This is a genomic window from Rossellomorea sp. YZS02 (assembly GCF_033963925.1).
Taxonomy (GTDB): Bacteria; Bacillota; Bacilli; order Bacillales; family Bacillaceae_B; genus Rossellomorea.
This window is the reverse complement of the sequence record NZ_JAXBLY010000030.1, coordinates 1-41,745: the sequence shown is the minus strand read 5'-3', so window position 1 is coordinate 41,745 and position 41,745 is coordinate 1. Positions and strand designations below refer to the sequence as shown.

39 protein-coding genes are annotated in these 41,745 nt (G+C 43.1%); 22 read left to right on the top strand and 17 right to left on the bottom strand.

What is annotated here, in order from left to right; translation table 11 throughout:
• The first annotated feature begins 288 nt into the window (after positions 1 to 288).
• Positions 289 to 3,201, top strand: coding sequence for an EAL domain-containing protein (locus SLH55_RS21820; protein ID WP_320324444.1), 2,913 nt, complete (start codon positions 289 to 291; stop codon positions 3,199 to 3,201).
• Between the two features lie 56 nt (positions 3,202 to 3,257).
• Here the strand turns inward: SLH55_RS21820 and SLH55_RS21815 are convergent, their stop codons facing one another.
• A complete protein-coding gene (locus tag SLH55_RS21815; RefSeq protein ID WP_219166978.1) occupies positions 3,258 to 3,821 on the bottom strand; it encodes a DUF2777 family protein in 564 nt (187 codons plus the stop codon).
• 148 nt (positions 3,822 to 3,969) lie between these two features.
• On the opposite strand from SLH55_RS21815, the gene asnB reads away from it, so the two are divergent.
• From asnB to SLH55_RS21795, 4 genes are all read left to right on the top strand, one after another.
• Entirely contained in the window at positions 3,970 to 5,826 is a 1,857-nt protein-coding gene (gene asnB / locus SLH55_RS21810; RefSeq protein WP_219166977.1) for an asparagine synthase (glutamine-hydrolyzing), read from the top strand.
• A gap of 322 nt (positions 5,827 to 6,148) precedes the next feature.
• A complete protein-coding gene (locus tag SLH55_RS21805) occupies positions 6,149 to 7,672 on the top strand; it encodes a phytoene desaturase family protein (protein WP_320324443.1) in 1,524 nt (507 codons plus the stop codon).
• Entirely contained in the window at positions 7,669 to 9,171 is a 1,503-nt protein-coding gene (locus SLH55_RS21800) for a phytoene desaturase family protein (protein ID WP_320324442.1), read from the top strand. The genes SLH55_RS21805 and SLH55_RS21800 overlap by 4 nt, the downstream gene beginning before the upstream one ends.
• On the top strand, positions 9,137 to 9,973 hold the full coding sequence (locus SLH55_RS21795; RefSeq protein ID WP_219166974.1) for a phytoene/squalene synthase family protein: 837 nt from the start codon (positions 9,137 to 9,139) through the stop codon (positions 9,971 to 9,973). Before SLH55_RS21800 ends, SLH55_RS21795 begins: the two co-directional genes overlap by 35 nt.
• Before the next feature lie 116 nt (positions 9,974 to 10,089).
• Here the strand turns inward: SLH55_RS21795 and SLH55_RS21790 are convergent, their stop codons facing one another.
• The 4 genes from SLH55_RS21790 to SLH55_RS21775 form a co-directional block, all read right to left on the bottom strand.
• Positions 10,090 to 11,475 (bottom strand): ammonium transporter, encoded by a 1,386-nt coding sequence (locus SLH55_RS21790; RefSeq protein ID WP_320324441.1) that lies wholly within the window; start codon positions 11,473 to 11,475, stop codon positions 10,090 to 10,092.
• Positions 11,476 to 11,535: 60 nt separating this feature from the next.
• Positions 11,536 to 11,877 carry a P-II family nitrogen regulator gene (locus SLH55_RS21785; protein WP_219166972.1) on the bottom strand — a complete coding sequence of 114 codons (342 nt, stop codon included), beginning with the start codon at positions 11,875 to 11,877 and terminating at the stop codon, positions 11,536 to 11,538.
• 253 nt (positions 11,878 to 12,130) lie between these two features.
• Entirely contained in the window at positions 12,131 to 13,486 is a 1,356-nt protein-coding gene (locus SLH55_RS21780) for an MATE family efflux transporter (RefSeq protein ID WP_219166971.1), read from the bottom strand.
• Between the two features lie 100 nt (positions 13,487 to 13,586).
• Entirely contained in the window at positions 13,587 to 15,347 is a 1,761-nt protein-coding gene (locus tag SLH55_RS21775) for an alpha-glycosidase (RefSeq protein WP_320324440.1), read from the bottom strand.
• 290 nt (positions 15,348 to 15,637) lie between these two features.
• Between SLH55_RS21775 and SLH55_RS21770 the strand changes: the two genes are divergently transcribed.
• The 5 genes from SLH55_RS21770 to SLH55_RS21750 all read left to right on the top strand — a co-directional run bounded on the left by SLH55_RS21770 (position 15,638) and on the right by SLH55_RS21750 (position 21,928).
• A complete protein-coding gene (locus tag SLH55_RS21770; protein WP_219166969.1) occupies positions 15,638 to 16,912 on the top strand; it encodes an extracellular solute-binding protein in 1,275 nt (424 codons plus the stop codon).
• Between the two features lie 149 nt (positions 16,913 to 17,061).
• The gene (locus SLH55_RS21765; protein WP_219166968.1) at positions 17,062 to 18,348 is read left to right on the top strand and encodes a carbohydrate ABC transporter permease; all 1,287 of its coding nucleotides are present in this window, start codon (positions 17,062 to 17,064) and stop codon (positions 18,346 to 18,348) included.
• A 1-nt stretch (position 18,349) separates the two neighbouring features.
• Entirely contained in the window at positions 18,350 to 19,192 is an 843-nt protein-coding gene (locus SLH55_RS21760) for a sugar ABC transporter permease (RefSeq protein ID WP_219166967.1), read from the top strand.
• Positions 19,193 to 19,230: 38 nt separating this feature from the next.
• The gene (locus tag SLH55_RS21755) at positions 19,231 to 20,769 is read left to right on the top strand and encodes an alpha-amylase family glycosyl hydrolase (protein ID WP_219166966.1); all 1,539 of its coding nucleotides are present in this window, start codon (positions 19,231 to 19,233) and stop codon (positions 20,767 to 20,769) included.
• Between the two features lie 127 nt (positions 20,770 to 20,896).
• Positions 20,897 to 21,928 (top strand): LacI family DNA-binding transcriptional regulator, encoded by a 1,032-nt coding sequence (locus SLH55_RS21750; protein WP_219166965.1) that lies wholly within the window; start codon positions 20,897 to 20,899, stop codon positions 21,926 to 21,928.
• Between the two features lie 62 nt (positions 21,929 to 21,990).
• Here SLH55_RS21750 and SLH55_RS21745 read toward each other — a convergent pair whose 3' ends face one another.
• The 5 genes from SLH55_RS21745 to SLH55_RS21725 all read right to left on the bottom strand — a co-directional run bounded on the left by SLH55_RS21745 (position 21,991) and on the right by SLH55_RS21725 (position 26,603).
• Positions 21,991 to 22,863 carry an SDR family oxidoreductase gene (locus SLH55_RS21745; protein WP_219166964.1) on the bottom strand — a complete coding sequence of 291 codons (873 nt, stop codon included), beginning with the start codon at positions 22,861 to 22,863 and terminating at the stop codon, positions 21,991 to 21,993.
• 340 nt (positions 22,864 to 23,203) lie between these two features.
• Entirely contained in the window at positions 23,204 to 24,556 is a 1,353-nt protein-coding gene (locus tag SLH55_RS21740) for a CoA-disulfide reductase (RefSeq protein WP_320324439.1), read from the bottom strand.
• Positions 24,557 to 24,626: 70 nt separating this feature from the next.
• Positions 24,627 to 25,118, bottom strand: coding sequence for a YajQ family cyclic di-GMP-binding protein (locus SLH55_RS21735; protein WP_206852629.1), 492 nt, complete (start codon positions 25,116 to 25,118; stop codon positions 24,627 to 24,629).
• Between the two features lie 438 nt (positions 25,119 to 25,556).
• Complete coding sequence (locus tag SLH55_RS21730) at positions 25,557 to 25,688, bottom strand: DUF3941 domain-containing protein (protein ID WP_206853045.1); 132 nt, start codon at positions 25,686 to 25,688, stop codon at positions 25,557 to 25,559.
• 57 nt (positions 25,689 to 25,745) lie between these two features.
• Entirely contained in the window at positions 25,746 to 26,603 is an 858-nt protein-coding gene (locus SLH55_RS21725; protein ID WP_320324438.1) for a DegV family protein, read from the bottom strand.
• Between the two features lie 166 nt (positions 26,604 to 26,769).
• Here SLH55_RS21725 and SLH55_RS21720 point away from each other — a divergent pair, with 166 nt between their 5' ends.
• Together SLH55_RS21720 and SLH55_RS21715 are read left to right on the top strand one after the other, a co-directional pair.
• Positions 26,770 to 27,624: a YitT family protein gene (locus SLH55_RS21720; RefSeq protein ID WP_226676673.1), complete on the top strand. Its 855-nt coding sequence runs from the start codon at positions 26,770 to 26,772 to the stop codon at positions 27,622 to 27,624.
• A gap of 55 nt (positions 27,625 to 27,679) precedes the next feature.
• The gene (locus SLH55_RS21715; protein ID WP_320324437.1) at positions 27,680 to 28,417 is read left to right on the top strand and encodes a BsuPI-related putative proteinase inhibitor; all 738 of its coding nucleotides are present in this window, start codon (positions 27,680 to 27,682) and stop codon (positions 28,415 to 28,417) included.
• A gap of 43 nt (positions 28,418 to 28,460) precedes the next feature.
• Here the strand turns inward: SLH55_RS21715 and SLH55_RS21710 are convergent, their stop codons facing one another.
• The 3 genes from SLH55_RS21710 to SLH55_RS21700 all read right to left on the bottom strand — a co-directional run bounded on the left by SLH55_RS21710 (position 28,461) and on the right by SLH55_RS21700 (position 29,719).
• Positions 28,461 to 28,652, bottom strand: a complete 192-nt coding sequence (locus SLH55_RS21710; RefSeq protein ID WP_219166959.1) for a DUF3813 domain-containing protein — start codon at positions 28,650 to 28,652, stop codon at positions 28,461 to 28,463.
• Complete coding sequence (locus SLH55_RS21705) at positions 28,652 to 28,795, bottom strand: hypothetical protein (protein WP_219166958.1); 144 nt, start codon at positions 28,793 to 28,795, stop codon at positions 28,652 to 28,654. Before SLH55_RS21705 ends, SLH55_RS21710 begins: the two co-directional genes overlap by 1 nt.
• Positions 28,796 to 28,903: 108 nt before the next feature.
• The gene (locus tag SLH55_RS21700; protein ID WP_219166957.1) at positions 28,904 to 29,719 is read right to left on the bottom strand and encodes a Cof-type HAD-IIB family hydrolase; all 816 of its coding nucleotides are present in this window, start codon (positions 29,717 to 29,719) and stop codon (positions 28,904 to 28,906) included.
• A 188-nt stretch (positions 29,720 to 29,907) separates the two neighbouring features.
• On the opposite strand from SLH55_RS21700, the gene SLH55_RS21695 reads away from it, so the two are divergent.
• Both SLH55_RS21695 and SLH55_RS21690 read left to right on the top strand, forming a co-directional pair.
• On the top strand, positions 29,908 to 30,681 hold the full coding sequence (locus SLH55_RS21695) for a prolyl oligopeptidase family serine peptidase (protein WP_219166956.1): 774 nt from the start codon (positions 29,908 to 29,910) through the stop codon (positions 30,679 to 30,681).
• 78 nt (positions 30,682 to 30,759) lie between these two features.
• Entirely contained in the window at positions 30,760 to 31,068 is a 309-nt protein-coding gene (locus tag SLH55_RS21690; RefSeq protein ID WP_060670294.1) for a metal-sulfur cluster assembly factor, read from the top strand.
• 59 nt (positions 31,069 to 31,127) lie between these two features.
• Here SLH55_RS21690 and SLH55_RS21685 read toward each other — a convergent pair whose 3' ends face one another.
• Together SLH55_RS21685 and SLH55_RS21680 are read right to left on the bottom strand one after the other, a co-directional pair.
• Entirely contained in the window at positions 31,128 to 31,820 is a 693-nt protein-coding gene (locus SLH55_RS21685) for a Crp/Fnr family transcriptional regulator (RefSeq protein WP_219166955.1), read from the bottom strand.
• Between the two features lie 72 nt (positions 31,821 to 31,892).
• Positions 31,893 to 32,702 carry an undecaprenyl-diphosphate phosphatase gene (locus tag SLH55_RS21680; RefSeq protein WP_320324436.1) on the bottom strand — a complete coding sequence of 270 codons (810 nt, stop codon included), beginning with the start codon at positions 32,700 to 32,702 and terminating at the stop codon, positions 31,893 to 31,895.
• Between the two features lie 193 nt (positions 32,703 to 32,895).
• On the opposite strand from SLH55_RS21680, the gene SLH55_RS21675 reads away from it, so the two are divergent.
• Positions 32,896 to 33,075: a YjzC family protein gene (locus SLH55_RS21675; protein WP_034763424.1), complete on the top strand. Its 180-nt coding sequence runs from the start codon at positions 32,896 to 32,898 to the stop codon at positions 33,073 to 33,075.
• Positions 33,076 to 33,198: 123 nt separating this feature from the next.
• Positions 33,199 to 35,790 carry an ATP-dependent chaperone ClpB gene (clpB, locus tag SLH55_RS21670; RefSeq protein ID WP_320324435.1) on the top strand — a complete coding sequence of 864 codons (2,592 nt, stop codon included), beginning with the start codon at positions 33,199 to 33,201 and terminating at the stop codon, positions 35,788 to 35,790.
• A 28-nt stretch (positions 35,791 to 35,818) separates the two neighbouring features.
• Here clpB and SLH55_RS21665 read toward each other — a convergent pair whose 3' ends face one another.
• Positions 35,819 to 36,001 (bottom strand): DUF2929 family protein, encoded by a 183-nt coding sequence (locus SLH55_RS21665; protein ID WP_219166952.1) that lies wholly within the window; start codon positions 35,999 to 36,001, stop codon positions 35,819 to 35,821.
• A gap of 235 nt (positions 36,002 to 36,236) precedes the next feature.
• Here SLH55_RS21665 and SLH55_RS21660 point away from each other — a divergent pair, with 235 nt between their 5' ends.
• The 4 genes from SLH55_RS21660 (at position 36,237) to SLH55_RS21645 (ending at position 38,983) form a co-directional block, all read left to right on the top strand.
• Complete coding sequence (locus SLH55_RS21660; RefSeq protein WP_219166951.1) at positions 36,237 to 36,980, top strand: hydrolase; 744 nt, start codon at positions 36,237 to 36,239, stop codon at positions 36,978 to 36,980.
• A 22-nt stretch (positions 36,981 to 37,002) separates the two neighbouring features.
• Positions 37,003 to 37,716: a hypothetical protein gene (locus SLH55_RS21655; protein ID WP_219166950.1), complete on the top strand. Its 714-nt coding sequence runs from the start codon at positions 37,003 to 37,005 to the stop codon at positions 37,714 to 37,716.
• A 116-nt stretch (positions 37,717 to 37,832) separates the two neighbouring features.
• Complete coding sequence (locus tag SLH55_RS21650; protein ID WP_219166949.1) at positions 37,833 to 38,798, top strand: BMP family ABC transporter substrate-binding protein; 966 nt, start codon at positions 37,833 to 37,835, stop codon at positions 38,796 to 38,798.
• The gene (locus tag SLH55_RS21645) at positions 38,795 to 38,983 is read left to right on the top strand and encodes a ComZ family protein (protein ID WP_219166948.1); all 189 of its coding nucleotides are present in this window, start codon (positions 38,795 to 38,797) and stop codon (positions 38,981 to 38,983) included. Before SLH55_RS21650 ends, SLH55_RS21645 begins: the two co-directional genes overlap by 4 nt.
• A gap of 60 nt (positions 38,984 to 39,043) precedes the next feature.
• Here SLH55_RS21645 and SLH55_RS21640 read toward each other — a convergent pair whose 3' ends face one another.
• Positions 39,044 to 39,259, bottom strand: a complete 216-nt coding sequence (locus SLH55_RS21640; protein ID WP_320324434.1) for a hypothetical protein — start codon at positions 39,257 to 39,259, stop codon at positions 39,044 to 39,046.
• A 190-nt stretch (positions 39,260 to 39,449) separates the two neighbouring features.
• On the opposite strand from SLH55_RS21640, the gene SLH55_RS21635 reads away from it, so the two are divergent.
• Together SLH55_RS21635 and fabF are read left to right on the top strand one after the other, a co-directional pair.
• A complete protein-coding gene (locus tag SLH55_RS21635) occupies positions 39,450 to 40,382 on the top strand; it encodes a beta-ketoacyl-ACP synthase III (RefSeq protein ID WP_219166946.1) in 933 nt (310 codons plus the stop codon).
• A 48-nt stretch (positions 40,383 to 40,430) separates the two neighbouring features.
• Positions 40,431 to 41,675 carry a beta-ketoacyl-ACP synthase II gene (fabF, locus tag SLH55_RS21630; protein ID WP_219166945.1) on the top strand — a complete coding sequence of 415 codons (1,245 nt, stop codon included), beginning with the start codon at positions 40,431 to 40,433 and terminating at the stop codon, positions 41,673 to 41,675.
• Positions 41,676 to 41,745 lie beyond the last annotated feature (70 nt).

Here is a 41,745-nt window from a genome sequence, read left to right as displayed (position 1 = left end):
CGTGCCGAGACCCCGGAAGCGGTTTTTGCTGAGGAGGCTCGGCCGAACGTCCGTGGAAAGCGGAGCAGTTCCCTTCACCCTCCTGCACCACAACCTAAATGACAGAGCATCGTAAATCTAAGTTTGGATGCAAATAGCAACAATCTTTGGGAAAACAGCCTTATTTTAAAGAAACTCATTCAGTCCAACAAAAGGAAGTCCATTGCTAGCATTTTCATATAAATGAATATCCAAATCTGTCGAATTGTGGTATTTTGATAGAAACGACGTCTTCGAGTAGGTGTGAAAATGGTAAAGTCCTTTCAATACATATATAACGACGAGCACTCCCTGAATCAATTTATTATAGAGAACGGGTTAGATCGACATCCTTCTTTATTCATTCAAGCATTTGTAGGGAATTCCCAGCTTGAAGCCATACAGGAGCTTCAGGATCAAATAAATAGATTAGTTCCTCGAAGCACCCTTATCGGCTGCAGTTCCAAGGGACAAGTGGCAGACGGTAAAATCGTATCCGGCATTGTTTTATCATTTACACTATTTGAAAAAACCAAAGTGAAAGCTCTTTTACAAGAAAAATCAGACTCCAGTAAGCAGCTTGGAATACAAATGTGCGAAGAAATCGGTCAAGCGGACACGAAAGCATTCATTATTTTCTCAAGTCATTTACAGCTTGACGTACAGGAGTTCCTGGATGGAGTTTCAGAAGGCGGTGGTGATACTGTCATTGCCGGAGGTGTCTCTTCCGATCTTCCACAGAAAAGCCACACGTATGTATTCACTAATCAACATATCTCAACTGACGGGTTCGTTTCAGCCTCTTTAAATGGGGATGGATTAATGGTCCATTCCCATGTAGTAGAGGAATGGCAGGAAGTGGGGCCGGCATTCAAGGTTACGAAAGTAAGGGGACATATAGTAGACGGAATCAACTTTATGAAGCCCATCCGGTTGCTTGAAATGTACCTTGGTGAAAGATTCGTAAAGGATCTGCCAGATTCATCAATTGAATTCCCGTTTCTTGCGAAAGAAAAGAATGATTCGGTGGCCGTCTATATCATGAACGTACTGCCGAATGGAAGTGTGGAACTGAGCCAGGAAGTGGAAGAAGGGCAGGAGGTTTCGTTTGGATTTGCAAGCGTGCAGGATATCATCCAGACGACGACAAAACTCCTTGCTCAATTGAAACGCCATCCTGTAGAAACTCATTATGTATACAATTGTGTGGCAAGAAGGAGATATATAAGTGAAGTGACGAAGCAAGAGCTCTCCTATTTCAACCGGATTTCACAGGTGAGCGGGTTTTTCTCGTACGGTGAGTTTGGGCGAAAGGGCGGTAAGCCTAAACTTATGGCTCATTCACTGACCTATCTTGGACTTTCTGAAGGTGTACGAGAACCCATCAAGGATTTGAAAGTCGACTTTCAGTTAACTCCTGAAACAGACGCCATGATGTCGTTGACCCATTTAATCCATACAGCTGAAAAGGATATTCAAGAATTAACCCATAATATTCAAATATCGGAGGAGTATTACCGGTCCCTCTTCGATAATAATACAGATTTTGTATACAGTACGGATTTAAATGGCCGATTCAATTCTCTCAATCCTTCCTTCATTAAAACATTTGGCTTTACGAAAGATGAAATCCTCGGGAAGTCAGCTCTTCAATTTATCAGAGAAGAAGACACGGGAAGGGTAAGGCGTCATTTCTACCGTGCAATGGAAGGGAGGGAACAGTACTATGACCTCCCGATTGCATCCAAAAACGGAGAAGTGAATTTCTTTCAAATCAAGAATATCCCGATCACGGTTAACGGGGAATGTGTCGGGATCTTCGGGATAGGAAGGAATGTCACGAAAGAACGGCAATTCGAAAAGAAAATTACCCAACTTGCTTATTACGATGGTGAAACAGATCTCCCCAATAAGATGAAGTTCAGGGAAATCGTTGATGAACACATCAGTAGGGCAAAGAAGAAGAAGCGAGAGATGGCGGTTTTATTTCTGGACATGGACCGTTTCAAAATGATCAATGATACTCTGGGTCATTGGGCAGGTGATCTAATTATGAAAGAGCTTGCCAAAAGGATTCAGGCAACTCTACCGAAAGGTGCTTATCCCGGACGTTTCAGCGGAGATACATTTACGGTTCTGCTCACGAAAGATGTAAATGAATCCACCATATCAGACATTACAGATGCTATTATGAAAACGATTAAGGCACCGTTCACGTATCAGGGGAAAGAGTTCTACATTTCTGTCAGTATTGGCGTAGGGATATTCCCCCGGGATGGTGAAGAGTCTACCGATTTGTTAAGAAATGCAGATTCCGCTCTCACCCGGGCCAAATCAAAAGGTGGAAATAATACCGTTTATTTTTCCAGGGACATGAAGGAAGATAATACCCGCAAGGTTGAAATGGAAGCTCATTTGCGGAGGGCCATCGATCGCGAGGAGCTCTTCGTAGCTTATCAACCCATCATGAATATTTCTGACCGATCCCTTATCGGATGCGAGTCATTACTAAGGTGGCATCATCCATCATGGGGAATGATTTCACCAGTTGAATTCATTCCCCTGGCAGAAGAAACAGGGCTGATTTATGACATTGGTAAATGGGTTCTTGTTGAATCTTGTTTACAGTTGAAGAAATGGTTAGATCAACAAGCGGATGACTTCTATATATCTGTTAATGTTTCCGCACAACAATTTCAGCACCCTACGTTTCATTGTGATGTGAAAGAGGCATTAGTGATATCAGGACTTAAGCCTGAATATCTCTGTTTAGAGTTGACCGAGACAATCATGCTACATGACGCAGCCCACACCATCGAAGTGATGAAGTCCCTTGCAGATCTTGGGGTGAAGCTAGCTATCGATGATTTCGGCACTGGTTATTCGTCACTCAGTTACCTGAAGCATCTCCCCCTTCATATACTGAAGATTGATCGATCCTTTGTGCAGAATATGAATGATCATACACCCGATGTAGCAATTGTTCAGTCCATAGCGACCATGGGGAAAGGGTTGAATATGAAGGTTGTAGCTGAAGGAGTGGAAACGAACGAGCAATTTCAGTTACTGAAACAGCTTGGCTGTGATTATGCACAAGGATTTCTCATTGAGAGACCTATGTCGTCTGATAAAATGAACACCTATTTAGAGGGAAGGAATCTTGTGCCCAGCCAGAAACCATAAAAAGACCAATGCCTTTCAATTACGGAGGCATTGGTCTTTTTATTATGGGGGCATCATTAGATATTAAAACTCTCGATCACGATCCGCCTGCCGGTGCTTAGTGTGAATTCAAATCGATCGCGCTTCTTTTTATAGTAAGTGAAGTGATGCTGAACTGCACACACCTCCACACCGTTGTCGAAGGTGATGAAGTTCACGCCTTCCTTGATTTTTTGGTTCCCAAGGAATACAAGGTGGTTGTGACAAAAGATACTGTCATAAATCGAATAACCCAAATTGTTCAAGGCTGTTGTAAACTGATGAAAGGCATCATCAGAAATCTCTTCTAATAAATTCTCCAACGAATATAATATATTCTTCTTTATTTGAATTCGATCGCCATTCTCGATTCTTAATCTTTCGTAGGGTGTGACAATGATCCCGTCCTCTAAGAGAACACCGGCAAGCCATTCGCCATCTCTATATACTTTCAATTCATGATTGAGGTAAAATTCGAGCTCAGATTCTTCCTCGGCATCGATTTCGAAAAAGAACCACGTATCCTCCTCGAATAAAGCGGTACCTTCGGAATAGGACCTTTTTTGGGATTTTAAAATGTTTGATCGAAATATGTTGCTCAAGTGAATATCCCTCCTTAACTACATTTCTTGTCATAATTATCATATTTCATTCATGTGAAGATTGATTGAGACAATTAACCATTTCTATCGGTGAGCATAGAATAATTTATGTGTCAGTGAGCCCAGTTTGTTGGACTAGAAAGTGAGGATGATCACCATGTGCGGAATTACAGGTTGGATCCATTATAATCAAGATTTATCGAAACAAAAGGATGTAGTTGAAAAAATGGCGGAAACCCTTTCTAAAAGAGGGCCGGATGAAACGAACGTATGGATGGATCGACACGTTGCGTTTGGTCATAAACGGTTGATCGTAGTCGATCCGGCAGGTGGAAGGCAGCCAATGAGCCTTCATCATAACAATAACCTATTCACCATCTGTTATAACGGAGAACTATACAATACAGAAGATTTACGGAAAGTACTTATAGAGAAGGGATATTCGTTCAACGGACATTCTGATACGGAGGTATTGCTGACTTCTTATATAGAGTGGAGAGAAGAATGCGTTCACCATCTAAATGGTATATTTGCGTTTGCCGTATGGGATAGTGAGGAGGAGCATGTATTTATTGGGAGGGACCGAATGGGCGTAAAGCCTTTATTTTATTTCGAACAGGATGAAGGGATCTTGTTCGGTTCTGAGATAAAAGCTTTGCTTGCTCATCCCGATGTTTTGCCGCAGGTGGACCTCGAAGGCTTGGCGGAAGTGCTGGGGCTCGGGCCATCTCGTACACCAGGAAACGGTGTATTCAAAGGAGTGAAGGAGCTTCGTCCGGCACATGCCATGATTTTCTCGAAAGAGGGTTTGAACATTTGGAGATACTGGAATGTGAAAAGTGAGGAACATACCGATTCCTTTATCGAAACCGTTTCTAAAGTGCGCTTTCTTCTGACGGATGCCATAGAGAGGCAGCTTGTTTCCGATGTACCCTTATGTACCTTCTTATCAGGTGGACTTGATTCCAGTGCCATTACAGCCGTAGCAGCCAATTCATATAAAAAAGATGGAAAAGGGAATCTTCATACGTATTCCATTGACTATGAGGAAAATGATCAATACTTTAAAGCGAATGATTTTCAGCCGAACTCCGATGCACCATGGATTGAAAAAATGACTGAGGAATTCGATACGATTCATCACCGCTGTGAAATCAGCCAGCAAGAGCTTAAGGATCATTTAATTGAAGCGGTCCATGTAAGGGATCTTCCGGGGATGGCCGATGTGGATTCATCTCTCTTATGGTTTTGCCGGGAGATCAAACAGGACTTTACGGTAGGGCTTTCTGGTGAGTGCGCGGATGAAATCTTTGGTGGGTATCCGTGGTTCCACCGCCCGGAAGATTTCAATCGCAGAGGTTTCCCGTGGATGCGCTCTACAGCTGAACGCCAGGGTCTCTTGAAGGAAGAATGGAGTAAGAAATTAAATCTTGAAGAATACGTATTGGAGCAATATGACCGAACCGTTGCAGAAACCCCGATATTAGAAGGGGAAAATGAAGTGGAGACCAAGAGGAGACAATTATTCTACCTTAATTTACTTTGGTTCATGACGACGTTATTAGATCGAAAGGATCGCATGAGTATGGGCGCGAGCCTTGAGGTACGTGTGCCTTTTGCAGACCATAGACTTGTAGAATATGTCTGGAATATTCCGTGGGAGATGAAAATGCACGAAGGAAGAGAAAAAGGCATCCTGAGGAAGGCTCTTGAAGGAGTCCTGCCTCACGAAGTCCTGTATCGAAAGAAAAGCCCGTACCCGAAAACCCATCACCCGGTCTATACGAAGCTGGTCGGGGAGTGGCTGACCGAAATTCTTGAAGACAAATCGAGTATTCTTTATGAACTGTTTGATGAAAAGAAACTGAAGGAAATTGTCGCATCGGGAGGAGCTGCCTTCGAGGTACCGTGGTACGGCCAGCTCATGACAGGACCTCAGCTCCTCGCCCATCTTGCCCAGATACATGTTTGGTTCAAGGATTATAATATTGAGATTGTGGAATAGGAAGGAATTAAGAGACCGGTACAAACATAGATTAAACTAATAATGATTAGTAAAAGGAGGCATAGTAAAGGGGGATGAACTCTTATCTATGCCTTTTTCTTATTTAACCCTTGAGTTATCACTGTTGCAAAATAGCAACATAATGCAATTGGAGAGATCCGTAGGCGTTATTTAAGAGTTTATTATATATAGGACAAGCTTATACATGATAAAAACATATTTAATTGGAAAAATAGAGTTTATCTATTCTTTCTAGTGGAAAAGAGTTGTATAAGTATTGTATAATAAATGTACAAATAATTAAGCATTGGAGGCTATAACGATGGCCAAAAAAATAATCGTCATTGGCGCAGGTCCCGGAGGCTTGGCCGCGGCAATGCTTCTTGCCAGTAAAGGGTACAAAGTAGACGTATATGAGAAGCAATCATTTGTTGGCGGGCGAAATGGCTCTGTTACGATGGATGGTTATACATTCGATATAGGGCCGACATTCTTGAGTATGCCGGAAATTGCCGAAGAATTATTTGAGGAATCAGGGAGAAATCTTCATGACTATGTGGATTTACAGGAACTCTCCATGATGTATGAACTCATCTTTAAGGATAGAAAGGTTCAAATGTTTAAAGATCCTATAAAGCTGTCCGATGAAATCGAACGCCATTATCCCGGTAATGGAGAAGGGTATACCCGTTTCATGAATGATACACGAAAAAAAATGGAGAGGTTAAAACCGATCCTGCAGAGTCCGATGGATCGATATTATCAATATATCAGCTGGAAGGTTTTGAGAGCGCTGCCTCAGCTGTCACTGGGTAAATCGCTTTATAGCGTGTTGAGTGATTATTTTACAGAACATGAACTGCGGTTAGCCTTTACTTTTCAATCCAAGTATTTAGGGATGTCTCCATGGGAGTGTCCAGGGGCATTTTCCATTCTTTCCTTCATGGAGCACGAATATGGCATTTTCCATCCTATCGGAGGTTTGAATCAATTATCAAAGGCCATGGCAAAAGTGGTGAGAGAGTATGGCGGTTCAATCCATCTTGGCCAAGGAGTCAAAAAACTATGGATCGAAGACCGTGATGTGGTGAAAGGCATCATGACAGAAGATGGAGAAAAGATTGCCGCTGATGAAGTCATCATCAATGGGGACTTTGCCCACGTCATGAGTAATCTGGTTGAAGATGGTGTCTTAAAGAAATACAGTAAAGAAAAACTGAAAAAGAAAAAGTATTCCTGTTCGACCTTTATGATCTATTTGGGAATTGATAAACAGTATGACCTCCCCCATCACAGTATCGTGTTCGCAGAGGATTATAAGAGAAATGTTGAGGAAATAACGGAGACGTATACCCTTCCTGAAGATCCTTCCATTTATATTCAAAATGCTTCGGTTACAGATCCAACACTTGCGCCGACAGGGCATTCCACATTGTATATCCTTGCCCCCGTTCCGAACAACGTAAGCGGGATCGATTGGCAAGTGAATGAAAAAGTTTTCAGAGACCTGGTATTGGATGCGGTTGAAAGGAAAGCGGGACTTGAAAACATCCGTGACCATATCCAGGTCGAAAAAATCATTTCACCCCGTCATTGGGAAGTGGACTTCAATATTTATGAAGGGGCCACCTTTAACCTTGGTCATCAATTAACGCAGATGATGGCCCTCCGTCCACATAACCGGTTCGAAGAGCTTGAGAACTGCTGGCTGGTCGGAGGAGGCACTCATCCTGGAAGCGGATTGCCTACGATACTGGAATCTGCCCGAATCACAACCAATATGCTGATGAACGAAGACCCGTCCTATTCTTTCACTAAAGAACAAGCAATGGAGGAAGCTTTATGAAAACAGCAGTCATTGGATCGGGAATAGGTGGATTGATATCCGGGTTGTTATTGGCGAAGGAGGGTCACGACGTCACCGTCTATGAGAAAGAGTCTACCATCGGTGGGCGCCTTGCCTTTGTGAAGGAAGGTGAGTACAGAATTGATAAAGGGCCGACCATAGTGCTCCTTCCTGAAATGCTATTGTCCATTCTTTCGGAGGCGGGGATTGACACAGCCGATATTGAATTCATCCGGTGTGATCCGCTGTATCATATTCATTTTGCAGACGGTCAAACGTACAGGAAGTATGCTGATATCCATAAGCAGTATAAAGAAATTAAGGAGCAATTCCCGGGTGATGAAGAAGGATTTCTCCGATTTATGGATGACATGGATAGCAGATTCACAATCGGGAAGCCTCAATTCCTCGAGTCCTCGTTTTTGAACACGAGGGACTATCTTAATCCTCACACGATAGGTTCATTACTCAAATTAAAAGCTTATCGGAATGTAATGGGGAATTTGAAGCGTTATTTTCATCACGAAAAGCTTCAGACAGCCTATGGCCTGCAAACATTATACATTGGTGGGAATCCATACAGTACTCCAGCCATTTATAGTTTAGTTTCCTATAGTGAGCATAAGCATGGTATCTATTATATTAAAGGTGGCTATGCAGGCTTATTGGACCATGTGGAAAAAGCGTGTGAACGAAATGGCGTCACGATCAAGACATCGTCTCCTGTCACAGAAATCGAAACTGAGGGAGGGAAAGCCACGCATATTGTTGTTAGAGGCAAGCGAGAAGAAATCGACTCCGTGATCGTCAATGGAGACTTTCCCACAGCATCAAAATTATTGAAAAAGAAATCCCCTAAATCCTACCAGCCATCATCGGGATGTGTGCTTTTATATATGGGGGTCGATGGGAAGTTTGATGATAAGGAATTGCATCAATTTTATTTAAACGAAAATTTCTCGAGGAATATGGAGGATATTTTCAAGAATAAGAGAATTCCTAAAGAACCTTCATTTTACGTTTTTAATCCATCTAAGCTCGATCCCTCCCTGGCGCCAGAAGGGAAAAGTGTCTTATATGTACTCATTCCTGTTCCTGTATCCGATGATTTGGATTGGAAGGAAGCTTCAGAATTTCTTTCTAACCTCGTATTAGATACAATGGAGGAAAGAGGATTCGATGAGCTTAAGAAACGAATCACGTGGTTAAAGGTCAGGTCGCCTGAAGAAGCAATGCAGGAGGGACTGTATTCAGGTGGAAGTTTCGGCATTGCGCCGAGTCTCTTACAGTCGGGTCCGTTCAGACCCCAGGTACAACCGTTTGCGGAGAAAAATATCTTTGCTGTCGGTGCATCCATCCACCCCGGTGGAGGAGTACCGATTGTCATGCAAGGTGCAAAACTGGTTGCTGAAGCCTTCAAAGAATATTTTAAATCAGAATCGGAAAGGAAGGATGTGTCCTTACATGAACAGGATCTTGGAAGCATACGATCATTGTGAGAATATCATTAAGCTTCATTCCAAAACATTTTACAGAGCGTTCTCTCTTTTACCAAAAGATCAGAAAAAGGCCGTTTGGGCTGTGTATGCATTTTGTCGCAAAGTAGATGATATCGTTGATGAGGGCACAAGTCCTTTTGATGAATTGCATCAGTTCGAATTGGAATTTGAATCTTTTTTAACCGGGTTTTACAACCACAATCAACCAATGTGGATTGCGTTGGATGATGTGTTTAAGCGTTTTAATATGGACGTCCAGGCCTTCCGTGATATGATCAGGGGCCAAAGGATGGATCTCGGCGAAAGGGTCTATGTGAATATGGAAGATGTACTGGATTATTCCTATCACGTAGCGAGCACAGTCGGATTAATGCTCCTTCCTATACTTGCTCCCGGGAAAGAACAGCATTTGAGGGAAGACGGAATCTATCTGGGGTATGCCATGCAGCTTACCAATATATTAAGAGACATCGGCGAGGATCTGGAAAGAGGAAGATTATATATTCCCCAGGATCTTTTAGTAAAATATGAATATACCGTTACGGATTTGAAGGAATATAGAATCAATGATGCCTTTCAGTCCCTATGGGAAGAAATGGCCGGTTTAGCTGAAGGCTATTATGAAAAGGCCTTTCGCACGATGAACCTTTACCCTGTCTATTCAAGAACCCCTGTTAAGGGAGCTGCCCTGCTATACCGGGCGATCCTGGATGAGGTGAGAAATAATCACTACAATGTGTTTTCCAAGAAGCACTTTGTTTCTAAAGATGCAAAAGAGAAAATCATATCGAGCATTTCATAATTAAGCTCATATGGAGGCTGTCAAATGGCCTGCATATGAGCTTATGTTTGTGTGGTTCAACTTGAATAACGGATGTAAAAATGAAAAAAGAGCCGCTAAGAGCAGCTCTTCTGTCGTTATATTGTGTTTCGTTGATTCATGTCGCTCACTTTCCCTGTTCCGATCGAGTTCAAGCGATCGACTAAATCAGATCCGAATGGAGAAGCAGAAGAAACGTTTGATTCCAGCACTGTATCTTTTAGTTCGTATGCATTGGAACCATGTTCTGTAAAGTCCAATCCTGATAGCTCTTCTTCACGTGATACGCGGATACTTGATACTCTCGTTACGATGTAAAGGAATCCTCCGGCACTGATGGAGGTCCAGGCAATGACGGCTAAAACACCGAGTGCTTGAATGGCTACTAATGAAGCGCCTCCGCCATAAAATAACCCGTTTTGAATATCAAATAAACCTACAGCAACCGTTCCCCAAACCCCGCAGATTCCATGAACCGCAATGGCACCGACAGGATCATCTACTTTCAATTTCGAATCGATGAACGTCACGGCTTCGACAAGGATGACCCCGGCTATTAGACCTATTATGAGAGATCCCACAAGCGATACGTTGGCGCAACCGGCAGTGATCCCGACAAGTCCACCAAGGGCACCGTTAAGTGTCAGGGATGGATCGATACGTTTGAATCGGATCAACGTGTAGAAAGCGGATGAAAGAATGGCAGCAGATGCTGAAAATAAGGTTGTCGTGATGACCTGAGGAACAAGGGTCGGATCAGCTGCCAGACTGCTGCCGCCGTTAAAGCCGAACCATCCAAACCAAAGGATGAATACGCCGAGGGCACCGATCGGTATGTTATGACCAGGGATGACATTCACTTTACCTTTGTTGTATTTGCCTATTCGGGCTCCAAGGAATAGAACAGTAATGAATGCCCCTACAGCACCAGTCAAATGGACGACGGTAGATCCGGCGAAATCGACGAATCCAAGCTCTGACAGCCATCCGCCTCCCCAAACCCAATGGCCCACAATCGGATAGATGACTCCCGTCATGGCCACGGTCAAAAGGATATAGCTCTTTAGCTTCATTCTTTCGGCAACTGCCCCCGAAATGATTGTCGCACAGGTAGCAGCGAAGACGGATTGGAATAGGAAGAAACCGATATCCTCACGTCCCGACAGGAAAAAGCTATCTGATCCAATGATTCCACCAGAAGATCCGCCGAACATGAAGCCGAATCCTACGATGAAATACAGGACTGATGCAATGGCTACTGTCAGGAAATTTTTCATTAATATATTGAGAGAGTTCTTGGCACGGGTGAATCCAGTTTCAACCATTGCGAATCCGGCGTGCATGAAGAATACAAGGATGGCAGCAATCATCACCCAAAGAGAGTCTACAGATGCCTGAACCGACTCCGCAGTTGGTGCAGCCGCGAATGCAGTGGAGCTAACGAACAATGACAGAAATAAAAGAGCTGAAATCTTTTTAATCAATGGTATCCCTCCAAATTGAGTTTGGCCGTGGCTGAAGTATCGAATATGGTGAATGGTAACCTATAAAACTGCTTTTCTTCCCCGTTCACCCGTTCGAATCCGAACGACTTCTTCAACAGGGTAAATGAAAATCTTTCCGTCTCCTACGGTTTCAGTGCTGCAGTGCTCCACGATAAGGTCAATGATGTCTTCCACTTGCCCATCGTCAACGATCATTTCCACTTTGATGCGTGGGACCAATTGAAGTTCAAATTTGTTTCCCCTGAATATACCCTGCTTTCCTTTTTGTTTTCCGCAGCCTGCTGCTTCTGATACGGTCAGTCCGCTGAATCCACGAAGACATAAAGCTTCTCGTAAAGACAAAAATGCTTCTGCCCGAATGATCGCTTCTACTTTTTTCATCTTTATTTCCTCCCTTTACTATTGGTTTATTCAATATGACTTCTTTGATGTTAGGTTTTGTAACATGAATAAGTTATATTATTTATCATATTCAGAAAATAACAAAAGTTCAAGTGTTAATTTATAATGTAAGCGTTTTTATGTAAAAAAAGTTAACATGAATTAATGATGGCGCTTACATTTAAGGGTTTAAAAAAGAGTCAGCTCGTTTTGCGAGCTGACTCTTTTGGATAGGGACGTAAGGTCCGTCCCTCTAAATGGCGTCTTTGTCACTTTGGGTGAAGCGTTTGTGAATCCATACTTTGGATCGCCAGCGTTTGAGCATGATGATGCCCCTCAGCCATTCGTCGGCTATAAAGGAGATCCAGATTCCGACGAGTCCGAGGCCGAACCAGATTCCGAGTATGTAGGAGAGTGTGACGCTGACTCCCCACATGGACATAATCCCCATGTAGACGGGAAAACGTACATCACCAGTGGCCCTGAGTGCGTTGATGACCACAAGGTTAAAACTTCTTCCCGGTTCTAGGATGATCGTCAGGTAGATCAACGTCTTACCGAGAGAAATGATTTCTTCGTTGCTGGTGAAAATCCGGAGAAGTGGTTCTGCTGCAACGGAAAATATAGCAGCCATGATAAGGGAGATGATGATGGCTATCTTCAAGCTTTTCAAGCACCGTTCGTAGGCACTGTCAAATTCCTTCGCTCCAACCATATGTCCGATGATGATCTGTGTCCCCTGGCTGATCGCCACGCTGAATAAAAAGATGAACATCATCAGGTTCTGGGCATAAACCTTTGTCGTCAGCGCATTGGTCCCGATGCTTGCAATGAAATACGTAATGACCATCTGCGATCCATTATAAGACAGATGCTCTCCGGCTGAAGGGATCCCGATGCGTAGAAGATTTTTAACGTGAGACATAGGAAGGCTGAATAATGTCCCCAATGGAAGAGCGGTCGGTATTCGCTTCCATATTACGATAAGACTTACGATAAAGCCTATCAGTCTTGAGGTGATGGTGGAAATAGCCACCCCTTCTACCCCTAACACAGGAACACCAAAAGGTCCGAAAATAAATAAGTAGTTCCCGATTACATTGATGATATTCATGCCGATTGTGATATACATGGCATCTTTCGTATACCCGTAGCTTCTCATGATAGCCCCTGCAGTCATGATCAGGGCCTGTATAAAAGCAAATCCTCCTACGATTTTCAAATAGGAAGAAGCCTCATTCATGAGAGGACGTGGAAGATCCATGGAGAGTAGGATTGGCTTGCTGAAAAATACAAGGGCGACACTCAGTAGTAAGCCGAATATCAAGTTGACGGCAATGGAAACGATCGAGACTTCCCCGGCCAGTCGATTTTCTTCGGCTCCTAAGTGCTGGGCGACAAGGATGGCGGTACCCGTAGCGACAAACCCGAACATCACTATAATCAGTGATAGGATCTGATTAGATACCCCGACAGCCGCAACTGAGTCATCCGAGTACTGACTCAGCATTAATGTGTCCGCGTTCCCCATGAGCATGTGAAGGAATATTTCAATGAAAATCGGCCAGGTTAGGGCAAAGAGGGTCATGTTTTTTTGATTCTTGCTCATACGTGTTCTCCTTTAACTGGCCGGGGGATGGCCAGTCTTCTTAAATAGATAAGGGGACTACCCATAAAGGTGTAGTCCCGTATTTAGTGACAACAAGTTACTAAAATTGGAGGATGGCAAAATCGAATCCTTTAAGTGTTACTTCGATTGATTCTGCTTCAGCGGCAAATTCCTCTCCACTCCAAACATTCGTAATCTTCTTGCCCTTTAGTTCAAACGGCAGTGTGTATGTGGTTGATTCCTCACTGCAGTTCAATAGCACAAGAATCGTTTCCTCTCCATTCGATTTAGTGAAGGCAAGACAATGCTCATGAATGTCACCCGGTAAGAAGGATAAGTTCCCTTCATTCCTGAGTAAAGGAAGCTCTTGTCTGAGATTGATATGCTTTTTGATATGCTCGAATAGTTCTTTGTTATGCTGATCTTCCTCCCAAGGGAAGCATTTTCTGCACCCTGGATCCTGTTCCCCGGTCAAACCAATTTCGTCCCCGTAATAAATGCATGGCGTTCCGATGAATGTAAGCATAAACGTGTATATTTGTTTAACACGACGGATGTCTTCCTCGCATTCTGTCAAAATACGGGGAGTATCATGACTTCCAACAAGATTGAAATTCACTTCATTTACGGTTTTAGGATACATATGAACGACAGACGTCATATTCTCCACAAACCGGGCAGGAGAGATAGTTTGCCTGGCGAACAGATTCAAGAGGTTCGTCGTAAATGGATAATTCATGACCGCATCAAATTGATCACCTCTTAACCAGGGCATAGAGTCATGCCAGATTTCACCCAGGATGTACACGTCGGGTTTGATGGTCTTGACTTCTTTTCTAAATTCACGCCAGAAGTGGTGGTCCACTTCATTAGCGACGTCTAAGCGCCATCCGTCAATATCGAATTCATTGATCCAATATCGTCCGACACCCAATAAATAATTCCTTACTTCTTCGTTTTCAGTATTTAACTTCGGCATGGAAGGTTCGAATGCAAACGTATCGTAGTTGGGAGGCTTGCTTTCAATATCCAGAGGGAAATCATGTGCATGGAACCAATTGCGGTAGTGGGATTCTTCACCTTTTTCCAGAACATCCTGGAACTGCTCGAAATAGAAACCACTATGGTTAAACACAGCATCGAGCATCACTTTGATCCCATTTTCATGACAAGCCTTGATTAATTCCTTTAATGTTTCTTTTGTACCAAATTGTGGATCAATTTCAAAATAATCAATGGTGTCATATTTATGGTTGGAGTGTGCCTTAAAGATGGGGGTGAAATAGATCCCTGTAATTCCAAGCTCTTTAAGGTAAGGTATATTCTGAGTCACACCTTCCAGATCCCCACCGAAGAAATTGGTTGGTGTCGGGTCTGCGCTATTCCAAGGGAGCGCTCCTTCGGGGTCATTCTCTGGATTCCCGTTCGCGAATCGCTCCGGGAAAATTTGATACCATACTGTATCTTTCACCCAGGAAGGGGCATTGAACACATCGATGGAATTCAAGAATGGAAAGCAGAAGAAATCTCCAATATCACTGGAAGGGGATCCGTTGAACCCTTTTTCTCCATAAAATATTTCCTCTGTTTCATCCCCAAGAAGAAACCCATATCGAAGCCGCCTGTAGGGAGGGGTAATGGGAGCGAACCAATAATCAAATAGATGATCAGAACCGGTAATGACCATTTCTTTATGATTATACAGCCATTTTCCGTCTTCCCATTGATAAGGGTCGCCATGGAGAAGGGTGACAGAGTTTACGTCATTCTTCTTTGTGCGTAGACGAATGTGTAATTCTTCATTAGTGCAAGCGTATGCATAATTGTCTTTCGGTCTATGATAAACAGCTTCCAAGAGCATCGTCGTTCCTCCTCATTTCTATTTCCTTTAAAGAGTATTCTAAACAAGCTTCTATGTCAATAATACGGTTGTAAAGGAATAAAGCGTTTTCGTTTTTCTTGTGACTATTAAAAAAAATTTAAAAAAGTATTGTCAAAAGGATTATAGTTTGTATAATAAGAGATAGGTTGTGCAATCGTTTTCACAAAGTATGTAAGCGATATCTTTTAAGTTTTTTTGATAGTGTGTGCAAGCGTTTGTTCAATCTGAAATATGAATCAATAGTTTTAACATACTTAGGAGGGGTCGAAATGAAGAAAGCGTTATCATTGCTGATGGTAATCATGCTTGTATTAGGGGCGCTCGCTGCTTGTGGTCCAAACCGTGAGGAAGGATCGGGCGACAGCGGAGAGAAAAAGACAGACGATGCAAACAAACCTGAAAAACTGGTTGTCTGGGAAGACCAAGAGAAAACTGGATGGCTGGATGAAGTAGGTGCCAAGTTCGAAGAAGAAACTGGTATTAAAGTAGAAGTAAAAGAAGTCGAAATGGCTACAAAGATGAAAGAACAATTACGTTTAGACGGTCCAGCAGGTACGGGCCCGGACGTTTTAACATTACCGCATGACCAAATCGGTGAGCTTGCTCTTGCAGGGCATATCGCTCCTTTAGAAGTGGACGGGGAAATTGAAAAGCGTTTCACCGAGTCTTCTATGACAGCTGAAAGTTATGACGGGAAGTTATATGGACTGCCAAAATCTTCTGAAACACCTGTATTTGTATACAACAAGGCGTTAATGGAAGAAGCTCCAAAGACAATGGATGAAGTTTACACTTTCTCTAAAGATTTCACAAAAGACGGAAAATATGGTTTCTTAGCCCTTTGGGATAACTTCTATTTTGCACATGCACCGATCGGTGGATTCGGCGGATATGTTTTTGCTGAAAAAGATGGTGCTTTAGATTCGAAAGATCTAGGCTTAAATAATGAAGGTGCCGTTGAAGGTACTGAATATATTCAAAAATGGTACACAGAAGGATTATTCCCTAAAGGAATCATCGGGGAAAATGGCGGATCTGCACTTGACGGTCTTTTCGGAGAAGGAAAAGTTGCATCTGTCATGAACGGACCTTGGTCTTTCCAAGGGTATAAAGATGCCGGCATCGACATCGGTATCTCTGCAATGCCTAAACTTCCAAACGGTGAGCCAATGAAAACATTCATGGGTGTTAAAGGATGGCATGTATCAGGTTACTCTAAAAACAAAGAGTGGGCTCAAAAATTCATCGAATTCATCACTCAAGACGAGTATGCTAAATTACGTTTTGAACAAACACAGGAAGTTCCAACGAATGAAGGTTTGATCGACGATCCTGCGATCGCTGACAATCCTGGTGCAAAAGCGGTTGCCGAGCAATCACAATATGCGGTTCCAATGCCGAATATCCCTGAAATGGGAGAAGTTTGGGGACCAATGGCTGATTCACTTCAAACAGTTGTAACAGGTAAGCAAGAACCAAAAGCGGCTCTTGATGCAGCTGTGAAACAAATTCAGCAAAACATTGATGCAAATCACTCAAACTAATATCAATTATAGCGGTACCTTCTCATCTTGAGAGGTACTGCTATCCTTTTAAAGACCTATTCAAGGGCTTTTTAAGGAAATAAACACTTCTTTTCTTAAAAAGCTCTTGAAGCTTATCAAAATCGTGAACGTAGAAAGGGGAATATAGGATGGAGCAACAATCCTATCAAACAAAACATAAAAAAACAGCGCTGGCCCTTTCCCTAATCCCTGGATTAGGTCAGATGTATCATAGACAGTTTATGAAGGGCGGATTCTTCCTGATCATGACAGCCGCCTTTATCCTTGTCTTCAGAGATTTGATCAGCTACGGATTATGGGGGATAACCACCCTCGGGACAGACGTCTCATATGGAGATCACTCCATTTTCTTAATGGTATACGGAATTCTTGCCATCATAGTATGTATTTTCGGTATCGGCTTTTATCTGTTCAATCTTCGGGACGCGTATAAAAACGGAGAAAAGAGAGACAGGGGAGAGAAACTTAGCACCATTCGCGAACAGTACAGAAATTTAGTGGACAATGGATTTCCATATCTTATAATGTCGCCAGGATTTCTTCTGCTCGTATTCGTCGTCATTTTTCCGATCATCTTTGTTGTCCTACTTGCTTTTACAAACTACGATTTGTACCATTCACCACCGGCTAAATTAGTCGATTGGGTGGGGATTCAAAACTTTGTTGATATTTTCAAGATTGATATTTGGAGAGAAACATTCATTACCGTACTTGCCTGGACCCTCGTTTGGACATTCGGTGCCACAACGCTTCAGGTGGCACTTGGTGTATTCCTTGCAATCCTTGTCAATCAAAAGGATTTGAAAGGGAAAGCCATCATCCGTACAGTCTTCATCCTGCCTTGGGCCATCCCGGCTTTTGTTTCAATCCTGGTGTTTGCCGGTATGTTCAATGAATCATTCGGAACAATTAATCGTGACATTTTAGGATTCTTCGGCATTGAAGGGCTTCCTTGGATGACAGAACCGATGTATACACGAATTGCCCTGATTGGAATTCAGGCTTGGCTCGGATTCCCATTCATCTTTGCAATGACAACGGGAGTGCTTCAATCGATTCCGGATGAGCTTTATGAAGCAGCGACGGTGGACGGGGCATCAGCTTTTCAGAAATTCAAGAACATTACGTTGCCACTCGTGCTTTTTGCAACGGCACCAATCATCATTACCCAATACACATTTAACTTTAATAACTTTAATGTTATTTATTTGTTTAATGGCGGGGGGCCTGCCCTGACAGGACAAAATGCTGGTGGGACGGACATTCTGATTTCCTGGATCTACAGCTTGACGATGACGTCTGCACAATATTCGAAAGCCGCTGCCATCACATTATTATTATCCATCATCGTCATCACAGTAGCGATATGGCAGTTCAAGAGAACGAAATCATTCCAAGAAGAGGATATGATGTAATATGAATATGAAGAGACAGAAACTCATACGTTTAACACTTTCATACGCAGCCATTGGAATCATGTTTGCCTTGATCCTTTACCCGGTTGCCTGGATCATTGGATCTTCTTTCAATCCGGGTCAAAGTTTATCCGGTTCTTCCATTATTCCGAAGAATGCAACATTGGCACATTACAAGGAACTATTTGATCTCGAAAAAAGTAATTATATGCTTTGGTACTGGAATTCATTGAAGGTCAGTTTATCCACGATGGCCCTGACTGTCTTACTCGTCAGTTTAACGGCCTATTCATTCTCACGTTACCGGTTTGCCGGTCGTAAGAATGGGCTGATGACATTCTTGATCTTACAAATGATACCGAACTTCGCCGCACTGATTGCGATTTTCGTACTAGCACTGTTAACGAAACTTTTAGATACTCATATTGGTTTGATCCTCGTTTATGTTGGAGGTCAAATTCCGATGAACACATGGCTGATGAAAGGGTATCTGGATACGATCCCGAAAGAGCTTGATGAATCAGCCAAGATGGATGGAGCGGGACATTTACGGATTTTCTTCCAGATCGTCATGCCCCTTGCGAAGCCGATTATTGCAGTGGTTGCACTGTTTTCTTTCATCGCACCATTTGCAGATTTCATCATTGCAAGCATCCTGTTGCGTTCAGAAAAGATGTACACATTACCGGTTGCCCTTTATGATATGGTGGCAAAACAGTTCGGAGCAGAATTTACGACCTTTGCTGCCGGCTCTGTGCTTATTGCCGTACCGATTGCCCTATTATTCCTGTTCTTCCAGAAATACTTCGTTTCAGGATTGACGGCAGGGGGTACAAAAGGATAATCTTATAGGCGTTACTAACATTTTTAGGAGGAGCGGAGATGAAAAGAAGAGTATTATCTCTCATTTTAGTCCCGTTTCTTCTTTTTTACGCCCTTCCGGTAGGAGCAGTTGAAAAAGAAGAACGCAAATGGCAGGATGAGACCATTTATTTTCTAATGGTCGATCGCTTTAATAATGGGGATATGAGCAATGATAAAAATGTAAACACGGAGGACCCGAAGGCCTATCAGGGCGGGGACTTCCAAGGAATCATTGATAAGCTGGATTATATTAAGGATATGGGTTTCACTGCCATTTGGCTGACTCCTATCTTTGATAATCAACCCATGGGCTATCATGGTTACTGGATCACAGATTTCTATAAGACCGAAGAACATTTCGGCTCGATGAAAACATTCAAGAAGCTGGTGGATGAAGCACATAAGCGGGATATGAAAGTCATGCTGGATTTTGTGGTGAACCATGTCGGACCGGAGCATCCTTGGGTCAACGACCCGGATAAAGAGGATTGGTTCCATGACAAACAGCCGATGAACTTTAATAATGAAGAAAGTCTTCAAAATGCGTGGTTATATGACCTTCCCGATTTAAATACAGAAAATCCCGAAGTGAAAAGCTACCTGTTTGATGCTGCCAAGTGGTGGATCAAAGAAACCGATATTGATGGTTATCGTCTGGACACAGTGCGTCATGTCCCTCAAGAGTTCTGGGACGAATTCAGTGAAGAGGTGAAGTCAGTCAAGGATGACTTTTACCTGTTGGGGGAAGTGTTCGACCGAGATCCGGAAAAGATTGCTGCCTACAATGATGCAGGGATAGATGGTTTCGTCAATGTCCCTCAGGCAGAAGAAATGCGTACCGTTTTCCAGAAGCCGGATACCTCCATGGAGCGGTTATTCAATTTTTGGAAATACAATAAAACCTATTATGATAATCCATATTTAATGGGTACCTTCATTGATAACCATGATATGGAACGCTTTACTAGAATGATTGTTCAAGAGAAGCTATTTCCGGGTACGAGATGGAAGCTTGCTCTGACCTATATGTATACAACTCCAGGTATTCCAATTGTTTATTACGGATCGGAAATCGCCATGGACGGGGGCAACGATCCTGACAACCGCCGCTTTATGAATTTCAGGGCGGATGAAGAACTGATTGATTACATCAGTCGTCTTGGGGAGATCCGTCAAGAATACCCATCATTGACAAGAGGGGATATCGAACCTCTCTACAATAAAGATGGGATGGGGATCTTTAAGCGGACGTACGAGGATCAAACAACCGTTATAGCGATCAACAATTCAAGCGAAACACAGAATGTTCAATTGACAAAAGAAGAACTGGCGGATAACCATGAATTAAAGGGGTTAATCGGTGATGACCTTGTCCGCAGTGATAAAGAAGGAAATTATCATCTCGTCCTTGACCGTGAAGAAGCAGAGATTTACTTGCTTAAAAACAAAAGTGGGCTGAATTATCCTTACCTAATCACACTTGGGATTATGTATGTCTTATTTCTTCTATTCCTCTATCTTGTATGGAAACGGGGAAAAGGAAAGAAGCAGCAATGATAGTTGCGGGGGATCTGATACAGGATCCCTGCTGTCATTTTCAAAAATAATAAATTGGAAGCGTTTTAATTAACGGAAAGCATCCCGTGCAGGGACTAAGCTTTTCTAAAAAGGGGGGGTGGAATGAATGGCGGTCACCATAAAGGATGTGGCAAAGCTTGCGAACGTGGCACCATCTACGGTTTCGCGGGTTATTGCAAATAATCCAAGAATAAGCGAAAAAACAAAACAAAAAGTACGGGAAGCGATGGAGCAGCTGGGGTATCACCCTAATTTCATCGCAAGGAGCCTGGCAAATCAGTCGACTCAAGTGTTAGGACTTGTATTACCGGGTTCGGCCAGTACTTTTTCACAAAACCCATTCTTTCCGACGGTATTAAGGGGTTTAAGTGAAGGGGCACAGGAAAAACAGTATGCCCTTCAAATGTCTACAGGTCAATCCGAAGAGGAGATATATGACGGGGTTGTCCAGATGGTCCAGGGTGGACGTGTTGATGGGATCATCCTGCTTTATTCAAAGGTAGAAGATAAAGTAATGAATTATTTGAAGGATCGGGACTTCCCCTTTGTCGTTGTCGGAAAACCTTATAAATATTGTGAAGAAATCACTCATGTGGACAATGATAACTTCCGGGCGACGAAGGAAGTAACGGATTACCTCTTGGAACTTGGGCATGAATGCATTGGATTTATCGGTGGTGACCTTAATCTCGTCGTGACGGTTGAGCGTTTGTTAGGATATGAAAAGTCCCTTAGAAATGCAGGGATCGATATGAATGACGATTACATCATCCATGAAGAATTTCTTCGTGAAGGAGGACGTGAGGCAATCAATGAGCTCATGCAGCTGGAAGATCCCCCGACGGCACTCGTGGTGGCAGATGATTTAATGGCTCTTGGTGTATTGAACACTCTTGATGAGATGGGAATCCGAGTACCTGAAGATATCTCCATTGTCAGCTTCAATAATGTACTCCTTGCCGAGATGTCACGGCCGCCGCTCACATCGGTGGATATCAATATATATAATCTTGGGAACGAGGCAGCGAAAAGCCTGATTCAAAAGATTGAAAACCCGAAAGAGCCTATCAAAAGGATCATCGTCCCGCATCATATTGTGAAGCGATGTTCATGTAGTGAACGAAAAGTGAATGGATAATGGAAAGCGACTGAAACGCGTGATGGCCCTATAACAGAGCATCAGCCTTCAGCCGCTTTTTTTTATCCGTTGATGACGGTCCCTCCATTTATATGAATCATCTGTCCTGACACATAGCTGGAATCGTCACTTGCCAGGTACACGTAGGCAGGTCCTAATTCAAATGGCTGTCCTGCCCTTCCGAGGGGTGTGTTTCCTCCAAATTCTGAAACCTTCTGAGAACTGAAGGTAGATGGAATCAGAGGTGTCCAGATCGGCCCTGGAGCTACTCCGTTCACTCTAATACCATCGGATGCAATATTCTCCGAAAGCGATCGGGTGAAACTGACGATGGCACCTTTGGTGGAAGAGTAATCGATGAGATCCTTATTGCCTTTATACGCCGTGATCGAAGCCGTGTTAATGATCGAAGCACCTTTCTTAAGATGAGGAAGAGCGGCTCGGGTCAAGTAGAACATAGAAAATACATTGGTTTTAAAAGTGCGCTCCAGCTGCTCATCGCTTATATCCGTCAGGCCATCCTGTGGATGTTGTTCAGCCGCATTATTCACAAGGATATCAAGCTTGCCGAACTCGGAGATCGTTTTATTCAGAATGTCTTTGCAAAATGTGGAGCTTCCGATGTCCCCGGGGAAAAGGATGCACCTGACTCCTTCAGCTTCTACCAATTCCTTCGTTTTATTAGCATCCTCATGCTCATCTAAGTACGATATGGCCACATGGGCACCTTCCCTTGCAAAGTACCAGGCAACCGAACGACCAATTCCGCTGTCGCCGCCGGTAATGAGGGCGACCTTCCCGTCTAACTTGCCGCTGCCTTTATAATTTTGATCCGTATGGATAGGTTGGGGGTTCATTTCATCCACTGTACCGGGCTGGTGATTCTGATGTTGAGGTGGAAATGTCTGCTTTTGATTTTGCTGTTGTTGAGACAATGAAAACACTCCTTTTAAGGTATAGGTTATCTTAGGATAGTGTTTACCCGGAAAAAATTATTATTAACGTGATTTTTGGGTATGGGTGGTGTAAGTAGCATAATTGGGCTAGGGGTTTTCAGTGATAACGATGTGTGGGGGAGGAATCCAGCCGATGTTGAAGGGAATCCGGCGGGTTTGTTTAAAGATCCGGCCATTTTCCGATGGAATCCAGCGGGAATAGCAAGGAATCCGACCGTTTTCATCAAAGATCCAGCCAATTAACAAATTCTACCACCATCATCTCAGCATCATAAAAAAACAGGCTCCTGCCAAGAGGAGCCTGCCTGTCATTATTCATTTATTTCTCATTCATCAACCCGACGGCTTTATAACCAATCATATTTAACAACCCTTTTGGTGAAGAAAAGGGAGGGGCATAGCAGGTTTCGATTTCCTGGAGATCTGTAACCGTCAATCCACCGTATATGGCAGTGGCCAGGATGTCGATTTGTTTATCGACACCTTCACCCCCTACCACATTACCACCAAAGATCTTACCTGTATCAGGACAGAAATGAACCCTTACATAAACATCCTGAGCACCAGGGTAGTATCCGGCGTGGGATTTTCCTTCGTGAACAGCCGTTTTATAGGCGTAGCCCTTGTCCTTTAACTCTTTCTCACCCAATCCCGTTGAAGCGATGGAAAGTTCGAATACTTTCGCGATGGCTGTTCCGAGCATTCCCTTAAATGGGACAGGGTTTCCCGATAGATGCTTTGCGATGATGTAGGCTTGCCGGTGGGCTGGCCAGGCAAGCGGGACTTGTTTAGGCGTACCGTCAATGAAATCAATGGACTCGACAACATCCCCAACGGCATAGATGCAGGGGTCATCCGTTTGCATGTACTCATTGGTCACAACCCCGCCTGATTCCCCGATGGATAATCCGGCTTTATTTGCCAGTTGGTTTCGTGGCTTCACTCCTACAGAAAGGAGGATGAAATCGGTTGGGAACGTTTCGCCGCTCTCCAGCTTCAATGTACACTCCGGTAGTACCTCTTTCAGACCATCATTTGTGAACAGCTTAACATCCTGCAGGGTGATATGATCCTGCAATAGCTTAGCGGTTTCATCATCAATAATGCTGATGACATGTTGTGATCGTTCGACGATGTTCACCTTCATCCCGAGATGAGTGAAGTTTTCAGCCATTTCCACCCCGATGAATCCACCGCCTATGATCGTGCATGTTTCAGGCTTTTCTGTTTCTAAGAATTGTTTGATTCTATCCATGTCTTCAACGGTTCTGAGATGGAAAGCAGGGATTTGCTGAAGACCGGCTATGTCAGGGAGAAAAGGAGATGCGCCTGTGGCGATGACCAGGTAATCATATGATTCCTCATAATCGCTGTTGCCGCCATGATCCCTTATAAGTAACGTTTTTTTGTCACGATTGATTTGTAACGCTTCATGATGCATTCTGACATCGATGTTCTTTTTCGTATGTAAACGTTCAGGAGTCGCTGCAAACAGACTTTCACGGTCCTTGATCACATCTCCCAAATAATAGGGCATGCCGCATGCACCGTAGGATAAGTACGATGTTTTCTCAAGAAGGATGATTTCAATCTCACTGTCGACTTTCCTGATTTGGGATGCCGTTGTGGCACCGCCGCCGACGGCACCTATAATGATGACTTTTTTCTTCATGTTTTTCCTCCTAAATTGAAAGAAGTCTAATGGAATTATTGTACCCATTAGACTTCTTTGAAAAACCGTTTTAACGGAAGTTTACGTATTGTACATCAATAGATAAGTCGGCTTCGCGGATGGCTGCGATGATCTTTTGAAGATCATCCTTACTTTTTCCGGTTACGCGTACTTGATCATCCTGTACTTGACTCTTTACCTTCACGCCGGAATTCTTGATGATGGTGTTGATTTTTTTTGCGTTTTCTTTGTCGATTCCTTGTATAAGCTTCGCACGCTGACGGACTGTGCCGCCTGAGGCACCTTCAAGCTTGCTGTAATCCAGATTTTTAACCGGGACATTACGCTTGATCAGTTTGCTTAGAAGGACGTCTTTCAACTGATTCATTTTGAACTCATCATCTGAGACAAGGACAATTTCCTCACCGTCCAATTTTATGTCACTCTTGCTTCCTTTGAAGTCATAACGTGTTTGTACTTCCTTCAGTGCAATTTGAATCGCATTGCTTACTTCCGACATATCAACTTTGGATACGATATCGAATGAACTTTCCTTTGCCATATGTAACCCCTCCATACTTTTTCCTTCTTTCATTATAGACAAGCTGTGTGGGGACATACAACTTCTTTATCGGGTGGAAGTGGATTTTTTATAAAGGTTGAGAGGGTAAGTCGAGAATATATGAGAAACGTCTAAACTTTTTCATGGGAGTTGAAATGAGGCTGTTTTCGCAAAGATTGTTGCGATTCGTATCCAAACTAAGATTTTCGATGCTCTGTCATTTAGGTTGTGGTGAAGGAGGGTGAAGGGAACTGCTCCGCTTTCCACGGACGTTTCGTCAGCCGAGGAGGCTCATCGCCAGCCCCGCGGAAAGCGAGCACCTATAGCCGAAATCAACCGCCACTCGCTACATCCAAAAGCAACAATGTTTACGAAAATAGCCTAAAATAAAAAAGGCACGGCCTCATGAAGAGCCCGTGCCTTCTTCCAGTCCATCCCTTACAGATGGTCCGTCTTCTTAGAGTATTGATTTTTTCCTGCTTTTCGGTTCACTTCTTTGATTTTATTTTTCTCCTGGCGCAGGGCATTGTTGTCTCTGGCCTTTTTTTCGTTATCAGAAGTATGTGACATGGTGATGCTCCCTTCCATATTGGATCTCCCTTTTAGTATGAGGAGTAGGAGGGGAGTTTATGAGTGTTGATTCAGGAAAAATATGGCTAAGGTTCCTGTCCCTGTATGAGATCCGATGGCACACCCGATAATACTAATATATACGTCTTTCGGTGAGAATTTTTCCTGAATGAGTTTTTTCATCTCAAGAGCGAGTTCTTTGTCATCACCGTGACTGATGGCGATGACCTGGTTGGAAAGGTCTTCACCGCGTTCTTCCATTAAGTCAAGAATGCGTTTAAGAAGCTTCTTTTTTCCACGCATTTTTTCAATCGGTACGAGCTTCCCATCTTCAACATGCAAAAGAGGTTTGATGTTCAACAGCCCACCCAGAAAGGCAGAGGCTTTTGAAACGCGGCCTCCTTTAGCGAGATATTCTAAATCTTCTACGGTAAAAAGATGTTCCATGTGCTCTGAGTTGAACCTTGAGGCTTGTATGATTTCTTCCTTTGTACCTCCATTCTGGAGAAGTTCAGCTGCTTTCATGACGACCAATCCGTAGCCAAGTGAGGCGCATTTTGAATCAATGATGGTCAAGTCGAGATCCGGATAGTCCTCTTTTACCTGGTCGCGGATCATGACAGCTGTTTGATACGTCCCTGAAAGTTGGGAGGAGAAAGCGACGTAAATGCCTGACTGATTTGATTCTGCAAGCTCAGTGAACCTTTTTAAAAAAAGGTCGGGTGATACTTGAGACGTTTTCGGCATATGGCCTTCCCTGATTTTGTTGAATACCGTTTCGGGTTCGATGGTGATCAAATCCTCGTAATCTTGACCATCTATATGTACTTTAAGGGGCAGAAGCTCTATGTTGTGTTCCTTGAAATAGGCAGCTGGAAGATCGCTTGCACTATCGGCAAATAATTTAACTGTCATTCTCATCATCCTTTGACTGGTCTTATAGTTTCAGTCTAGCTACTTTTGATGAAAATAACAATCGATTAACCATGAATTTATGATAAAAAGATGATTAGCTGGGGGAGTTTAGTTAAGATATAATGTGGAACATAGAAAATAACAACTAGATGCAGGAGGTATGTGTATGTCCAGAGATCATGTTCAACTAGAAGCTAAGAAATTTGTCGTGGTTTTGGTCGGATCCCTGTTAGGGGCCATTGCCATGAATTTCTTTCTTATACCAGCAAACGTATATGCCAGCGGCTTTACGGGACTTGCCCAGTTGCTGTCAAGCGTACTGAAGGAATTTGCACCGTTCAATATTTCAACAGGTATATTATTATTCATCCTTAATATTCCGGTAACCATTCTGGGATGGTTGAAGGTGGGCCGTTCCTTCACTGTTTATAGCTTTATTTCGGTATTTTTGACTTCCTTTTTTCTGGAAGTGATACCGGTCATTAAATTATCACCGGATATCCTTCTTAATGCCGTATTCGGTGGGGTCATTGCTGCGATTGGTGTCGGGATCACGTTGAAATGGGGGGCGTCAACTGGGGGGATGGACATTATCGCCATGATTCTCTCCAGAATGAAAGATAAGCCCGTGGGGTCTTATTTCTTCTTGATGAATGCTGTTATTATCACGTCTGCAGGCTTCCTTTACGGATGGGAAAAAGCACTATATACATTAGTCACATTGTATGCCTCTACACGGGTAATCGATGCCATTCATACCCGTCATGAGAAGCTGACGGCCATGATCGTCACGAAAAAATCAAATGAATTGAGGGAAGCCATTCATTCCAAATTGGTGAGGGGAATTACCACATTACCCGCCAAAGGGGCTTTTTCTGGTGAAGATAAAGAAATGTTGATCATCGTCATTTCAAGATATGAATTATATGAGCTGGAACATACCATCAAGGACGTAGATCCCAATGCGTTTACGAATATCGTCCAAACAACCGGGATATTTGGGTTCTTTAGAAAAGATTAGATTCTTATATTTAACAAATACTAAAGGTGAACCTAGATAGAAAGGGGCATCACCTTTGAAAACGATACTGTATATACTTTTCAGTTCTATCCTGTTTATGTCTTCATCACTGACCGCTTATGCCGGAAGAGTACCTTTGATTTATTCAGTAGATGCGCTTCCTGGAGAAGAAGGAGTCGAAATCCAACTGCTCCTTTACAATAATAGTGAACGAGACATGAGCATCACATTCCCTACAAGTCAAATGTTTGACTTTACCATCAAAAATGAGAAGGGAAAAGTGGTATATCGATACAGTGTGGGGAAATCATTTTTACAGGCTTTTCAGACCATCGAATTGAAAAGGGGCGTTACGAAGATCTGGAAAGAACGATGGGATTATGTTCACGGAGGGAAACGCGTGCCGAAGGGTGACTATACAATTGAAGCGGTGCTAATGGGTGAAGACATGAGTGGTTTCAGTCACCCTTTACGCGCAACTGCTGCTTTTCAAATACCTGAAGAAAATCCCTCTTTCAGAAATGTGAAATTTCGAGAAATCAAAGGGGTCTATACAATCAGCGGGCAAGCCCGTGTATCGAATGGAAGTTTCTATTATTCAGTGGAAGATGGGCATAGAGTGCTTATCTCAGAAACATTGCATAAATTGAATAAGGAAGCGCCTAACTGGTCGGAGTTTGCCATCGTTCTTAAAGAAGTGAAAGGGAAAAGCGGTCAATTGATATTGAGTCTGTATGAGCGGGATGATGGGGATGGAAAGATCATTCATCCATATGTGATAACGATGCCATGAATAACAGGGTTGTCCATAGTGGGCAACCCTGTCTTGATGTTCGTTATGATAGGCGGTTTAACTCATCTTGAAGAGCATGAAGCTGCTTTTGTTCTTCAACATTTGAATTCGCATAAGCAGAAGACAAAGCATTCTTTGCTTTATCAATGGACATTTGAGCATTTTGCCCCGAACTGCACGCCTGTTTGGCAGAAGAGACAGCGCTGCGGGCTTGTTGAAATAATGGATTACTCATTACTCAAGGCCCCCTGATTCACTGGAAGCAAGCTTCTTCGCCTCGGCTTCAGCATACGTGAGATGATACGGGATTCGCTCATCATGTTTTGATACAGCAATTTTACCTTGTTGTACAAATCGTTTTGATTTATTTCTACCCATCACTACCACCCCTTTTGCAAGTTGGAACGCAGAGTCGCGTTCTTTACTAGTATGGCTAACAAAGGGGGATCATACAGTAAGAAGATATACCCACCACTGCCAAAAAAGTTAAAGGTCGAAGCGTTTTTGTAAATAGCGGCCGATCCCGTCCTCTTCATTTGAAAGTGTCACTTCATTTGCAATATCCTTCAGTGGATCTATGGCATTTCCCATGGCGACACCAGTCCCGGCGTATTCAAGCATTTCAAGATCATTGTCTTCATCCCCGAATGCGATGATCCTTTCTTTCGGGATGTTTAATGAGGAAGCTACCCGGTCGATACCCACCGCTTTATTCAAGCCGGTCTTAACGATTTCGATAATATGCCAAGGAGCGGCCCACCGGCGATGATCGATTAATTCGGCATGAACGTCATCCAAATGTGCACGAATCTCTGCAACATCTTCTTCCTCGGCATGGATGAGCATGGAGGTGGGATGATCTGACAGTACATTGCGAATGTCACCAGTAGAGATGGCTGGATTCCCCATCATGAAGACATCGATGATCTTCTCATCATGATAATGGAGATAAACATCATCCATCACTTCTGCAACAATGTTGCGAAACTTAAATTCTTCACATGCATCGATGATTTGTTTCGCCACTTTTAAATCCATCGGTTCGTGGTACAGGCCCCAGGATGGATCGGATGGGTGATGTACGAAAGCACCATTGAAGTTAACGATGGGAGTCTCAAGCTGCAATTGTTGATAATATAATTCACTCGCGCGGAAAGGCCTTCCCGTTGCGATCATCACTTCATGCCCTTTGAGGCGTGCTTTTTTCAGTATATCGTGGGTTTTTGGTGAAATTTTCTTCTCATCGGTTAATAATGTTCCGTCAAGATCCAGAACAATCAGGTGTTTTTCTTGTGAGTTCATCAATTCAAATCCCCAATCTTATTGGTTTAAGGCTATTCTAGTGTATCGTGACAACTTGAACGCTGTCCATATCCTGTTTATTGGCTTTAAAGAATGTTTACAAACGCTTACGATTTAAATATTATACATACTACCAAATCTAGGATATCATAGTAAAGTGAAATGCAGTCAGGAGGGGGAGGACAAACATGATTCTAGTCGATAAGTCAATATTTCAGAAAATCCCATTTCTTCATCTTGTAAAGGAAGAGAACATAGATAAACCGCTGCCCACATGCTTTTTCATTCATGGCTTCACGAGTGCGAAAGAGCATAATCTTCACTACGCCTATCTTCTGGCGGAGAAAGGATTCAGGGTGATCCTTCCCGATTGCTTAGAGCATGGAGAACGTACAACAGGGAAATCCGAATATCAATTAGGAGAAGTCTTTTGGAAGATTGTTTTGAATACAATTCATGAAATATCGATCTTAAAAGGACACTTTGAAGAAAAAGGCCTCATCCTTCCGAATGGAATCGGAGTTGCCGGTACGTCCATGGGAGGGATCGTGACATTAGGTGCCCTGACACAATATCAGTGGATATCCTCTGCCGTTTCGTTGATGGGTAATCCTACATATGTAAAGTTTGCAGAGGCACAGCTGTCACAAGTAGCATCTTTAGGATATGAAATACCTTTCAGCGAAGAGGAAATCGATCAAATGATGAAAGAACTTGCACGCTACGATTTAAGCCTTCAACCTGAAAAGCTTGAGGGAAGGCCACTCATGTTCTGGCATGGGAAACGGGACAAAGTTGTACCGTTCAATCTGACCCGGGAATTCTATGAAAGCATTTTACCTTATTATGAAAGTAATGAAGATCATTTGCTCTTTATTGAAGATGATAAAGCCGATCATAAGGTGTCGCGGGAAGGCGTATTACAACTCGTCGAGTGGTTTAGTAAGCATCTATCAGCTTAACCTTTTGTTTTATACCTGGTTATTTGTTAAGATGAGTAGTGAAAATGGATAAAAGACAAGCATAAAGGAGTGATTAGCATGGACCAAGACCTTAAAGATAACATGATGGGTGCATTGGAACAGGTTGTCGACCCTGAATTAGGAATAGACATTGTTAATTTAGGTTTAGTATATGATGTTGATCTGGATGAAGAAGGGAAGGCGACGGTCACCATGACATTGACGTCAATGGGATGCCCACTCGCCGGAACCATCGTAGATCAAGTGAAAACGGCACTCAGGGATATTCCTGAAGTTAAAGAAACTGAAGTAGACATCGTCTGGAATCCACCATGGAGCAAAGACAATATGTCCCGATATGCGAAGATTGCATTAGGCATACGTTAATAACTGAAATACATGAAAATCCCCATGGGGCAACTGTTGCCCCATGGGGATTTTCATGATTAATTGATTCGGCAAATCGAAACCGGACAATGTTCACAGTCGATTTCATCCTTCAGATAATCAAGGTCCAGGATGGTGATATATCCTCTTTCTGTAACAAGCACATTCTCTTTCTTTAAGTCACTCAACATCCTGTTCACAACTTCCCTGGATGATCCGCAGAAGTTCGCCAATTCCTGATTGGTTAATGGGAAATCAATCAGAATGCCCTTTTCAACGTCTTTACCATAACTATTGGTCATTCGGATCAGGGTAGAATACAGGGCACCTTTTTTTCCATGTAGGATGAGGTCGCGGAATTTTGTCTGATTTTGATGATTTTGATGCTGGATCCATTTCAGCCATGCAATCGTCAAATCACCGTTCTGGGAAAGCTTCTCTTCAAAGACTTCCTTCCCTAATACAAAAATGTCAGAATCCTCAAGTACCTTGGCACTGAGCATATAGGTAGCATCTTTGCAAAACAACGTTAACTCGCCGATGACATCATCGCTTGAACAGATGCGGAGGGATAATTCGCGTCCATCAGGAATGACTTTACTGATTTGAACGCGACCTCTCTGGATTAAATATAGCTCGTGGGCCGATTTCCCTTCCTGAAACAAAAATCGTCCTTTTTTAACCTTTCTAATGTTGTTTTTCTCAATAAATAATTGCTTTATCCCAATTGGAAGTTCAAGATTTTCACTCATGAGATCACATCATTTCCATCATAATGTCTTATTATAATATCTTAACAAAGGCACCGGACGGATAGAAGAGGACTAAGCGAAAATAAGAACAGCCGCACCGACGACAGCACAGTAAATGGCAAAATATTTCAAGTTCCCTTTAGCCATGATATTCATGAACCATTTCAAGGAGAAGTAAGAAGCAATCAGAGAAGCTACGAATGCTACTAAGTAAGGAATCGCCATGGTTGCTAAATTTTCATCATTCATCAGATCAGTGATTCCGAATACCATGACTCCTACACTCACGGGAATATAAAGCAGGAATGAGAAGCGCAAAGCTGTTTCTGCTTTCATTCCACTAGCCATGGCAGCTACGATGGTTGCGCCTGATCGACTGATACCAGGAATGAGGGCTACCGCCTGTGCAAGTCCGATGACGATGGCATCTTTCACATTCAAGTCTCCATCATTCTTTCTTCCTCTAAGGTTACGGATTAACCAAAGTGCGATACCTGTGATAATTAGAGTAATTCCTACAGTATAAATACCTGTTAAATGCTTCTCGATCACATCACCGAATAATACACCAATTACCCCTGCAGGGATTGTCCCGATCAGTAAGTAGACAATGAAATGGAAGTCACGCTTCGTTTCAGGTGTTTTATGTTTGAAATAGCCCAATCCATTTACGATCAGACGGAATATATCTTCACGGTAAATAATGAGTACAGCAAGCAATGAAGCGGTATTGACGAGCATTTCGAACGTCAGGGTAGCGTCTTTGATGCCAAGAAAATGTTGAGCGAGCAGCAGATGTCCACTCGATGAAATCGGGATAGGTTCTGTAAACCCTTGAAAAATCCCTAAAAATAAGTATTTCATGATCAGAAAAAAATCCATTGTATATCCTCCAAGCTTTTATTCTCCACATTTTTTAATTTAACACCATAAAGGGAAAGACTGTAAAGCCTTTTTCCCAATGTTAACCGAACCGTAACGTGTTTATCATATTTATCCTTCATCTGGCATGCATGAAAGAACCGGCTTGTAGAAAAATAGGAAGGAAGCATCGCTTCGAAAAAGGAGGGGTAATATGGGACAGTCACGACAATTCAGGGCCGGGGAAAAAGCGCCTAATAATGGTGAGTATATAGAAATCGGTGAAACCGGAAGCATGGTGAAAAATCCGCAAAAACTGCGCTTGAAAGCAGGGGACAGGTTTCCTGAGAACTCCAATCATAATCGTCTTTGGTCGTATATGAGAAAGCCATAAACAAGAGGAACAAGGGTGCTTCGTAATCAAGAGGTTTCCTTGTTCCTTTTTCTTTCCTTTTTTTCGTATAAACCGATATAATGTCATTAAGGTCAATAAAGGTCAAATGCGAGGTGGAATATGATGGATTTTGATAATATGACTCACAGCATTCAAGAAGGATTGGTGTCTGCGGGGCAATCGGCCAAAGAAAAGCTACATACAGATGTAGGCACCCTTCATTTATGGAAGTCCCTGTTAATGTCAGAAGACAGCTTCCTCGGTACCATATATGATCGGGCTGGGCTAAACGTTCACGGCATGGTGGAATGGATTCATGAGAAGTTGAACGATAGTCCTTCTGTAGAAGGGGAAGGGGTCCAATATGGGCAGTTTTTTTCCAGGGATATTCATCAACTTTTGCAGGACAGTGAGAATCTGAAGAACAAGTGGGGAGATGACTATATATCAATTGAACATCTTGCCCTGTCCATTTGGAAACAGAAGAAACATCCCATTACAACCTACTTAATGAACCATGGAATACTCGAAAAAGAATTAATCGAAATCATTGAAGAAATTAGAGGAGGGAGCAGGGTGACGACACAAAATCCTGAAGTGAAGTACGAAGCGTTAAAAAAATACGGAAGAGATCTTGTGGCAGACGTGCGTTCAGGAAGGATCGATCCGGTGATCGGAAGGGATAGTGAAATTCGTCATGTCATACGTATCCTTTCACGGAAAACAAAAAATAATCCGGTCCTGATCGGTGAGCCTGGTGTAGGAAAGACGGCCATCGTTGAAGGTCTTGCACAAAGAATTGTCAGAAAGGACGTTCCGGAAGGTTTGAAAGATAAGACCATTTTTGAATTGGATATGAGCTCATTAGTGGCGGGAGCCAAGTTCAGGGGGGAATTCGAAGAGCGTCTGAAGGCCGTATTGCAAGAGGTAAAAAAGAGTGAAGGACGCATTCTTCTGTTTATTGATGAGCTTCATACCATTGTTGGAGCAGGGAAAACCGAAGGAGCCATGGATGCAGGGAACATCCTGAAACCGATGCTTGCAAGGGGAGAACTACATTGTATCGGGGCAACCACCCTCAATGAATACAGAAAGTATATCGAAAAGGATCCCGCCTTGGAGAGGCGCTTTCAGCAGGTTCTTGTTCAGGAGCCGGACGTAGAAGATACGATTTCCATCTTGAGGGGCTTAAAGGAACGGTTTGAAATCCATCATGGTGTCAATATTCATGATCGTGCCATCGTGGCTGCATCCAGACTGTCCGACCGCTATATATCTGACCGGTTTCTGCCTGATAAAGCGATCGACTTGATCGACGAGGCATGCGCGATGATCCGAACCGAAATCGACTCGATGCCTTCAGAGCTAGATGAAGTGACCCGTAGAGTGATGCAGCTTGAAATTGAGGAAGCTGCATTGAATAAAGAGAAGGACTCAGGAAGTCTTGAACGTCTTGACCGTATTCGTGAAGATTTAAGCAATCTCAAGGAAAAAGCGAATAGCATGAAATTAAAATGGCAACAGGAAAAAGAAAGTATCGCAGTCGTTCAGGAGAAACGGGAAGAACTTGAAAAACTTCGTCGCCTGTTAGAAGAAGCCGAAAGTGATTATGACTTGAATAAAGCCGCCGAGCTAAGGCACGGGCGGATTCCGGCAATGGAAAAAGAGCTCCAAAGAGTAGAACAGGAAATGATGAAAGAACAGGAAGGACGTCTCTTGCGGGAAGAAGTGACAGAAGAGGAAGTGGCCAACATTGTGGCGAGATGGACCGGTATCCCTGTGACCAAGCTTGTAGAAGGTGAAAGGGAAAAGTTGTTGAAGCTTGATAGCATACTCCATGAGCGGGTGATCGGACAGGATGAGGCTGTCCAACTGGTCAGTGACGCGGTCATCCGGGCAAGGGCAGGGATCAAGGATCCGAACAGACCAATCGGTTCATTTATTTTCTTAGGTCCAACAGGGGTTGGAAAGACCGAGCTTGCTAAGACCCTTGCTCAAACGCTGTTTGATAGTGAGGAGCAGATGATCCGAATCGATATGTCTGAATACATGGAGAAACATGCGGTTTCCCGGTTGATCGGTGCACCTCCGGGTTATGTTGGCTATGAAGAAGGCGGTCAGCTGACAGAAGCAATCAGGCGTAAGCCTTATTCCGTCATTTTGTTGGATGAAATCGAAAAAGCACATCCGGAAGTGTTCAATATTCTTCTGCAGATGCTCGATGACGGTCGCATCACTGATTCACAAGGCAGGACGATTGACTGTAAAAATACAGTGATCATTATGACTTCCAATATAGGTTCTGCTCATCTCTTGGAACGTAACAAAGGAGAAGAAGAGATTGATTCAGAAACGAAGGACCTGGTGATGGGACAGCTGCGCACTTCATTCCGACCTGAATTTCTTAACCGGGTGGATGACATCATCCTGTTCAAACCACTGAGTATCGAAAATATAAAAGGGATCATCGATAAGCTTATAGAAAATCTTCAACACCGGGTGCAGGATCAGCATATCACGCTTTCTCTCACAGAAGGAGCGAAAAACTTTATCGCTCAATCCGCATATGATCCGGTTTATGGTGCGCGTCCTTTAAAAAGATACCTCCAAAGGGAAATCGAGACGAAACTCGCCAGGGAGCTGATTGCCGGGAACATACGAACCGGCCAGATCATCACCATCGATGCAGTGAAAGATGGATTAATAATTCAATAAAAAAAGCAGCCGAATATGGCTGCTTTTTTTAATGGTTTTCAACAGGCTCGTTTGGAATAACAAGCGTGATAAGGAATACCAATACCGCGAAACAAACGGTAAGGATCAATCCTGTTTGAAAATGGAATTCGATTCCATTCATAGAGCTCACAACGTAAGTCAACATTTCAGACAATGCAAAAGCCCAGAAGAACATCCAAAAAAATCTCACGCCAAGTCACCTCATTCCTATGTAATCAACTAAAGTCTTTGTATGTTGTAACCCATTTCAATCTTTTATATTCTATCACAGCTGAATCAATTAATAAATGGCGAATCTGTGAAATGTAACCCCTGTCATCATGAGGGAGTTTGTAAATAATAGGGTACCAATGGGCTATCTCCCTTACCTTTACGGATTCCTAACATAAACTATAGAGACCTACTATGTAAAAGGAGAAATTTGAATGTATCAGCGATTGTTTCAATTAGAGCAAGAGTGGTGCATGATTCATTATCCTGAACGCCCGAACGGATTCGCTGTAATGATCATTGGGGATTCCCATCACTACGTAGACGGGAAAAGCAGCTTTTGGGTTCAGCATGAAGCGCGGTATAAGTGGATTCAAGATCTGACTTCCAAAGGGTATATTGTGTATTATAGTAATCTTTATGGAGCGAACTGGGGTAGCGATCAAGCCGTTCAACTTGCCAGGCGACTTTATCAACACGTGAAGCGAAATGAAATCATCAACGGAAAGATCCACATTTTGGCTGAAGGTATGGGAGCGTTAGTATTAAAGAAACTGTATCCGAAATTGGAGAACGATATTCGCAGTGCTGTCATGCTCTCACCCTGTGTGTCATTATACGATCATCTGGAACAAGAGAAAGAACAGAAATTCTTTTATAAGAAAGTGATTAAAGAGCTATCACAGGTTTTGAAGGTAAAGGAGGAAGAGTGTGAAGCCTTCATCTTACAACGATCCCGGGACTACGAAATATTCAAGGCAATGTCCATCCCACTTTATATCGTTCAGTCAATGACTCTAAATCGTTATAAAAACCAATTCACTCTCATAAAAGATATATATACGGAGCGTTTACAAAAAGGAACCCATACAGACCTTTTCATTGTACTTCCTGAGAAACGTGGTTCCCTTGGAAGAAAGTTTTCCTCTTATTTCTCCTTACATGAGAAAGAGTTATAACAAATATATTGGAGTGATTGACTTGGATCATGCATTCGTATTTGCTGCTCAACAATTCCTGGGATTTGAACTCTGTAATGCTCTGCTGGAAAAAGGATGGACTGTGACCGCTATCGATGAGAAGAAAGAGTTAGCGGATAAATGGATGGAAATTGGAAGGAACGCAAACGTTGAGTACGTACCTTATAGTGATTGGGATAAGAACGTCCGATCAGGGTGCAATGTTTTCCTTCCTTATTATGATGGTGTTAAGGGACGAGAGCTAGAGTACCTGACGGAAGTGGATCTCTTGCTTACAAAAATGGACCAACCCCCCCATATGATTCGAATATATTCGAATGAGTTTGAGGAACGGGGCGTCGGGTCAGATGGAGCCGCCTTTCACCTTCCAACTTTATATGGGATTCATCAGCCCCGGCAATTTTTGTTTGCACAGTTGTTAATGGGGAAGAAAGAAATCTTGGATTATGCGGATGATCCTTCCGGTGCAATATTTGTGAAAGACGCAGCCAGAATGATAGTAAAGCTATCAAACAAGAAAGAAAGATTCACATTAAAATCTTTATCAGAACAAAGTTGGTCTGAAGCTCTATCGTACGTAACCGAGGAAAATTTCTCACCCGAACTCCGTCAAGACGGATCAGGGAGAAATGAGATCATTGTAAGGCCATCCAAGTCCCATAAGAGCATCATTGACCAGCAGCTAAAGGGAATACAAATGGATGAAATTCAGTAGTGAGAAAAAATTTTTCTTTTCATGAGGATGAGAGTGAGGGTAAAATAGGGATGATGTAATAATTTTCTATTGTACTTTTTATAGATGCTGCACGGGCTTTAAAGGAGTTGCTGCATATGAGGAAGATAATCTTCGCGTTTTTCTTAGTCGTTCTGATTGGACTGAGTGGTTGTTCAGGAGGAAATAACGTAGAAATAGAAAAGGTCGGTTTACTGGTTCCTGAGGCAGTGAACGATGGAGTATGGGGAACAAAAGGATACAAAGGTTTATTAAAAATACAATCCGATTATAATGCAGATGTCTTCTATAAAGAGGGAATGAAGAATGATACATCAATCCAGCAAGCAGTAGAGGAATATGATGAAAAAGGGGTTACTTTAGTGTTTGGTCACGGAAGTGAGTATGCTGAAGTATTCAACAACATGTCCGGGGAACATCCCGATATTCATTTTGTCAGCTTTAACGGGAATGCGACTGAAAAAAACACGACAAGCCTCCAATTCAAGGGGTATGCGATGGGCTTCTTTGGAGGCATGACAGCAGCCTTTCACTCTAAGACGAATAAGGTCGGTGTGATTGCCGCCTTTGATTGGCAGCCAGAGGTTCAGGGCTTTATAGATGGAGCGAACTACCAAAATAGTGATACAGAGCTAGAAGTAAAGTACATTAATCACTGGGATGATGAAGCTGCGGCTCTCCAGGAGTTGGACCGTATGATAAAAGAGGATATCGATGTTGTGTATCCTGCCGGTGACGGATATAATGTAGCTGTAATCGAAAAGCTGAAGGAAAAGGGGCTTTTTGCCATCGGGTATGTATCCGATCAATCGGATCTCGGGGAATCAACTGTCTTGACAAGCACGGTTCAGCATGCTGATAAGCTTTATGAAATCGTCGCCGAAAGGTATGCCGGGGACAAGCTTAAATCAGGTAACCTGGAATTTGATTTCGAAGACGGTGTCATCTCCATGGGGAAATTCAGTCCCGTCATTCCTGAAGATTTTCAAGCTGAAATGAAGCAGCACATAAAGAACTATATCGAGACAGGCAAATTGCCGAATGGAAAGGAATCGAAGCAATGAATCAAGATAAGACAATGGAATTTATGCAGATTGCCATGAAATACTTCCCGGAAGCAAAGGAACAGTTGGATCAAGCGGGCGTTGAGTTCTCACCTGAAATGTTACAGCCTTTTATGACGCTATTCACTAAAGTCATGAGCGAAGCCTATGAATTAGGAAAACAGGACGCCTTACATAAAGAGTAAGTTTACAAAGACGGATCACCGAACTATTCGGTGATCCGTCATTTTTGTGTTTTAACCACATTATTTACTATTCCATTGTTTTAGGAATGGACTGATTTTCTTATAGAGCGGCATTAATTCATCGATGGAATTCATAATGGAATGCACCCCGTCAAGTATGGATTCACCGTCAGCCGCAGTATTTTGTTCTTCCCGAGTAGGAGAATCTTCTATCTTTTTTTCTCTTCCACCATACATCATCCGGTTAAATGGGTGTTGCTTTCGTTCTTCAGACACATTCTCACCCCCTCAGCCTATCCTATGTCAGGGAAGGTTGTACGAGTATGGTCAAACGTGTAGAAAAGGGGAATAAGTAAAAAATAATTGCAGAATGAAGAAATTTTCGATAAAATTAGTACCAAGTCATAATAATTGATAATAAACGTAAAGTATATGAAAAAAATAAACGAAAGTAGGGAACGCCAGTATGAATACAGGTATTATTGGAATTGGACGTTATCTTCCTGAAAAAATCTTGACAAACGCCGACCTTGAGAAAATGGTGGATACTTCTGATGAATGGATCCGTACCAGAACAGGCATTGAAGAGAGAAGAATAGCAAATAATGAAACAAATACCTCTGATATGGCTTTCGAAGCTGCTAAGAAGGCAATCGCAGATGCAGAGATTACTCCTGAAGAGATTGATATGATCCTGGTTGCAACGGTCACCCCTGATTATCCATTCCCTTCAGTTGCCTGTCTTCTACAAGAGCGATTGGGAGCTAAAAAGGCTGCAGCCATGGACATCAGCGCCGCTTGTGCCGGCTTTATGTATGGTATGATCACGGCAAAGCAGTTTATTGATAATGGAGCGTATAAACATGTCCTCGTCGTCGGGGTGGAGAAATTATCCAAGATCACGGATTGGGAAGACCGCAATACGGCCGTATTATTCGGTGACGCTGCAGGTGCCGCGATTCTTGGACCGGTTCCGGACGGAAAGGGCATCCTTGCTTTTGAATTAGGTTCTGATGGTTCAGGGGCGAAGCACTTATATCAAGATGAGAAATTAATCATGAATGGCCGGGAAGTGTTTAAGTTTGCTGTTCGCCAGATGGGAGAATCAAGCATCAATGTCATTGAAAAAGCAGGATTGAAGAAAGAAGACGTTGATTTCCTGATTCCTCATCAGGCAAATATCCGGATCATGGAAGCGGCAAGGCAACGGTTGGAACTACCGGTAGAAAAGATGTCCAAGACCGTCAATAAATATGGAAATACATCAGCCGCCTCCATTCCAGTATCATTAATCGAAGATCTGGAAGAGGGAAGAGTGAAAGACAACGATGTCGTCGTCATGGTAGGATTCGGTGGCGGATTAACATGGGGCGCAATCATCATGCGCTGGGGTAAATAATACAAGATAATGACAACTTCAACTTCAGATAAAGGAGATGTTCTTTCAATGAATAAGAAACGTGTAGTCGTGACAGGCTTGGGAAGCGTCACGCCGTTAGGTAATGATGTTGAATCAACGTGGTCGAATATAGTAGCCGGAAAAACGGGTGTCGGACCTTTAACGCGCTTAAATGCCGATGAGTATCCTGCGAAAGTGGCAGCAGAATTAAAGGACTTCAACATAGAAGATTTCGGGGTGGAAAGAAAAGAAGCAAGAAAGATGGACCGCTTCACTCACTATGCAATTGCGGCCTCATTAATGGCGGTAAAAGATTCAAAGCTCTCCATTACAGATGAAAATGCTCATCGGGTAGGGGTGTGGATCGGATCAGGCATCGGGGGAATGGAAACATTCGAACAGCAGTACGAAACATTCCAGAAGCGCGGTTATCGCCGTGTCAGTCCGTTCTTCGTACCGATGATCATCCCTGATATGGCTGCCGGACAAGTGTCCATCATGCTAGGGGCAAAAGGGTTCAACTCATGTACCGTAACCGCTTGTGCAACAGGTACGAATTCGATCGGAGATGCCTTTAAGGTCATTCAGCGTGGAGACGCTGACGTGATGGTTTCTGGTGGAGCGGAAGCACCGATCACGAAAATGTCTGTTGCTGGATTCTGTGCAAACACAGCTCTTTCCACAAACGAAGACCCTGAAAAAGCTTCAAGACCATTTGACGCAAACCGTGATGGTTTTGTAATGGGAGAAGGAGCGGGGATCGTGGTTCTTGAAGAACTCGAGCATGCCATAAAACGAGGTGCGCCTATCTACGCTGAAATCGTCGGGTACGGATGTACCGGAGATGCCTATCACATCACTGCACCGGCACCAGCTGGAGAAGGCGGAGCCAGAGCAATGAAAATGGCACTTGAAGATGGTGGCATCCTTCCGGAACAGATGGATTACATCAATGCTCACGGAACAAGTACTCCTTATAATGACAAATATGAAACGATGGCAGTGAAAGAAGTATTCGGTGAGCATGCGTATAAACTTGCCATGAGCTCGACGAAATCCATGACCGGTCACCTTCTCGGCGCTGCAGGAGGGGTGGAAGCGATTTTCACTGTCCTTGCAATGAAAGACAGTATCCTGCCTCCGACAATCAATATTGAAACACCTGACCCGGATTGTGACCTTGACTATGTTGCAAACGAAGCAAGAAAACAAGAAGTCAACGTAGCCATGAGTAACTCACTCGGCTTCGGTGGTCACAATGCGACCATCGTATTCAAGAAATATCAAAGTTAATAATGAAAGAGGCTGGGACAAAACCCTCCTCTGAAATGAAAAAGCCGGTGAAATTTTACAAAAAGTAAAA

What these genes read in the sequence shown, in the direction of transcription:
- SLH55_RS21660 (WP_219166951.1), top strand. Translation starts at nt 36,237, where the DNA reads ATGTATCAGCGATTGTTTCAATTAGAGCAAGAGTGGTGCATGATTCAT.
- SLH55_RS21770 (WP_219166969.1), top strand. Translation starts at nt 15,638, where the DNA reads ATGAAGAAAGCGTTATCATTGCTGATGGTAATCATGCTTGTATTAGGG.
- SLH55_RS21760 (WP_219166967.1), top strand. Translation starts at nt 18,350, where the DNA reads ATGAATATGAAGAGACAGAAACTCATACGTTTAACACTTTCATACGCA.
- SLH55_RS21680 (WP_320324436.1), bottom strand. Translation starts at nt 32,702, where the DNA reads ATGGATTTTTTTCTGATCATGAAATACTTATTTTTAGGGATTTTTCAA.
- SLH55_RS21700 (WP_219166957.1), bottom strand. Translation starts at nt 29,719, where the DNA reads ATGAACTCACAAGAAAAACACCTGATTGTTCTGGATCTTGACGGAACA.
- SLH55_RS21795 (WP_219166974.1), top strand. Translation starts at nt 9,137, where the DNA reads ATGAACAGGATCTTGGAAGCATACGATCATTGTGAGAATATCATTAAG.
- SLH55_RS21635 (WP_219166946.1), top strand. Translation starts at nt 39,450, where the DNA reads ATGAATACAGGTATTATTGGAATTGGACGTTATCTTCCTGAAAAAATC.
- SLH55_RS21730 (WP_206853045.1), bottom strand. Translation starts at nt 25,688, where the DNA reads ATGTCACATACTTCTGATAACGAAAAAAAGGCCAGAGACAACAATGCC.
- SLH55_RS21735 (WP_206852629.1), bottom strand. Translation starts at nt 25,118, where the DNA reads ATGGCAAAGGAAAGTTCATTCGATATCGTATCCAAAGTTGATATGTCG.
- SLH55_RS21780 (WP_219166971.1), bottom strand. Translation starts at nt 13,486, where the DNA reads ATGAGCAAGAATCAAAAAAACATGACCCTCTTTGCCCTAACCTGGCCG.
- SLH55_RS21705 (WP_219166958.1), bottom strand. Translation starts at nt 28,795, where the DNA reads ATGGGTAGAAATAAATCAAAACGATTTGTACAACAAGGTAAAATTGCT.
- SLH55_RS21690 (WP_060670294.1), top strand. Translation starts at nt 30,760, where the DNA reads ATGGACCAAGACCTTAAAGATAACATGATGGGTGCATTGGAACAGGTT.
- asnB (WP_219166977.1), top strand. Translation starts at nt 3,970, where the DNA reads ATGATCACCATGTGCGGAATTACAGGTTGGATCCATTATAATCAAGAT.
- SLH55_RS21740 (WP_320324439.1), bottom strand. Translation starts at nt 24,556, where the DNA reads ATGAAGAAAAAAGTCATCATTATAGGTGCCGTCGGCGGCGGTGCCACA.
- SLH55_RS21650 (WP_219166949.1), top strand. Translation starts at nt 37,833, where the DNA reads ATGAGGAAGATAATCTTCGCGTTTTTCTTAGTCGTTCTGATTGGACTG.
- SLH55_RS21695 (WP_219166956.1), top strand. Translation starts at nt 29,908, where the DNA reads ATGATTCTAGTCGATAAGTCAATATTTCAGAAAATCCCATTTCTTCAT.
- SLH55_RS21820 (WP_320324444.1), top strand. Translation starts at nt 289, where the DNA reads ATGGTAAAGTCCTTTCAATACATATATAACGACGAGCACTCCCTGAAT.
- SLH55_RS21725 (WP_320324438.1), bottom strand. Translation starts at nt 26,603, where the DNA reads ATGACAGTTAAATTATTTGCCGATAGTGCAAGCGATCTTCCAGCTGCC.
- SLH55_RS21765 (WP_219166968.1), top strand. Translation starts at nt 17,062, where the DNA reads ATGGAGCAACAATCCTATCAAACAAAACATAAAAAAACAGCGCTGGCC.
- SLH55_RS21685 (WP_219166955.1), bottom strand. Translation starts at nt 31,820, where the DNA reads ATGAGTGAAAATCTTGAACTTCCAATTGGGATAAAGCAATTATTTATT.
- fabF (WP_219166945.1), top strand. Translation starts at nt 40,431, where the DNA reads ATGAATAAGAAACGTGTAGTCGTGACAGGCTTGGGAAGCGTCACGCCG.
- SLH55_RS21750 (WP_219166965.1), top strand. Translation starts at nt 20,897, where the DNA reads ATGGCGGTCACCATAAAGGATGTGGCAAAGCTTGCGAACGTGGCACCA.
- SLH55_RS21755 (WP_219166966.1), top strand. Translation starts at nt 19,231, where the DNA reads ATGAAAAGAAGAGTATTATCTCTCATTTTAGTCCCGTTTCTTCTTTTT.
- SLH55_RS21785 (WP_219166972.1), bottom strand. Translation starts at nt 11,877, where the DNA reads ATGAAAAAAGTAGAAGCGATCATTCGGGCAGAAGCATTTTTGTCTTTA.
- clpB (WP_320324435.1), top strand. Translation starts at nt 33,199, where the DNA reads ATGGATTTTGATAATATGACTCACAGCATTCAAGAAGGATTGGTGTCT.
- SLH55_RS21645 (WP_219166948.1), top strand. Translation starts at nt 38,795, where the DNA reads ATGAATCAAGATAAGACAATGGAATTTATGCAGATTGCCATGAAATAC.
- SLH55_RS21800 (WP_320324442.1), top strand. Translation starts at nt 7,669, where the DNA reads ATGAAAACAGCAGTCATTGGATCGGGAATAGGTGGATTGATATCCGGG.
- SLH55_RS21720 (WP_226676673.1), top strand. Translation starts at nt 26,770, where the DNA reads ATGTCCAGAGATCATGTTCAACTAGAAGCTAAGAAATTTGTCGTGGTT.
- SLH55_RS21775 (WP_320324440.1), bottom strand. Translation starts at nt 15,347, where the DNA reads ATGCTCTTGGAAGCTGTTTATCATAGACCGAAAGACAATTATGCATAC.
- SLH55_RS21710 (WP_219166959.1), bottom strand. Translation starts at nt 28,652, where the DNA reads ATGAGTAATCCATTATTTCAACAAGCCCGCAGCGCTGTCTCTTCTGCC.
- SLH55_RS21675 (WP_034763424.1), top strand. Translation starts at nt 32,896, where the DNA reads ATGGGACAGTCACGACAATTCAGGGCCGGGGAAAAAGCGCCTAATAAT.
- SLH55_RS21805 (WP_320324443.1), top strand. Translation starts at nt 6,149, where the DNA reads ATGGCCAAAAAAATAATCGTCATTGGCGCAGGTCCCGGAGGCTTGGCC.